The sequence below is a fragment of the Streptomyces sp. NPDC100445 genome (assembly GCF_044759735.1).
Lineage (GTDB): Bacteria > Actinomycetota > Actinomycetes > Streptomycetales > Streptomycetaceae > Streptomyces.
The window spans coordinates 183,459-237,497 of record NZ_JBIVZV010000011.1 but is presented as its reverse complement, the minus strand read 5'-3'; the positions used below and the strand labels follow the sequence as shown (position 1 = coordinate 237,497).

54 protein-coding genes and 2 pseudogenes (1 of these 56 cut by a window edge) are annotated in these 54,039 nt (G+C 73.7%); 23 read left to right on the top strand and 33 right to left on the bottom strand.

Annotated elements, in window-relative coordinates:
• Positions 1 to 259, top strand: partial view of a M48 family metalloprotease gene (locus ACIQVT_RS25610; protein ID WP_403758448.1) — the final stretch only. Its footprint begins 671 nt before the window's first position; only the last 259 of its 930 coding nucleotides appear in the window; its start codon lies beyond the left edge, outside the window; the stop codon is at positions 257 to 259.
• Positions 260 to 367: 108 nt separating this feature from the next.
• On the opposite strand, the pseudogene ACIQVT_RS25605 reads toward ACIQVT_RS25610, so the two are convergent.
• Together ACIQVT_RS25605 and ACIQVT_RS25600 are read right to left on the bottom strand one after the other, a co-directional pair.
• Positions 368 to 1,069: pseudogene (locus ACIQVT_RS25605) on the bottom strand (PhzF family phenazine biosynthesis protein).
• Between the two features lie 4 nt (positions 1,070 to 1,073).
• The gene (locus ACIQVT_RS25600; protein ID WP_403758445.1) at positions 1,074 to 1,970 is read right to left on the bottom strand and encodes a helix-turn-helix transcriptional regulator; all 897 of its coding nucleotides are present in this window, start codon (positions 1,968 to 1,970) and stop codon (positions 1,074 to 1,076) included.
• 195 nt (positions 1,971 to 2,165) lie between these two features.
• Here ACIQVT_RS25600 and ACIQVT_RS25595 point away from each other — a divergent pair, with 195 nt between their 5' ends.
• The 4 genes from ACIQVT_RS25595 to ACIQVT_RS25580 all read left to right on the top strand — a co-directional run bounded on the left by ACIQVT_RS25595 (position 2,166) and on the right by ACIQVT_RS25580 (position 5,736).
• Positions 2,166 to 3,182 (top strand): zinc-dependent alcohol dehydrogenase family protein, encoded by a 1,017-nt coding sequence (locus tag ACIQVT_RS25595; RefSeq protein ID WP_403758442.1) that lies wholly within the window; start codon positions 2,166 to 2,168, stop codon positions 3,180 to 3,182.
• A gap of 68 nt (positions 3,183 to 3,250) precedes the next feature.
• Positions 3,251 to 4,504, top strand: coding sequence for an MFS transporter (locus ACIQVT_RS25590; protein WP_403758439.1), 1,254 nt, complete (start codon positions 3,251 to 3,253; stop codon positions 4,502 to 4,504).
• Between the two features lie 58 nt (positions 4,505 to 4,562).
• A complete protein-coding gene (locus tag ACIQVT_RS25585; protein ID WP_403758436.1) occupies positions 4,563 to 5,330 on the top strand; it encodes an SDR family NAD(P)-dependent oxidoreductase in 768 nt (255 codons plus the stop codon).
• Positions 5,331 to 5,424: 94 nt separating this feature from the next.
• Positions 5,425 to 5,736 carry a winged helix-turn-helix transcriptional regulator gene (locus ACIQVT_RS25580; RefSeq protein ID WP_403758433.1) on the top strand — a complete coding sequence of 104 codons (312 nt, stop codon included), beginning with the start codon at positions 5,425 to 5,427 and terminating at the stop codon, positions 5,734 to 5,736.
• Positions 5,737 to 5,789: 53 nt separating this feature from the next.
• Here ACIQVT_RS25580 and ACIQVT_RS25575 read toward each other — a convergent pair whose 3' ends face one another.
• From ACIQVT_RS25575 to ACIQVT_RS25565, 3 genes and pseudogenes are all read right to left on the bottom strand, one after another.
• Positions 5,790 to 7,742 carry a PAS domain S-box protein gene (locus tag ACIQVT_RS25575; protein WP_403758430.1) on the bottom strand — a complete coding sequence of 651 codons (1,953 nt, stop codon included), beginning with the start codon at positions 7,740 to 7,742 and terminating at the stop codon, positions 5,790 to 5,792.
• Between the two features lie 633 nt (positions 7,743 to 8,375).
• Positions 8,376 to 9,611: a glycosyltransferase gene (locus ACIQVT_RS25570; RefSeq protein WP_403758427.1), complete on the bottom strand. Its 1,236-nt coding sequence runs from the start codon at positions 9,609 to 9,611 to the stop codon at positions 8,376 to 8,378.
• Positions 9,612 to 9,761: 150 nt separating this feature from the next.
• Positions 9,762 to 10,222 (bottom strand): annotated as a pseudogene (locus ACIQVT_RS25565) (GNAT family N-acetyltransferase).
• Between the two features lie 286 nt (positions 10,223 to 10,508).
• Between ACIQVT_RS25565 and ACIQVT_RS25560 the strand changes: the two are divergent.
• Together ACIQVT_RS25560 and ACIQVT_RS25555 are read left to right on the top strand one after the other, a co-directional pair.
• Positions 10,509 to 10,850 (top strand): STAS domain-containing protein, encoded by a 342-nt coding sequence (locus tag ACIQVT_RS25560; RefSeq protein ID WP_403758424.1) that lies wholly within the window; start codon positions 10,509 to 10,511, stop codon positions 10,848 to 10,850.
• A 359-nt stretch (positions 10,851 to 11,209) separates the two neighbouring features.
• On the top strand, positions 11,210 to 12,448 hold the full coding sequence (locus ACIQVT_RS25555; RefSeq protein ID WP_403758687.1) for a PP2C family protein-serine/threonine phosphatase: 1,239 nt from the start codon (positions 11,210 to 11,212) through the stop codon (positions 12,446 to 12,448).
• Between the two features lie 86 nt (positions 12,449 to 12,534).
• On the opposite strand, the gene ACIQVT_RS25550 is transcribed toward ACIQVT_RS25555, so the two are convergent.
• Positions 12,535 to 13,380, bottom strand: coding sequence for an RNA polymerase sigma factor SigF (locus ACIQVT_RS25550; RefSeq protein ID WP_403758421.1), 846 nt, complete (start codon positions 13,378 to 13,380; stop codon positions 12,535 to 12,537).
• 261 nt (positions 13,381 to 13,641) lie between these two features.
• On the opposite strand from ACIQVT_RS25550, the gene ACIQVT_RS25545 reads away from it, so the two are divergent.
• Both ACIQVT_RS25545 and ACIQVT_RS25540 read left to right on the top strand, forming a co-directional pair.
• Positions 13,642 to 14,049 carry a YciI family protein gene (locus tag ACIQVT_RS25545; protein WP_403758418.1) on the top strand — a complete coding sequence of 136 codons (408 nt, stop codon included), beginning with the start codon at positions 13,642 to 13,644 and terminating at the stop codon, positions 14,047 to 14,049.
• An 8-nt stretch (positions 14,050 to 14,057) separates the two neighbouring features.
• Positions 14,058 to 15,203 carry an RNA polymerase sigma factor gene (locus tag ACIQVT_RS25540; RefSeq protein ID WP_403758681.1) on the top strand — a complete coding sequence of 382 codons (1,146 nt, stop codon included), beginning with the start codon at positions 14,058 to 14,060 and terminating at the stop codon, positions 15,201 to 15,203.
• A gap of 45 nt (positions 15,204 to 15,248) precedes the next feature.
• On the opposite strand, the gene ACIQVT_RS25535 is transcribed toward ACIQVT_RS25540, so the two are convergent.
• From ACIQVT_RS25535 to ACIQVT_RS25505, 7 genes are all read right to left on the bottom strand, one after another.
• On the bottom strand, positions 15,249 to 16,202 hold the full coding sequence (locus ACIQVT_RS25535; RefSeq protein ID WP_403758413.1) for an anti-sigma factor RsbA family regulatory protein: 954 nt from the start codon (positions 16,200 to 16,202) through the stop codon (positions 15,249 to 15,251).
• Positions 16,199 to 17,074 (bottom strand): MEDS domain-containing protein, encoded by an 876-nt coding sequence (locus ACIQVT_RS25530; RefSeq protein ID WP_403758409.1) that lies wholly within the window; start codon positions 17,072 to 17,074, stop codon positions 16,199 to 16,201. Before ACIQVT_RS25530 ends, ACIQVT_RS25535 begins: the two co-directional genes overlap by 4 nt.
• Positions 17,075 to 17,215: 141 nt before the next feature.
• The gene (locus tag ACIQVT_RS25525; RefSeq protein ID WP_403758406.1) at positions 17,216 to 17,572 is read right to left on the bottom strand and encodes an STAS domain-containing protein; all 357 of its coding nucleotides are present in this window, start codon (positions 17,570 to 17,572) and stop codon (positions 17,216 to 17,218) included.
• Entirely contained in the window at positions 17,569 to 18,858 is a 1,290-nt protein-coding gene (locus ACIQVT_RS25520; protein WP_403758401.1) for a PP2C family protein-serine/threonine phosphatase, read from the bottom strand. Before ACIQVT_RS25520 ends, ACIQVT_RS25525 begins: the two co-directional genes overlap by 4 nt.
• Entirely contained in the window at positions 18,858 to 19,661 is an 804-nt protein-coding gene (locus ACIQVT_RS25515) for an alpha/beta fold hydrolase (RefSeq protein WP_403758398.1), read from the bottom strand. Before ACIQVT_RS25515 ends, ACIQVT_RS25520 begins: the two co-directional genes overlap by 1 nt.
• A gap of 182 nt (positions 19,662 to 19,843) precedes the next feature.
• The gene (locus ACIQVT_RS25510; RefSeq protein ID WP_403758394.1) at positions 19,844 to 20,572 is read right to left on the bottom strand and encodes a GAF and ANTAR domain-containing protein; all 729 of its coding nucleotides are present in this window, start codon (positions 20,570 to 20,572) and stop codon (positions 19,844 to 19,846) included.
• Positions 20,573 to 20,726: 154 nt separating this feature from the next.
• Entirely contained in the window at positions 20,727 to 21,653 is a 927-nt protein-coding gene (locus ACIQVT_RS25505; RefSeq protein ID WP_403758391.1) for an NADP-dependent oxidoreductase, read from the bottom strand.
• A 124-nt stretch (positions 21,654 to 21,777) separates the two neighbouring features.
• Here ACIQVT_RS25505 and ACIQVT_RS25500 point away from each other — a divergent pair, with 124 nt between their 5' ends.
• From ACIQVT_RS25500 to ACIQVT_RS25490, 3 genes are all read left to right on the top strand, one after another.
• The gene (locus tag ACIQVT_RS25500) at positions 21,778 to 22,821 is read left to right on the top strand and encodes a GlxA family transcriptional regulator (protein WP_403758388.1); all 1,044 of its coding nucleotides are present in this window, start codon (positions 21,778 to 21,780) and stop codon (positions 22,819 to 22,821) included.
• A 173-nt stretch (positions 22,822 to 22,994) separates the two neighbouring features.
• Positions 22,995 to 24,038: a zinc-binding dehydrogenase gene (locus tag ACIQVT_RS25495; protein ID WP_403758385.1), complete on the top strand. Its 1,044-nt coding sequence runs from the start codon at positions 22,995 to 22,997 to the stop codon at positions 24,036 to 24,038.
• Between the two features lie 359 nt (positions 24,039 to 24,397).
• Positions 24,398 to 24,709, top strand: coding sequence for a hypothetical protein (locus tag ACIQVT_RS25490; RefSeq protein WP_403758382.1), 312 nt, complete (start codon positions 24,398 to 24,400; stop codon positions 24,707 to 24,709).
• 319 nt (positions 24,710 to 25,028) lie between these two features.
• Here the strand turns inward: ACIQVT_RS25490 and ACIQVT_RS25485 are convergent, their stop codons facing one another.
• Complete coding sequence (locus ACIQVT_RS25485; RefSeq protein ID WP_403758379.1) at positions 25,029 to 25,892, bottom strand: ANTAR domain-containing protein; 864 nt, start codon at positions 25,890 to 25,892, stop codon at positions 25,029 to 25,031.
• Between the two features lie 256 nt (positions 25,893 to 26,148).
• On the opposite strand from ACIQVT_RS25485, the gene ACIQVT_RS25480 reads away from it, so the two are divergent.
• The 3 genes from ACIQVT_RS25480 (at position 26,149) to ACIQVT_RS25470 (ending at position 27,593) form a co-directional block, all read left to right on the top strand.
• The gene (locus ACIQVT_RS25480; RefSeq protein ID WP_403758376.1) at positions 26,149 to 26,322 is read left to right on the top strand and encodes a hypothetical protein; all 174 of its coding nucleotides are present in this window, start codon (positions 26,149 to 26,151) and stop codon (positions 26,320 to 26,322) included.
• Complete coding sequence (locus tag ACIQVT_RS25475) at positions 26,319 to 27,017, top strand: hemerythrin domain-containing protein (protein ID WP_403758373.1); 699 nt, start codon at positions 26,319 to 26,321, stop codon at positions 27,015 to 27,017. Before ACIQVT_RS25480 ends, ACIQVT_RS25475 begins: the two co-directional genes overlap by 4 nt.
• A 111-nt stretch (positions 27,018 to 27,128) precedes the next feature.
• Complete coding sequence (locus ACIQVT_RS25470) at positions 27,129 to 27,593, top strand: SPW repeat protein (protein WP_403758676.1); 465 nt, start codon at positions 27,129 to 27,131, stop codon at positions 27,591 to 27,593.
• 91 nt (positions 27,594 to 27,684) lie between these two features.
• Here the strand turns inward: ACIQVT_RS25470 and ACIQVT_RS25465 are convergent, their stop codons facing one another.
• The 9 genes from ACIQVT_RS25465 to ACIQVT_RS25425 all read right to left on the bottom strand — a co-directional run bounded on the left by ACIQVT_RS25465 (position 27,685) and on the right by ACIQVT_RS25425 (position 35,862).
• On the bottom strand, positions 27,685 to 28,779 hold the full coding sequence (locus ACIQVT_RS25465) for a glutamate--cysteine ligase (protein ID WP_403758370.1): 1,095 nt from the start codon (positions 28,777 to 28,779) through the stop codon (positions 27,685 to 27,687).
• Positions 28,780 to 29,091: 312 nt separating this feature from the next.
• Complete coding sequence (locus tag ACIQVT_RS25460; protein ID WP_403758367.1) at positions 29,092 to 29,682, bottom strand: hemerythrin domain-containing protein; 591 nt, start codon at positions 29,680 to 29,682, stop codon at positions 29,092 to 29,094.
• A gap of 11 nt (positions 29,683 to 29,693) precedes the next feature.
• Entirely contained in the window at positions 29,694 to 30,893 is a 1,200-nt protein-coding gene (locus tag ACIQVT_RS25455; protein ID WP_403758364.1) for a hypothetical protein, read from the bottom strand.
• A gap of 310 nt (positions 30,894 to 31,203) precedes the next feature.
• Entirely contained in the window at positions 31,204 to 32,148 is a 945-nt protein-coding gene (locus tag ACIQVT_RS25450) for a Rieske 2Fe-2S domain-containing protein (protein ID WP_403758361.1), read from the bottom strand.
• 103 nt (positions 32,149 to 32,251) lie between these two features.
• A complete protein-coding gene (locus tag ACIQVT_RS25445; RefSeq protein WP_403758358.1) occupies positions 32,252 to 32,494 on the bottom strand; it encodes an acyl carrier protein in 243 nt (80 codons plus the stop codon).
• A gap of 119 nt (positions 32,495 to 32,613) precedes the next feature.
• Positions 32,614 to 32,874, bottom strand: coding sequence for a GlsB/YeaQ/YmgE family stress response membrane protein (locus tag ACIQVT_RS25440; RefSeq protein WP_403758355.1), 261 nt, complete (start codon positions 32,872 to 32,874; stop codon positions 32,614 to 32,616).
• Between the two features lie 129 nt (positions 32,875 to 33,003).
• Complete coding sequence (locus ACIQVT_RS25435; RefSeq protein ID WP_403758352.1) at positions 33,004 to 33,972, bottom strand: pyridoxal-phosphate dependent enzyme; 969 nt, start codon at positions 33,970 to 33,972, stop codon at positions 33,004 to 33,006.
• 53 nt (positions 33,973 to 34,025) lie between these two features.
• Positions 34,026 to 35,189 (bottom strand): alanine racemase, encoded by a 1,164-nt coding sequence (locus tag ACIQVT_RS25430; RefSeq protein WP_403758349.1) that lies wholly within the window; start codon positions 35,187 to 35,189, stop codon positions 34,026 to 34,028.
• A 10-nt stretch (positions 35,190 to 35,199) separates the two neighbouring features.
• Entirely contained in the window at positions 35,200 to 35,862 is a 663-nt protein-coding gene (locus ACIQVT_RS25425; RefSeq protein ID WP_403758346.1) for a transcriptional regulator, read from the bottom strand.
• A 240-nt stretch (positions 35,863 to 36,102) separates the two neighbouring features.
• Between ACIQVT_RS25425 and ACIQVT_RS25420 the strand changes: the two genes are divergently transcribed.
• The gene (locus ACIQVT_RS25420; RefSeq protein ID WP_403758343.1) at positions 36,103 to 36,882 is read left to right on the top strand and encodes a thioesterase II family protein; all 780 of its coding nucleotides are present in this window, start codon (positions 36,103 to 36,105) and stop codon (positions 36,880 to 36,882) included.
• 66 nt (positions 36,883 to 36,948) lie between these two features.
• Here the strand turns inward: ACIQVT_RS25420 and ACIQVT_RS25415 are convergent, their stop codons facing one another.
• Positions 36,949 to 37,449: a peptidylprolyl isomerase gene (locus ACIQVT_RS25415; RefSeq protein WP_403758340.1), complete on the bottom strand. Its 501-nt coding sequence runs from the start codon at positions 37,447 to 37,449 to the stop codon at positions 36,949 to 36,951.
• A 191-nt stretch (positions 37,450 to 37,640) separates the two neighbouring features.
• Entirely contained in the window at positions 37,641 to 38,714 is a 1,074-nt protein-coding gene (locus ACIQVT_RS25410) for an NAD(+)/NADH kinase (RefSeq protein ID WP_403758337.1), read from the bottom strand.
• A gap of 286 nt (positions 38,715 to 39,000) precedes the next feature.
• On the opposite strand from ACIQVT_RS25410, the gene ACIQVT_RS25405 reads away from it, so the two are divergent.
• Positions 39,001 to 39,570, top strand: a complete 570-nt coding sequence (locus tag ACIQVT_RS25405; RefSeq protein ID WP_403758334.1) for a DUF4232 domain-containing protein — start codon at positions 39,001 to 39,003, stop codon at positions 39,568 to 39,570.
• A 234-nt stretch (positions 39,571 to 39,804) separates the two neighbouring features.
• Complete coding sequence (locus tag ACIQVT_RS25400; RefSeq protein ID WP_403758331.1) at positions 39,805 to 41,619, top strand: sigma-70 family RNA polymerase sigma factor; 1,815 nt, start codon at positions 39,805 to 39,807, stop codon at positions 41,617 to 41,619.
• A 12-nt stretch (positions 41,620 to 41,631) separates the two neighbouring features.
• Here ACIQVT_RS25400 and ACIQVT_RS25395 read toward each other — a convergent pair whose 3' ends face one another.
• Positions 41,632 to 42,477 carry a CAP domain-containing protein gene (locus tag ACIQVT_RS25395; RefSeq protein ID WP_403758328.1) on the bottom strand — a complete coding sequence of 282 codons (846 nt, stop codon included), beginning with the start codon at positions 42,475 to 42,477 and terminating at the stop codon, positions 41,632 to 41,634.
• 464 nt (positions 42,478 to 42,941) lie between these two features.
• On the opposite strand from ACIQVT_RS25395, the gene ACIQVT_RS25390 reads away from it, so the two are divergent.
• Together ACIQVT_RS25390 and ACIQVT_RS25385 are read left to right on the top strand one after the other, a co-directional pair.
• Positions 42,942 to 43,073, top strand: coding sequence for a hypothetical protein (locus tag ACIQVT_RS25390; RefSeq protein WP_403758325.1), 132 nt, complete (start codon positions 42,942 to 42,944; stop codon positions 43,071 to 43,073).
• 11 nt (positions 43,074 to 43,084) lie between these two features.
• Entirely contained in the window at positions 43,085 to 43,402 is a 318-nt protein-coding gene (locus ACIQVT_RS25385) for a DUF2795 domain-containing protein (protein ID WP_403758322.1), read from the top strand.
• Positions 43,403 to 43,662: 260 nt separating this feature from the next.
• Here the strand turns inward: ACIQVT_RS25385 and ACIQVT_RS25380 are convergent, their stop codons facing one another.
• The gene (locus ACIQVT_RS25380) at positions 43,663 to 44,097 is read right to left on the bottom strand and encodes a VOC family protein (protein ID WP_403758319.1); all 435 of its coding nucleotides are present in this window, start codon (positions 44,095 to 44,097) and stop codon (positions 43,663 to 43,665) included.
• 175 nt (positions 44,098 to 44,272) lie between these two features.
• On the opposite strand from ACIQVT_RS25380, the gene ACIQVT_RS25375 reads away from it, so the two are divergent.
• On the top strand, positions 44,273 to 44,677 hold the full coding sequence (locus ACIQVT_RS25375) for an SseB family protein (protein WP_403758316.1): 405 nt from the start codon (positions 44,273 to 44,275) through the stop codon (positions 44,675 to 44,677).
• 90 nt (positions 44,678 to 44,767) lie between these two features.
• On the opposite strand, the gene ACIQVT_RS25370 is transcribed toward ACIQVT_RS25375, so the two are convergent.
• The 6 genes from ACIQVT_RS25370 to ACIQVT_RS25345 form a co-directional block, all read right to left on the bottom strand.
• Entirely contained in the window at positions 44,768 to 45,178 is a 411-nt protein-coding gene (locus tag ACIQVT_RS25370) for a MarR family winged helix-turn-helix transcriptional regulator (RefSeq protein WP_403758313.1), read from the bottom strand.
• A gap of 73 nt (positions 45,179 to 45,251) precedes the next feature.
• Positions 45,252 to 45,602 carry a VOC family protein gene (locus ACIQVT_RS25365; protein ID WP_403758310.1) on the bottom strand — a complete coding sequence of 117 codons (351 nt, stop codon included), beginning with the start codon at positions 45,600 to 45,602 and terminating at the stop codon, positions 45,252 to 45,254.
• Positions 45,603 to 45,754: 152 nt separating this feature from the next.
• Complete coding sequence (locus ACIQVT_RS25360) at positions 45,755 to 46,786, bottom strand: LacI family DNA-binding transcriptional regulator (protein WP_403758307.1); 1,032 nt, start codon at positions 46,784 to 46,786, stop codon at positions 45,755 to 45,757.
• Complete coding sequence (locus ACIQVT_RS25355) at positions 46,783 to 47,688, bottom strand: carbohydrate ABC transporter permease (protein ID WP_403758304.1); 906 nt, start codon at positions 47,686 to 47,688, stop codon at positions 46,783 to 46,785. The genes ACIQVT_RS25360 and ACIQVT_RS25355 overlap by 4 nt, the downstream gene beginning before the upstream one ends.
• Positions 47,685 to 48,566 (bottom strand): carbohydrate ABC transporter permease, encoded by an 882-nt coding sequence (locus ACIQVT_RS25350; protein WP_403758673.1) that lies wholly within the window; start codon positions 48,564 to 48,566, stop codon positions 47,685 to 47,687. Before ACIQVT_RS25350 ends, ACIQVT_RS25355 begins: the two co-directional genes overlap by 4 nt.
• A 101-nt stretch (positions 48,567 to 48,667) precedes the next feature.
• A complete protein-coding gene (locus tag ACIQVT_RS25345; RefSeq protein WP_403758301.1) occupies positions 48,668 to 49,984 on the bottom strand; it encodes an ABC transporter substrate-binding protein in 1,317 nt (438 codons plus the stop codon).
• Positions 49,985 to 50,221: 237 nt separating this feature from the next.
• Between ACIQVT_RS25345 and ACIQVT_RS25340 the strand changes: the two genes are divergently transcribed.
• Both ACIQVT_RS25340 and ACIQVT_RS25335 read left to right on the top strand, forming a co-directional pair.
• Positions 50,222 to 52,243, top strand: a complete 2,022-nt coding sequence (locus ACIQVT_RS25340) for a beta-galactosidase (protein WP_403758295.1) — start codon at positions 50,222 to 50,224, stop codon at positions 52,241 to 52,243.
• A gap of 111 nt (positions 52,244 to 52,354) precedes the next feature.
• Positions 52,355 to 53,914 carry an arabinogalactan endo-beta-1,4-galactanase gene (locus ACIQVT_RS25335; RefSeq protein WP_403758292.1) on the top strand — a complete coding sequence of 520 codons (1,560 nt, stop codon included), beginning with the start codon at positions 52,355 to 52,357 and terminating at the stop codon, positions 53,912 to 53,914.
• The last annotated feature ends 125 nt before the right edge of the window (positions 53,915 to 54,039 follow it).

The window sequence follows — 54,039 nt, the reverse complement described above, 5'->3', positions numbered from 1 at the left end:
CCGGGCCATCGCCCGCGCCGCTCTCGCCGGCCACGACTCCCACGCTCCGCGCCCGGTCTTCGTGCCCGGTGCGACCACCGGACCCGTCCCGCGCCGCGTCGCCGCCCTCCTCGCACCCGCCGGCTCCCGCCCGCGTGCCACCCGCTGGATCGCCCTGCTCCTGGCCGCCTGCGCGGGGCTCTCCGTCACCGCAGCGGCCGCCGGGGTGCTCACCGTCCATCACGAGGTGGAGGTCGCCCAGGGCGAGGAGAGCCCCTGACCCGGTCAGGTGCCCGCCGCACGGCTCGCCGCCGAGCGCGCGGTGTCCTCCCGGGACGCCCGGGGGACCGGTGCGCGCGTCGGGCGGTCCCCCGGTCCCGGCCGGCACTCACCGGCGGTGCGGGGCTCCGTCCTGGCGACCGGCTCCGCCGTGGCGCGTCGGCCGGTCCGCGACGCACACCCGCCCGCCCACCTCGGTCGTCCCGTCCGGCCCGGGAGCGGCCATGAGCCGTGAACCCCGGCCCTGGATGATCGTCACGGCCCGCCCCAGCCGAGCGGCGAGCAGGAGCGCCGCCGCGCCGGTGGCCTCGTCCTCGTCGATGCCGTCGCCGCGGCCGGGGAACGCCCGGGCCCGGATCCGGCCGACGGCCTCGTCCTCCCAGGCCCAGGCGTACACCTACTCTCCCGGCTCCGGCACGGCGAGCGACTCCACCTCGTGGCGACCGCCGTACCGCCGCAGGGTGCGCGGCGGGATCCACTCCGCCCGCGCGCCGATGAACGTGAGGCCGTCGGCGCGGCGCACGGGCACGTCACCCACGGGGAGTTCGAGCAGGTCCAGGCCGAGGAGCCAGGCCACGCCCACGAGGGGGTACCCGGCGAAGGGCAGTCGGGCCCCCGGCGTGTAGATGTCGACGACGCCGCGTTGCTCGTCGTCGACGAACACGGTCTCACTGAGTCCCAGCCGCCGGGCCAGCGCCTGCCGGGACCCCGGGTCGGGGAACGCGGGGCCGTCGCGTACGACACCGAGGACGTTGCCGTGGTCGCCGTGTGGGTCGCAGAAGACGCGGAGGAACGTCACGTCAGGGGTCATCCGGTCATTCAAGCAGCGGCACGGTGTCGGATGCCAGGTCCCTCTCGTGGGTGGCCGCCCAGGAAGCGAGCAGGGCCAGCGCCTCCGCGGACGGGGAGCCGGGTTCCGCGGTGTAGACGGTGAGGGTCAGGCCGGGTTCGGCGGCCATCTCCAGGCCCTCGAAGGCGAGGGTGAGGTCGCCGACGACCCGGTGGTGGAAGCGTTTGGTACCGGTGCCGTGGTGGCGGACGTCATGGGCGCCCCAGCGGGTGCGGAACTCGTCGCTGCGGGTGCACAGCTCGCCGACGAGGTCGTGCAGTTCCTTGTCATGGGGGTTGCGGCCGGCTTCGGTGCGCAGGATCGCCACCGCGACGTCGGCGAAGGTGTCCCAGTCCGGGTAGAAGCCGCGTGCGGAGGGGTCGAGGAAGTTGAACCGGGCGAGGTTCGCCTGGTTGCCCGGGGAGGCGTAGACGTCGGCGTAGAAGGCGCGGGCGAGCTGGTTGGCGGCGAGGAGGTCCATGCGGCCGTTGCGGACGAAGGCGGGTCCCGCCGTGATGGCGTCCAGGGTCCATTGCAGGCTGCGCCGGGGTGTCCACTGCTGGGCGGTGCGGCGCCTGGCGCGACGGGTGAGGGCGTCGGAGCCGTCCGCGGCACGCGCCAGGTTCAGCAGGTGGGCGCGTTCGGCGTCGTCGAGCTGGAGGGCCCGGGCGACGGCTTCCAGGACGGCCGGGGACACGCCGGCGAGGTTGCCGCGTTCGAGCTTGGCGTAGTACTCGACGCTCATGTCGGCGAGGGCCGCCACCTCGCTGCGGCGCAGGCCGGGCACGCGCCGTCGGCTGCCGGAGGGCAGTCCGGCCCGTTCCGGGGTGATCTTCGCGCGCCGCGAGGTGAGGAACTCGCGGACCTCTTCACGGTTGTCCACTCCTCGACGGTACGTCGAGCGGGCGACCGCAGGGATGTACTGCCGGTACACCCCTCGACGGTGCCTCGCTCACCGCGCCGGGCGCGGGTTACCTGGATGACGTGGCGGTCTCCGCCCGGCCGTGCGGCCCGTCGGCCGGCGGCTGCCGGTCCGCCCCCACCCCAGCCCCAGCACCAGCACGCGAAGGAGTTCCTGATGCGAGGAGCAGTGATCCACGCCCCCGGTGACGTCCGTCTCGAGACCCTGGACGACCCGAAGATCCTGAACCCCACCGACGCGATCATCCGTACCGCCGTCACCTGTGTGTGCGGCTCCGATCTGTGGCCCTACCGGGGTGCCGAGCCGATCGGGGTCCCGCACCCGATGGGGCACGAGTACGTCGGCTTCGTCGAGGAGGTCGGCTCCAGGGTGACCGCCGTCGAGCCGGGCCAGTTCGTCGTCGGCTCGTTCGCGACCTCGGACAACACCTGCCCGAACTGCCTCAACGGTTTCCAGTCGAACTGCCTGCACCGCGAGTTCATGAGCACCTGCCAGGCCGAGTACGTGCGCATCCCCGACGCCCAAGGCACCCTGGTCGCCACCGAGGGGATACCTGACGAGGAGTTCTGGCCGGGGCTGCTGGCTGTCTCCGACGTGATGGGCACGGGCTGGTGGGCCGCGGACGCCGCAGAGGTGCGGCCCGGCTCGACCGCCGTGGTGGTCGGTGACGGCGCGGTCGGCCTGTGCGGCGTGATCGCCGCGAAGGAGAGGGGCGCGGAGCGGATCATCGCCATGTCCCGCCACGCCTCGCGGCAGAGGCTCGCCCGCGAGTTCGGCGCCACCGACATCGTCACCGAGCGCGGCGAGGAGGGCGTGGCCCGGATCAGGGAACTGACCGGCGGGATCGGTGCCGACAGCGTGCTGGAGTGCGTCGGCACCGCCGAGGCCGTGCGGCAGGCGCTGCACTCGGCCCGCCCCGGCGGCAACGTCGGTTTCGTCGGCGTCCCGCACGAGGTCTCCGTCGACGGACAGGAGCTGTTCTTCTCCCACGTCGGCCTGCGCGGCGGTCCCGCCCCCGTACGCCGCTACCTGCACGACCTGATCGAGCGCGTCCTGACCCGCCGGATCGACCCCGGCAAGGTCTTCGACCTCACCCTGCCCCTGGAACAGGTCGCCGAGGGCTACCGGGCGATGGACGAGCGCCGCGCCGTCAAGGCCCTCCTCAGGCCCTGACCCACTCGCCGACCGGCCCATACCGCCGCCGCCCCGCACCCCCACCCCGTCGATCAAGGATCATCCGCATGCCCATCGCCTCCGGGACCACCCCCGGCAAGCTGCCCTTCGTCGTCCGGGTGCTCGCCGCCGGCACGTTCCTGATGGGGACCACCGAATTCGTCGTCGCCGGACTGCTCCCCGAGATCGCCTCCGGCCTCGGCGTCGGCGTTTCCCACGCCGGCCTGCTGATCACGGCCTTCGCCATCGGCATGATCATCGGTGGGCCGGTCATGGCTCTGGCCACCCTGCGCCTGCCCCGACGCCACACCCTGACCGGCGCCCTGGCCGTCTTCGCCCTCGGCCACGTCGTCGCGGCGCTGAGCGGCTCCTTCACCGTCATCCTCACCGCCCGTGTGGTCACCGCCCTGGCCACCGGCGCGTTCTGGGCCGTCGGATTCGTCATCGCCACCGCCGCCGCCGGCCCCGGTGACTCCACCCGGGCCGTCGGCGTCATGATGGGCGGCCTGACCCTGGCCAACGTCGTCGGTGTACCCATCGGCTCCTACGTCGGCCAGTACACCGGCTGGCGCGGCCCGTTCTGGGCCCTGGCCGTCCTGGCCGCCCTGGCCGCCGCGTCCGTCGGCCGCTTCGTCCCCCGGACGGACCGCCGGGGCCGGATCTCGGTACGCGCCGAGGTCGGTGCGCTGCGGCAGGGCCGGCTGTGGCTGGCGCTCGCCGCCGCGATGCTGATCATGGGCGGAGTCCTGGCCACCTACACCTACATCACGCCGCTGCTGACCGATCGCGCCGGCATCCCGGCCGGGGCCGTCCCGCTGGTCCTGATCGCCTTCGGCGCCGGTGCCCTCGGCGGCACCGCCATCGGTGGCCGGCTCGGCGACCGCCGTCCCATGGCCACGACGATCACCGCCGCCGCGGCGACCGCCCTCACGCTGCTGGCGCTGATCCCGCTGTCGGCCGGCCCGGTCACGGCCGTCGCCCTGGTCTTCCTGATGGCCCTGGCCGGATTCACGGTCAACCCCGTCGTCACCTCCCTCGCCGTCCGCTTCTCCGGCGACGCCCCCACCCTCACCTCGGCCCTGACCACCTCCGCGTACAACACCGGCATCGCCGCCGGTTCCGCACTCGCGGGACGGACCCTGGACTCCTCCCTGGGCCTCACCGGACCGGCCCTCGTCGGCGCCGTCTCCGCGGCCCTCACTCTCGTGCCGCTCGTCACCCTCGCGCTCAGAGGCACGGCCCGCCCGGCACGGACGTCCGAATCGGTCGGTCGCCCCAGCGATCATCGCGCGATGGAGGCGCCGACCGTGAACGTCCGCTGACTCCCCCCCCACGTCCGCATCGCACAGACCTGTTGAAAGAGAGAGAAGAGAGACCGGTATGAATCCCACGTACGACTTCGACGGGCAGGTCGCCTTCGTCACCGGCGCCGCCTCCGGCATGGGCCTGGCCACCGCCCGCGCCTTCGCCGCCTCCGGTGCCGCCGTCGCCCTCGCCGACATCGGCGAGAAGGCCGTCGACAGCGCGGTCCGGCAGCTCGAGGACGAGGGCCGCCAGGTCCTCGGCCTGGTGTGTGACGTCACCGACGAGGAGCAGGTGGCCGCCGCGGTCGACCGTACGGTGCGGACCTTCGGCCGCCTCGACATGGCCTACAACAACGCCGGCATCCAGATCCCGCCCACCGACGCCGCCGACGAACCCGTCGAGCAGTTCGAGCGCGTCCACGCCGTCAACCTGCGCGGCGTCTGGGCCTCCATGAAGCACGAGCTGCGCCACATGCGGACCCAGGGCAGCGGCGCCATCGTCAACTGCTCCTCCCTCGGCGGCCTGGTCGGCCTCCCCGGCCGCGCCTCCTACCACTCCACCAAGCACGGCGTGATCGGCCTGACCACCAGCGCCGCCCTCGAATACGCCCCGCGCGGCATCCGCGTCAACGCCATCTGTCCCGGCACCATCGACACCCCCATGGTCAGCGACATGATCACCAGGGGGGAACTCGACCGCGCCGAGGCCGAGGCCGGCCAGCCCATCGGCCGCCTCGGCACCGCCGACGAGATGGCCCAGGCCGTCCTGTGGCTGTGCAGCCCCGGCGCGAGCTTCGTCGTCGGCGTGGCCCTCCCCGTCGACGGCGGCTACACGGCCCGGTGACCGCACGGCACCCGACCGGCCCGGCGCCACACCGCGGACCGGGCCCGCACGACCCCTCCCCCCTGACCGCACGACACCCCAGCGGGAGCAAAGAATGACACCCCGGTGGTCCGACCCCGTCCGCCACGCCTACCTGCCGACGGAGAAGGGCCGCGACTTCTTCGGTGTCCTGGCCGCCCTCAACGCCTGGGGCGACCGGTGGCTGGCCGACGACTCCGGCGCGCCGGTGATCACACGGCACACGGCCTGCGGCCATGACACCCACGCCCAGGTGGTCTGCTCCGCCTGCGGCGAGCCGCTGCGCCCCGACGACGTCGACGTGCGCACCGGCCCCGGCTACCCGGCCCACCTGCTCAGGACCCCGCGGTGCGGGCCCGCTTCGACCGGGACGGCCGTACGGAGGTGACCGCCGAGCGGTGACGCCGAGGGCCCCCGCCGACCGCCACGGCCCGCCCCGACTCAGATCTTCAGCGTGAACCAGGTCGTCTTCCCCTCGTCGGTCGGCCGCACCCCCCAGCTCCGCGCGAGGGTGCGGACCAGCAGCAGACCCCGGCCGGACTGCTCGTCCTCGGCCGCCAGACGGGGCTGGGGCAGGTGCGGGCTGTGGTCGCTGACCTCCACCGTCAGATCGGTGGCGGTGCGGCACAGCCGGAGACCCAGCGGACCCTGGGCGTGCTGCACGGCGTTGGTGAGCGTCTCGGACAGCAGCAGGAGGGCGTCGTCGGCCGACGCCACGCACTCCCAGGAGGCCAGCGTCCGCCGCAGGAAGGCGCGGCCCTCCGGGACGGAGGACGCGGTCGCGGGCAACTCGGTGGTCACGGCGGCCAGCGGGGCGGCCGGGAGCTGGGCCAGCAGGAGCGTCACGTCGTCGTTGTGGCCCTCGGCGTCGGGCAGCAGCGTGGCCAGCACGTGGTCGGCCGCCTCCTCCAGCCCGCCGGCCCGGGGGAAGAACGTGTCGAGGACGGTGGTGAGTTCCGCCAACCGTGCCTCGATGTCGCTGTCGGGCGTCTCGATCAGTCCGTCGGTGTACAGCACGAGCGTCGCACCGGGCGTCATCTCGGTGCAGGACTGCTCGTAGAGGACGTCGCCGACACCGAGCGGCGCGTTCACCGGTGCGGACAGCGCCCGGACGCCCTCCCAGGGGCCGACCACCAGCGTCGGCAGGTGCCCGGCGGAACAGGTCGTCACGGTACCGGCGTCCGGGGCGACGATCAGGTAGCAGCAGGTGACGAGCTGGTCCGGCACGTCGAGGTCGGTGACGACCGTGTCGAGGGCCTGCATCAGCTGGCGGGGCTGCATGCCCGTCTTGGCGAGCGCGTGGGCGGCCGAGCGCAGCTGGCCCATCACGGCGGCCGCCTCCAGTCCGCGGCCCATCACGTCGCCGATGAGGACCCCGACCCGCCCGGCGCCCAGCGGTATCAGGTCGAACCAGTCACCGCCGACGCCGGCGCCCTGGGTCGCCGGCCGGTAGCGGCTGGCGGTGGCCAGGCCGGGGATGGCGGGCGGGGTCCCCATGAGACTGCGCTGCAACGTCAGCGCGATGTGCCGCTGCTGCTCCAGCAGGGCCGTGAGTTCGGCCTCCGCGCGCTTGCGGTCGCTGATGTCCCGCACGATGGCGCAGGCGCCGACGACCTTCCCGCAACTGTCCCGGGTCGGCCACAGCGTGACGTCCACGTCCAGCAGCGCCCCGCTCCTGGTGACCCGCAGCGTCTCGAAGTGCTCGACCTTCTCGCCCTTGCGCAGCCGTTTCAACAGGGCCCGGATGTCGTCCTGCATCTCGGCCGGGGCGAGCATCGAGAGGTGCCGGCCGATCGCCTGCCGGGCGGTGTAGCCGTACAACCGTGCCGCGGCGGCGTTCCAGTAGGTGATGTACCCGTCGAGGGTCATGGCGAGGATCGCGTCCTGGGACGACTCGACGAGCGCGGCGAGTTCGTTGATGCGGGCCTCGGCCGCCTTCCGGTCGCTGACGTCGCGCACGGCGGCCGACACCAGCAGTCCGTCCGCGGTCTCCATCGGGCTCAGGCTGATCTCCACGGGGAACTCGCTGCCGTCCTTGCGCAGCCCGTGCAGCTCCAGCCCGGCCCCCATCGGACGCACCTGGCGGTTGGCGGCGTAACCGTCGCGGTGGCGGGTGTGATGGGCGCGGAAGCGGTGCGGCACCAGCAACTCCACCGGCCGGCCGAGCAGTTCCTCGCGCCGGTAGCCGAACAGCGCCTCAGTCTGCGCGTTGACCAGCCTGATGGTGCCGGTGTCGTCGACGATGACCATGGCGTCCGGCGCCGCCTCCAGCAGCCCGCGGAACCGTTCCTCGGCCGCCGACGGACCACCCCGCCGTACGTCGGCGCCGCACTGGCACCGCCCGGCGGCCGAAGGTGCCGCGGAGCGCGCCGGCCCGTACACGAAAGCGTTCATACGTACCCGCCAGTTCGTTCGTGATGCTGCGGCCATCCCAGCGCATGCCGGCCGTGACGGCCGCGACTTGTCGCGTCCTGCCCGGACGGCGCCCGGAAAGCTTCGAACATTGGCGGCGATGTCCGTTCACCGCACCCCGCTGACCGGACCCGGTCATGCGGCGCGCCGTCCCCACGCCGACCGCCACCGGCGGGGCCGCCCCCCGGCAACGGACCGACGCGTCTTGGCGGTTGACTCGGTGCGGTCCGCTTGTCCTGCTGCGCTCCGTCGAGCAGGAGCCGGGCGCCCTCGGCCGCCCGCCCCGGGGTGATGGACGGACGTGCCCTGGGGATTCAGTCGGTGGCGGTCCGCCTGTCCTGCCCCACCTCGTCGAGCAGGAGCCGCGCGGCCTCGGCCGCCCCGCGCGGGGCAATGGACCGACGCCGCCCAGGGGGTCCAGTCGGTGGCGGGTCGCTTGTCCTGCTGCGCTCCGTCGAGCAGGAGCCGGGCGCCCTCGGCCGCCCGCCCCGGGGTGATGGACGGACGTGCCTTGGGGATTCAGTCGGTGGCGGTCCGCCTGTCCTGCGCCGTCGAGCAGGAGCCGCGCGGCCTCGGTCGGCTCCCCGGTGTAATGGACCGACGTGCCCAGGGGGTTCAGTCGGTGGCGGGTCGCTTGTCCTGTCGCGCTCCGTCGAGCAGGAGCCGCGCCGCCTCGGCCGCCCCGTCGGGGCGGATCGTGCCGGCCACGGCCCGTGCCCGGTCCCGGGTCCCGGGAGCCAGGGCCGGTGCGAGTGCGGCCGACAGGGACTCGGCGGTCGGCGCCGACCCCTGGTGAGCCGTGCCGATACCCAGCTCGGCCACCCGGTCGGCCCAGTACGGCTGGTCCGCGATCCGGGGGACCACCACCTGCGGCGCGCCGGCCCGGGCCGCCGTCGTCGTGGTGCCCGCGCCGCCGTGGTGCACGACGGCGGCGACCCGGCGGAACAGCGCCTGCTGGTTGACCTCGCCCACGACGAAGCAGTCGTCGGCGCCGTCGATCGGGGTCAGCCCCGCCCACCCGCGGGCGAGCACCACGCGCCGACCGTGCGCCCGGCTCGCCTCGATGGCCGACCGGGCGATGCCCTCCGGGGCGTGTGCGGCCATGCTGCCGAACCCCACGTACACCGGCGGTTCCCCCGCGTCCAGGAACGCCTCCAGCTCCCGCGGCAGCGGCCGGTCGTCGGGCAGGATCCACGCCCCCGTCTGCACGACGTCGAGTTCCGTCAGGCCCTGCGCCGGGCACAGGGCCGGGTCCGCCGCCAGCCACGGACTGCCGGTGAGGACGTGGTCGCGGACGTTGTCCACGGGCGGCAGACCGATCGCCGCCCGGTGGCTGTTCAGCGCCTCCCCGTACAGCGCGTTCACCCGCTGGGCGTCCTGCTCCCACAGCACCCGCTTGTCGGTCTCGTCCGGCGGCGACTGCGCGCCCGGCCGCGCGCCGGGACGGAAGTGCCGCGAGGGCAGCCCCAGGGTGTGGAAGCACGCCAGGACGTAGCGGATGCCCAGCTTCTCGGCCACGTCCCGGGCGCCGGCGGGCATCAGGCCGGTCGCCAGCAGCGCGTCGCACCCCTCGGCCGCCGCGGTCAGCGTCTCGAACCGCGCGGCGACCAGCCGGGGGGCGAGACGGAAGGCGTCCTGCGCCGTCGGCGGCTTCGGTCCGGAGACCACCGAACGCACCGAGGGGCCCAGCGGCACCAGCGGCACACCGGCCCGCGCCAGCAGCTCGGCGAACTCCTCGTCCGGCGGCGCGCACACCCGTGCCTCCGCCCCGAGTTCCCGCAGTGCCACCGCCAGGGCCGCCAGCGGTTCGACATCCCCGCGCGACCCCCACGTCGACAACAACACACGCATGGACAGCTCCGATTGTCGCAGGTCAAGGCTTTCGGCCGCCGATTCTGCGGGATGACCGGGGCCTTGCCGCAAGCCCCCCGGTGCGCTATAAGTTAAGAGTGGCGAGGAGAGGATTCTCCTTGCCCCTTCTGTTTTCCGCGCCCTTCCCGGTCACGGGGTCGGCGGTGTCCCACCGGCCGGTGCCCGCACCATGAACCCGTCCACCGCGTCCTCGGACTCCACCCGGAACCCGTGCCGCTCGTACAGCCGCCGGGCCGGACTGCCCCGGAGCACGTTCAGCCGCACCGGCGTGCCGTCGCGGTCGCAGCGCTCCAGCAGGCCGCGCAGCACGGCGGCGCCGATTCCCTCGCCCTGCACGCGCGGGTCCAGGTAGAAGTGCTCCAGCCAGTGGGCGTCGTCGGCCGGCCGCTGGGCCACGCTGCCCGCGAACACGCCGCCCACCTCGATCACCCAGGTGTGCGCGGGGGAGAACCCGTCCCGCAGCCGTTGCCGGACCCGCTGCCCGTCCTCCGGCCGAGCCGCTCCGGATCGGCCCGCAGGACCACCGCCCGCAACTCGTCCACGTCCTCGACGTCCGCCGCCGACGCCGGCCTCGGCCCCCAGTCCGCCATGATCGTCACACCAGTGGTTTTCCCGCCCCCGGCCCGGGTGACTCCCGTCGCTTCCGGTGCCACGGGCCGCGGGCGGGCTGGTCAGGGCCAGGGGGTGTGTGCGACGCTGCCATGAGCCAGCCTGGTCTGGTGAGAGACCCCGCGCTGTCTCCAGGCCACCGACTCCGGTGACCGGAGAACGGTACGGGTGGTCTTGCTCGGCTGTGCGTGGCCCGACGCCGCGCGCTTGACGGCCCGCCCCTGCGGCAGCCGTGAGAGGCTCGATCCCGGAACTGGGGAACGAACCATGCCCGACTTCACCGTGACAGTCACCCATTATCCCGGCGAGAGCGTCATCGCGCTCGCCGGTGAGCTGGACATGAGCACCTGCCCGCAGGTGGACGAGGCCACGACGGCCCTGCCCGCCGGCGCCACGTCGCTGCGCCTCGATCTGTCCGGCATATCGTTCATGGACTCCATGGGCCTCAACCTGCTGCTGACCCTGCGGCGCCGTATCCGGGCCGACGCCGGCCGCCTGGCCCTGGCCGGTGTCCAGGAACAGCCGGCCGGCCTGCTGCGGCTGACCGGGGCGTACGCCCTGTTCGACATCACCGAGGCCGCCGACAGCCTCGCCGGCTCGGGTCGCTGACCCACGCCGAGCAGGGCCCCGGCGACGCGTCATCGGCCCGCCTCGCCCGCGCCGGCCCGCCGCCCCGTACCGGCCCGCCGCCCGGGTGCGCGCCGCCGTAGGGCGGTCCGCGCGTCCGCGCCCGGCCGGCCGCCCGCCACCGCGGCAGGAGGACGAGCCCCCCGGCCCCTCCCGCCCCCCGGCCCCTCCCGCACCGGAGCGCGTCTCGACGCCCCGCCCGCCCCACCGGTCCCCGACAGTTGCCACCCGCGAGCCGGGGTACTGGAGAGGCGAACAAGGCGGAGAGCGGCGGACACCCGTCGGCCGCCGTACGGGAAATGGGGACCGTCGTGCCGGATCGTGACCAGGCGGTGCAGGACATGCTGGCGGGCCTGCTGACCGAGAGCCACCTGACCCCCTTCGAACTGCTGCCCTCCCGCGTCGCCGACCACGCCGCCCGGGCGGGCTTCCACGACGTGCGGATCTACCTCGGCGACCTCCAGCGCAACGTCCTGCGGCTGCTCACCGGCAAGGGGACGGACGCCGCCGCGGACCCGCCCGGGGACTCCGGTGAGCTGACCGTCGAGGGCACCGTCGCCGGCCGCGCCTACGTGCACGGCGAGATCGTGGCCACCGCCACCGGCGAGCCCGGGGCACACGGATGGTGGGTACCGCTGCTGGACGGCACCGAGCGGCTCGGCGTGCTGCACCTGACCTCCGCGACGGACGACACGCGGGTACGGCGCGACATGTACGCGCTGGCGTCACTGGTCGCCATGCTGGTCGTCGGGCACCGCGAGGTCAGCGACTCCTACGCCCGGCTGACCCGCGTCCGGCCGATGAACGTCGCCGCGGAGATGCAGTGGACGCTGATGCCACCGCGCACCTACGCCGACGGCCGGGTCGTCATCAGCGCCGTCATGGAGCCGGCCTACGAGGTCAGCGGGGACGCCTACGACTACGCCACCGCCGACGACGTCGTCCACCTGTCGATGTTCGACGCGATGGGGCACGACACCGCGGCAGGCCTGACCGCCAACCTGGCCATGGGCGCCTGCCGCAACCGGCGCCGGCAGGGAACCCGCCTCCCCGACCTGGGCAACGGCATCGAGGAGGTGCTCCTGGAGCAGTTCGGGCCCAGCCGGTACGTGACCGGGATCCTCGCCGACCTGGACACCTCCACCGGCCTGCTCACCTGGACCAACCACGGTCATGAGCCGCCGATCCTCATCCGCGACGGTCGCTGGAGCACCCTGCTGAAGTGCCGGCCCGCCCATCCGATGGGCACCGACCTGCACCTGCCCACCACCGTCTGCCGGGAGCAGCTCCAGCCCGGCGACCGGCTCGTCCTGTACACCGACGGCATCACCGAGGCGCGCACCGCCGACGGCCGGGAGTTCGGCGTCGGCCGGTTCACCGACTTCCTCGTCCGCCACCACGCCGACCACCTGCCCGTGCCGGAGACCCTGCGCCGGCTCATGCGCGCGGTCCTCCGGCACCACGACGACCGGCTGCGCGACGACGCCAGCATCCTGGTGTGCGAATGGCTCGGCCTCGGCTCCGACACCCCCCGCGCCGCGCCGCTCGCCGGCGTCCCCGGCCCCGACGGCCCGCACTGAGCGGCGGCGCGCCCCGGGAGCGGGAACGCGGCGAAGCCCGCCGTGGGAACGGCGGGCTTCGGGACGACAGGGCAGGGAAGGACGCGTCAGTCGCGGGCGAGCATGCCCTCGCGCAGCCGGGCCAGGGTGCGGGACAGCAGCCGGGAGACGTGCATCTGGGACACGCCCAGGCGCTCGCCGATCTGGGCCTGGGTCAGCTCCTCGACGAACCGCATGTGGATGATCTGCCGGTCGCGCTCGTCCAGCTCGGCGATCAGCGGGGCCAGCGCGTGGAAGTCCTCCACCAGCTCCAGGGCCGCGTCCTCGGTGCCGATGAAGTCCTGGAGCGCGGTCTCGCCGTCCTCGCCGGTGCCGAGCGTGGCGTCGAGGGAGGAGGAGTTGTAGCCGTTGGCGGCGAGGCGGGCCTCGCGCACCTCGTCCTCGGGCAGGCTCAGCAGCTCCGACAGCTCGCGGACCGTCGGGGTGCGGCCCAGCCGGCTGCGGAGCTCCTCGGTGGCGCGGGCCAGCTGGACCCGGGCTTCCTGGAGGCGCCGCGGCACGTGCACGGCCCACGTGGTGTCCCGGAAGAACCGCTTGATCTCGCCCACGATGTAGGGGATGGCGAAGGACGTGAACTCCGCCTCCCGCGACAGCTCGAACCGGTCGATCGCCTTGATCAGTCCGATCATGCCGACCTGGACGATGTCCTCCATCTCCTCCGGGCCCCGGCTGCGGAACCGGCCGGCCGCGAAGCGGACCAGGGACATGTTCATCTCGATCAGCGTGTTGCGGGCGTAGCTGTACGCGGGAGTGCCTTCCTCCACGACCGCCAGCTGCTCGAAGAACAGCCGCGACAGCTCGCGGGCGTCCTTCGGTGCCACCTTGGAGGGGTCGGCGACCTCCGGCACCCCGGCTGTCCGTATGTCCGTCGCCGTCACGCTCATGAGCGCCATACTGTTCCCCTCCCGCATTCGGATCCATCGCTGCCGCCCGCCTGGAACGGCCGTCGGCGCAGCGCTTACCCCCTCATCCTGCACCCATGCACGCCATCCGCACCAATATTGCGGCGGCGGTCTCGCGGCGGCGGGCCCCGAGGCGGTCCCGCGGGAGTCCGGGAAAAAAACCTCCGCGGTCATGTCGAGATCCCGGAACGTGCTCCGTCCCCGTGGTGAACGCGACCACAATGGGTCGCGTCGGCACCGAGGAGAGACACGATGGCCAAGTACCTGCTGCTCAAGCACTACCGCGGCGCCCCGGCCCCCGCCAACGCCGTCCCCATGGACCGGTGGCGGCCCGAGGAGGTCACCGCGCACATCCGCTACATGCAGGAGTTCGCGGCCCGCCTGGAGAGGACCGGCGAGTTCGTCGACGCCCAGGCGGTCGCCCCCGAGGGAACGTGGGTCCGCTACGACGGCGAGGGACAGCCGCCGGTCACCGACGGACCGTTCGCCGAGACCAAGGACCTCATCGCCGGCTGGATGGTCATCGACGTCGACAGCCACGAACGCGCCGTCGAGCTGGCCGGGGAGTTGTCGGCCGCCCCGGGGGCGGACGGGAAGCCGATCCACGAGTGGATCGAACTGCGCCCGTTCCTCGCCGCGCCGCCCACCGTCACCGAGTGACCACCCCGATGGACGAGGCCCTGCTCAGAAGCCTCACGCCCGGCGTCCTCGGGATCCTCGTCCGCCGCGGAGCCGACTTCGCGGCGGCCGAGGACGCCGTGCAGGACGCGCTGGTCGAGGCGGTCCGCGTCTGGCCGGCCGACCCGCCGCGGGACGCGAAGGGCTGGCTGGTCACCGTGGCCTGGCGCCGGTTCCTGGACGCCACCCGGGCGGACGCCGCCCGCCGGCGGCGCGAGGACCGCATCGAGGAGGAACCGGCGCCCGGGCCGTCTCCCGCGGCGGACGACACCCTCCAGCTCTACTTCCTGTGCGCCCACCCGTCGCTGACCCCGGCGTCCGCCGTCGCGCTCACCCTGCGCGCCGTCGGCGGGCTGACCACCCGCCAGATCGCCGAGGCCTACCTGGTGCCCGAGGCGACCATGGGCCAGCGGATCAGCCGCGCCAAGCGCACCGTCTCGGGGGTGCGCCTCGACCGGCCCGGCGACGTCGCCACCGTGCTGCGCGTCCTCTACCTCGTCTTCAACGAGGGCTACTCCGGCGACGTCGACCTGTCCGCCGAGGCCATCCGCCTCACCCGGCAGCTGGCGGCCGTGATCGACCACCCCGAGGTCGCGGGCCTGCTCGCCCTCATGCTCCTGCACCACGCCCGCCGCGCCGCCCGGACCGCGCCCGACGGCAGCCTGGTGCCGCTCGCGGAGCAGGACCGCGGCCGGTGGGACACCGCGTCGATCGCCGAGGGCGTCGGCATCCTCCAGGCCGCGCTCGCCCGCGACCGGCTGGGCGAGTTCCAGGCCCAGGCCGCCGTCGCGGCGCTCCACGCCGACGCGCCCACCGCCGGTGAGACCGACTGGGTGCAGATCGTGGAGTGGTACGACGAACTGGTCCTGCTGACCGACAGCCCGGTCGTCCGCCTCAATCGGGCGGTGGCCGTCGGCGAGGCCGACGGACCGCGCGCCGGCCTGGCGGCGCTCGCGGCGCTGGACGACTCCCTGCCCCGCCACAGCGCGGTGGCGGCCTACCTCCACGAGCGCGACGGCGACCTGGCGACGGCGGCCCGCCTGTACGCGGAGGCCGCCCGGAGGGCGTCCGACCTCGCCGAGCGCGACCACCTGACGCGCCAGGCGGCCCGGCTCAACACCCGCCGGTCCGGCTGACGCCGCGTTGCGGCATCCGCCGATGACCGACGGCGGCCGAGGTGGTCAGTCGACCGTCACGTGCAGGCGCACGGTCAGGCCGGCCGGCAGGGTCCGGATCTCCACCAGGTCGCAGAGCTGGTGCATCATCCACACGCCGCGGCCGCCGGCCGGGGAGAGCGGATCGGGGCGGCGCCGGCCGACGAGCGGGTCCGTGAGCCGGCCACGGTCCTGGGTCTCGGCGATCAGCGTGTCGGCCCAGCGCCACAGCCGCAGGGTGCCCTGTCCGCCGCCGTGGCGCACCGAGTTGCCGGTGGCCTCGTTGACCGCGAGCAGCCAGTCGGTGCGCCGGCGCGGTGACAGGCCCGCCGCCTGCGCCCAGTCCCGGGCGGCGTCGCGCACGCTGCCCAGTTCCCCCTCACCGAAGCGGAGCACGACCGGGTCCGCCGGTTCGGGCAGCGGTGTGTCGCAGTCGCGGCCGACCTCGTGCGGGTCCACGTGCTCCGTGCTGTGCCGGTAGTCGCCGGGGCCGCCGACGACCGGGTGGGTGCGGTACGCCTGGGACAGCACCTCTTCGGGCAGCGCCGTGTCGTACGGGCACAGGATGGTCGCGGGCCGGCCGGCGAACGCCAGGTTGATGAGCGCCTCGTGGCGGGTGGCCTCGCGCGCCTCGGCGGCGGTGCGGCCCACCCAGATCGGCTCGCCGACGATGGAGGGGCGCCGGTCCGCGTGCCGGTCGGCGAACTCCTGGAGCATCGACAGGATCCGCCCGGGGTTGCGCCCGGCCTGCCGCATGTCGATCCAGGTGACGTCCCCGGCCTCCGGCCCGAGGTGGTCCCGCAGCAGGTCCAGGCGTTCGCCGGGCACGGCGACCAGCTGGGGTCGGCCGTGGACGGCCTCGGCGCGGAGGAAGCCCCCGACGCCCTTCAGGTAGTCGTCGCGCGTGGTGTAGAAGAGGGCCGGGTGGGTGAAGGCCGCGTGCCGGTCCAGCCCGGAGGAGGGGCGTGTGTACGTGGTCATCGGCCCGCCGTCTCCATGCCGGCGCCCAGCTCCGGGAAGAGGTCCAGCAGGCGGTGGAGCGCGGGCGGGGCCCCGAGGAGCCGCACGGGCGTGTCCGAGGGGCGCCGCAGCGCCGCCCGGGCTAGGGCCGCCAGAGCCGCCACGTCGAGATGGCCGAGGGCGGAAAGGTCCAGGGTGACGTCGTCGGCGGGGGACGCGGAGAGCGCCGCCGCCGCCGAGGCGGTGACCCGGCGGTTCTCCCAGCCGGCCGATCCGGCCAACCGGAATCCCGGCGGCCCGGCGAGCGGCGCGACGGACAGTCCCGGCTCGGCCGGCGGGCACGTGGGGGAGTGGGACCGCGCCAGGTGGGCCGCGGTCAGCACCGCCAGGTCCTCGCGGGGCACCAGGCGCCGGTCGTAGAAGCAGAGGGCCCGTAGCGGCAGCCGCTCGAAGACCTCCTGGTGGATCCGCAGCTCGTACTCGAGGAGGCGCTCGGCGCCGGCCATCCCCCGGGTGCCCCAGGACATCTCGCCGACGGCCCGCAGCCCCCGGTACCCCCGCGCCGCGGCCGCGTCCACCGCCTGCTCCCAGAGCCCGATCATCGCGTCGGGGTCGAACCGGCCCCCGGCCAGATAGGTGTCGGCGGCGGTGGTCACCACGAGCTGTCCCCGCCGTACGGCGGCAGGGGCGTCGACGCCCCGGTCGAGGAGCGTGCGCGTCACGAGGTCGGGCGCGGTGGTGTCGGCGAAGTACTGCACCTGTTCGCCCCGGTCCAGTCCGTCCCGGACGAAGCCCACCAGATGGCCGGCCCATTCCGCGTCGGTCGTGTACTCGACAGCGGCATGCCGTTCCGCCGCGGTCCCACCCCCTGCGTTCACGGACGTGGCGCGCATCGAACCACCCTGCCTCTCCCGGTGCGACCGCATCCGCCACACAGTTTCACCAGGCTACCGCAGGGTCTTCACCCGGCCTCCGCACGACGGTGGCCGCATCGGGCGGGGGCGGCGTCCGTCCCGTCGCCGGGGCGGGCCGGGTCAGGAGAGCGCGGCGTTCTCGCTGCCACTGCCGTTGTCGCTGCGGGGCAGCAGGGGGAAGACCTGGTCGAGGCCGACGATGCGCAGGATGCGCATCGTGTGGGCGGGGACGGCGGCGAGGGCCATGTCCGCGCCGGCGGCGAGGGCGTGATTGTGCGCGGCGATCAGGGCGGTGATGCCGCTGGAGTCGCAGAACGTCATGCCGGCCAGTTCCAGGACGAGACGTCGGCCGGGCCGGAGGTCGAGCGTGGGGAACAGGTCACGCAGCTCGGTGGCGCTGCCGTAGTCGAGGTCGCCGCTGATCTCCAGAACGGGACCGGTCGCGGCGTCTCGGATGGTGATCTTCAGCGGACTCATCGTTCGTCGTTGGTCCAGGGGCCGGGGGCGGGGACGCCGAGGGCGAGCAGGGCGGTGTCGTCGTCGAGGCCGTCGCCGAAGCCGTCCAGCAGGCCGGCCAGGGCGTCGATGACGGCTTGCGGGGACTTTCCCGCCTGGGCGGTGGCGAAGGCGAGCAGGGCCTCGTCGCCGTACAGACTGGTGCGGTCCTCACCGGTGCGGGCCTCGGTGAGACCGTCGGTGTAGAGGAGCAGGGTGTCGCCGGGGCCGAGTGTGGTGGAGGCGGTGACGAAGCGCGCGGTGGGCAGGATGCCGACCAGGAGCCCGCCCGGGGTGGGCAGGAAGTCGGCCGTGCCGTCGGCGCGCAGCACGAGAACCGGGGGGTGCCCGCCCGACGCCAGGCGGACGGTGACGCGCCCGGTCGCGGTGTCGGGCTCGAGCGTGCCGAAGACGGCGGTGCAGTACCGGGGGTCGCCGCTGCCGGAGTAGCGCTCGTGGAGCACCTGGTTGAGGGTCGTCAGGGCGGAGACCGGGTCGGAGTCGTGCAGGGCGGCGGCGCGCAGCGTGTAGCGGGTCAGTGAGGTCACCGTGGCGGCCTGGGGGCCCTTGCCGCACACGTCGCCGAGGAAGAAGGCGTAGCGCGGGCCGCCGATGGGGAACACGTCGTAGAAGTCGCCGCCGAGCCGGTCGGGGGAGGCGGTGTGGTAGTAGGCAGCCGTCTCCGCTCCGGGCACCGGCGGCAGCGCGTCGGGCAGCAGCGACTGCTGGAGCACGGCGAGGGCGTCCTGGAGCCGGGCCCGGTCGGCCTCCGCCTGCCGGCGCGCCTCCTCGGCGGCCTTCCGGCCGCGCAGGAGTTCCTCCTCGTAGGCGCGCCGGTCCCGGGCGTCGAAGACGGTGGTGCGGATCAGCAGTGGCTCACCCGTGCTGCCGTGCTTGACCACGGAGGAGACCAGCACCGGGATCCGGCTGCCGTCGGCCCGCTTGATCTCCAGGGCGATGCCACTGATCTCACCCTGCATCCGCAGCAGCGGCGCGAAGTGCGTCTCGTGGTACAGCTTGCCGCCCACGGTCAGCAGGTCGGTGAAGCGCTTCCGGCCCACCACCGCTTCGCGCTCCATGCCGAGCCAGTCCAGCAGGGTGGTGTTGATCTTGGCGATGGTGCCGTCCATCAGCGTGGACAGATACCCGCAGGGCGCGCTCTCGTACAGTTCCTCGGCACTGTCCTCCAGCAGGGCGGCGAATGCCGCGTCGGACGTCGTCTCGTCACCGGCTTCGAACGGGTCGGGTTGCTGGCCGGTGCGGCACATCACCGCAGGCCTGCCAGGAAGTCGGTGATCGCCGCGTTGGTGGCCTCGGGCGCCGACAGATGCGGGCAGTGCCCGGTCGCCTCCAGGGTCACGAGCGTGGAACCGGGGATCGCCCGGTGGACGAAGGCGCCGACCTCGCGCGGGGCGATGGCGTCCTGGGTGCACTCCAGCACCAGCGTCGGTACGCGCACGCTCTTCAGGTCGTCGCGCGAGTCCGACAGGAACGTGGTCCGGGCGAAGACGTGCGCCATCTCCGGGTCGGTGGCGCAGAAGCTGTTCCTCAGCTCCTCGCCGAGTTCCGGCCGGTCCGCGTTGCCCATGATGACCGGGGCCATCGCCGCCGACCAGCCCAGGTAGTTCGACTCCAGGGACTCCAGCAGTTCGTCGATGTCGGGCGCGCTGAAGCCGCCGTGGTACCCCTCGTCGTCGATGTACCGGGGGGACGGCGCGACCATGACCAGTGCTCCGATGCGCTCCGGAGCCGCCGCGGCGGCCAGGACGCCGATCATCGCGCTGACCGAGTGCCCGACGAACGTGGCGTCGCGCAGGTCGAGCTCCTCGCACACCTCCACCACGTCCCGGGCGTAGCCGTCCAGCGAGGCGTAGCGGTCCGCCGAGAACGCGGCAGGGTCCGAGCGGCCCGAACCGACGTAGTCGAAGAGGACCACCCGGTAGTCGTCCGCCAGGGCGGGCACGGTGAGCCGCCACATGTTCTGGTCACAGCCGAACCCGTGGGCCAGTACCACCGTCGGCCCCTGCGGGTTGCCGGTGACGGTGACGTTGTTCCTGCGACCGATGTTCATGGCCTCAGTCTCTCAGGTCACGACGGCTACTCCCGAAGGGCCCCCGATCGCCCCACACCCCGTCCTTCACACCCACCCGGTCCCACCTGCAACGACGCCCTGCGGGGCAGGGGCTGCGTCGCCACCGCGCGCTGCCCGCGGGTGAGTGGGATCACCTCGCGGCGGTCCCGGGCGGGACGTGGTCACGGCCGGGGGCGCAGGGGCGGCGGGGGGCTCGGGGGCCGGCCGGCGATGTCCGTCAGGCGGGCGCAGATGTCGCGGAGCTCGAGGTTGGTCCGCTGGGACAGCCGGCGCAGCAGGTCGAAGGCCTCCTCCGCGGTGCAGCGCCGCTGCTGCATGACGCTGCCGATGGCCTGGTCGATCACGCTGCGGGAGGCGAGCGCGCTCTGGAGGTCGCGGGTGAAGTCCTCGGCGTCGGCCGGCCGCTGGGCCAGGGCGATCGCGCCGCCGGCCCGGGCGGCGAACAGCGCCGGCTCCTGCCGGTCGTGGTCGGTGAAGGCGTCCGGGGCGGCGGCGCAGAAGTTGAGGGCGCCCGCGGTGTGGTCGCGTACCGAGATCGGCACCGACAGCGAGGAGCGCACGCCCAGGCCGGCCGCGAACCGGGGGTAGGTGCCCCACCGGGTCTCCTCCAGCACGTCCGGCACGTGCACGACGTGGCCGGTGCGCAGGGCCTGGAGACAGGGGCCGTCGTCCTGGCCGTACTGCTTCTCGTCCAGCTTGTCCGCGACGCCCCCGGTGCTGACCACGGTCAGGGGCCGCTGCCGGCGCCGCAGGGTCACCCCGCAGCCGTCCGCCCCGGAGACCTCCACGGCGTCGTCGATCAGGTGCTGGAGGAATTCCGTGAGGGAGCCGGTCTCCACCAGCCGGTCGATCAAGTCCGTCTTCGGCTGAGCGCGGTCGGGCCGGTCCACCGCCTCTCACCTCCCGCAACCGACGTCGTTCCCTGGCTCGGCCTCGCCGCACTGATACCCCGTCCGCCGAGGTCTCCACACGGCGCGGCCGCGCGGCGCCGGGACCCCGGCGGCCGGGGTCCGCCGCCCGCGCGGGCCCCGGCCGCCGCACCGGTCAGGCCACGGTCAGGACGATCTTGCCGGTGGTGCGGCCCCGCTCGCCGATCTCGTGCGCCTTCGCGGCCTGCGCCAGCGGCACGACCGTGTCGACGACCGGCCGGAGCGCGCCACGCTCCACCAGGGCGGTGATCTCCCGCAGCCCCAGGCGGTCCGGCTCGACCAGCATCCAGACCGCCCGCACTCCGTCCGGCACGGTGGCGGGGACGTCGTCCGGGCCGGGCAGGGTGATGAGCCGGCCGCCGGGCCGCAGCACTCGCAGGGAGCGCTCGGCGGTGTCCCCGCCGACCCCGTCCAGCACCACGTCGACGTCCCGGACGACGTCCTCGAACCGCACGGCGCGGTAGTCGACCACCTCGTCCGCGCCGAGTCCGCGCACCAGGTCGTGCTTGCCGGCGCCGGCGGTGCCGATCACGTGCGCGCCGCGGGCCTTCGCGATCTGGACGGCGAGGTGGCCGACCCCGCCGGCCGCCGCGTGGACGAGCACCCGCTCGCCGGGCCGTACGTCCGCCGTGTCCACCAGCGCCTGCCAGGCGGTCAGGGCGGCGAGCGGCAGCGCCGCCGCCTCCACATGCGTCAGGCCGGCAGGCTTCGGGGCGAGGTGCCGGGCCGGTGCCACCACGTACTCGGCGTAGGCCCCCGCCTGGCGCGGGAACAGCGGCATGCCGAACACCTCGTCACCCGGGCGGTACACGCCCACCCCGGGGCCGACGGCCGCCACCGTGCCGGACACGTCCCAGCCGACCGCCGGCACGGCGCCCCATTCGATGAGGGCCCCGCCGGCCCGGGTCTTGAAGTCCACCGGGTTCACGCCGGCCGCGTGGACACGCACCAGCACCTCGTTCAGCCCGGGCTCCGGGCGCTCGATCTCCCGCTCGACCAGGTTCTCCGGTCCGCCCCACCGCTCCACGACCACCGCGCGCATGTTCTCCGCCTCGCTCTTCGATTTCCGGTCGGCCGGGACCTCCCCGGCGCGACGCGTTCCACGATCGGGCACCGCGGCCCGCGACGGCTTTGGCCGGATGGCCAGGATGTGTCAGGATCTGGCCATGAGCAATCGGTGGTGCGAGGTGGCGGAGGACGAGCCGGACGAGACGGGGCAGGCGCCCCGGCGGCACCGGATCGCGGTGCTCGCGCTGCCCGGGGTCCCGCCGTTCGAGCTGGGCATCCCCTCGCGGGTCTTCGGCAGCGTCCAGGACGCCGAGGGGCGCCCGCTCTACACCGTCACCGTATGCACCGCCGACGGCGCCCCCGTGCTCAGCGACGCCGGCTTCACCGTGCAGCCCGCGGCGGGGCCCGAGGCCCTGGCCGCCGCCGACACGGTGATCGTCCCACCCACGCACGCCATGCCCGAGCTGGGCCGCGGCGGCCCGCTGCCCCCCGAGGTCACCGCGGCCATCGCGGGCATCCGCCCCGGCACCCGGCTGGTCTCCATCTGCACCGGGTCCTACGTGCTGGCCGCGGCCGGGCTGCTCGACGGCCGGCCGGCCACCACGCACTGGAACCTCGCCCCGCAGTTCCGCCGGGCCTACCCCACGGTCAAGGTCGACGAGGACGTCCTCTTCATCGACGACGGCGACGTGCTGACCTCGGCGGGCGTGGCCGCCGGCGTCGACCTGTGCCTGCACATGATCCGCCGCGACCACGGCTCCGCCGCCGCCAACCGGGCCGCCCGCATGTGCGTCGTACCACCCTGGCGCGACGGCGGGCAGGCCCAGTACATCGACCGGCCGGTTCCCGCCCCCACCGTCGCCGGCACCACCGCCACCCGCGCCTGGGCCCTGGAGCACCTCGGCGAGCCGCTGTCCCTGACCCAGCTCGCCGGGCACGCCCGGATGAGCCTGCGCTCCTTCTCCCGGCGGTTCCGCGACGAGGTCGGCATGACCCCCGTGCAGTGGCTCACCGCGCAACGGCTGGAGCTGGCCAAGCAGTTGCTGGAGACCACCGACCTGTCGGTCGACCTGGTCGCGCACCGGGCCGGCTTCGGCTCCGCCAACTCCCTGCGCGCCCACATGCGCACGGCGTTCGGGGTGTCGCCCACCGCCTACCGCCGGACCTTCAGCCCCACCGACCTCATCGGCGCTCGCGGCTGACCTCGGCGAAGCGGCACCCGCTCGCGACGACGGCGCGCGGACCGGGGGCACGGGGGACGCGGGCCTGGGTACTGGTTTGGGGCACGGGGTGCGGCGGCCGGAGCCGGCCGCCGGGCGGCCCCCACCGCGGCCGGCCGCCCGCACCCGCCGTCCGAGCCGAGCGGAGACCACTCATGCGAGCCACCTTCATGTACGGCAGCGGCGACGTCCGGGTGGAGGAGGTCCCCGACCCGGGGATCGAGCAGCCGACCGACGCGGTGGTACGCGTCGTGCGTTCCTGTGTCTGCGGCAGCGACCTGCACCCGTACCACACCATGGAGAAGTCCGACCGGGGCGCTCCGATGGGCCACGAGTTCCTCGGCGTCGTCGAGGAACTCGGCACCGAGGTGACCGGCCTGAGCCGCGGTGACCTGGTGGTGGCGCCCTTCGCCTTCGCCGACAACACGTGCGCGCTGTGCCGGGAGGGCCTGCACACCTCATGCCCCCGGGGCGGCTTCTTCGGCCCCGGCAGCGGCTGCGGCGCCCAGGCCGAGGCGGTCCGGGTCCCGCAGGCGCGGGGCACCCTCGTGCGGCTGCCCGTCGGCGAGGACTCCGCGCTGCTGCCGTCCCTGCTGACCCTGGCCGACGTGTACGGCACCGGCCACCACGCCGCCAGGACCGCGCACGTCGGCCCGCGCACCACCGTGACCGTGATCGGCGACGGCGCGGTCGGTCTGCTGGCGGTCCTGTCCGCCCGGCAGCTCGGCGCCGAGCGGATCATCCTCATGGGACGGCACGAGGACCGCACCGACCTCGGGCGCGAGTTCGGTGCCACCGACGTCGTCCCCGAGCGCGGGAAGGAGGGCGTCGAGCGGGTAAGGGAACTGACCGGCGGGGCGGGCACGCACGCCGTCCTGGAGTGCGTCGGCTACCTGGACGCCTACGAGACGGCCGTCGGCGTGGTGCGTCCCGGCGGTGTGATCAGCCGCGTCGGCGTCCCGCAGTACGAGGAGGCGCCGGTCGGCCCCGGCAGCCTCTTCCGCCACAACATCACCCTGACCGGCGGTCCCGCCCCGGTCCGCGCCTACATCGAGGAACTGCTGCCGGCCGTGCTGGACGGGACGGTCGATCCGGGGCGCGTCTTCACGCGCACGATCGGCCTGGGTGAGGTGCCGGAGGGCTACCGGGCGATGGACCGGCGCGAGGCCCTGAAGGTCCTGGTCGAACCCGGCCGGTGACAGCGGGAAGCCCCGGCCGGCTCGGGGGAGGGCCGACCGGGGCGGTCAGGGGTGGGGCGGAGGGCGGTCGCCTCGCGGCGAGTGGCTCCGTGGGGCTTCAGCCGGACGATCTTCCCCACGGGCCGGAGGTGAGGCCCGGGGACACTCTCCCCTCCGCACCCGCAGTCAGTTGAACGTCGAACCACACTGGATGCTTTCCCGGCCCGGTGTGAGCCGCGTCCCCGCCCCGGGCGCCGGCCGGCACGGCGCACCGGCGGGGACGGCGCGAGCCGGTTCGGACGCCACCGGGCGAGAGACTCGGCCCCTGACCAGGAGGGCGTCCACGGCCCGCGGGCGCATCGGCGCAGAGAGCAGTCCTCATGCCCGATGAGAAGACCGGGACGCACCAGCCGGGACACCACTCGCTGCCGCTGCCGGACTACGACCACCTTCCACCGGGAAGCCTCCAGCACCGCGTCCGTACGCTCGACGAGCCGGGGCTGCGCAAGGTGCTGGCCTACGAGGAGGCACACGGCAACCGGCTTCCCGTCGTGGAGGTGCTCCGGGCCCGGCTCCAGGAACCGCGCGGGGACGCGCAGCCGTCGGGCGGCTCACCGCTCGCGCCGGCCCCCGAGCGCGCGCCCCCGACACCGGCTCCCCGGTGTCGCCCGCCACCACGGGCCCCGCGATGAACCCGCCGTCCCACGGCACACCCGAGAATCCCGCGCAGCCCCGACCGACGGGCTGACCCGCGGACCGGCGTCCGCGGCGGACCGGCTGCCCGGTTCCCTGTACGTCCCACCCGTTCGGTGACAGTGTGGAGGGCGAGCGAGACCCGGGCCGGCTGTCACAGCCGGCCCGGGTCTTGTCAGGGGTTCGCTTGGGCAGTCAGGCGAAGGCCGTCACCTCGTGAGAGCGACGGCTGTGCGCCCGCCTGTCCTGGCACCGCCGGTCGGCGGACGCATCCCCGCCCACCACCACCGCACACTTCGGAAGACGGCCGCCGGCCGGTCAGGGGCGGACGGCGATCGCCGCGGCGTGCAGGTGTTCCAGGGCGTCCAGCACCACGGTGCCGCGGTGCCACGACAGCCAGCGCCCCGCGTCCGCCCCCGCGCCCTCCAGCGCCGCCGTCTGCGCCCGGGTCAGCCCTCGCAGCGGCCGTTCGTGGTGGGACGAGACCATGCCGAGCACCGCGCCCGAGGAGCCGATCAGGGGAACGCTGTGCGCGGCCCGGCTGCCCGCTTGGAGGATGGCGTGCCGGGAGGCCTCGTCGAACACGGCCGCGGTCGCCACATCGGACACGGTGACCTGCCGGCGCTCGGCGGCGGCCTGCGAGCAGGCGGTCGTCGGGGTGTCGACGAAGGCGAAGAAGTCGGTGAAGTACTTGTTCAGCCCGGTGTGCCGGGCCAGGTGCAGCCGCCCGTTCCCGGCCAGCTGCACGTTGCCCATGGGCGTCTGCGTGAGGGACAGCACCCGGTGCAGCAGCGCCTTCAGCACCGCTCCCTGACTGCTGCGGGCACCCCGGTCGAGGGCGATCCCGGTCAGTGGGGGAGGGGTGTGGCGGGCGCGGCCCGGGAACCACAGTGCCGCCCCCCGGTCGGGCGCGGGCGTGCGGACGACCGCCTCGGCCAGCGAGTGCAGCTTGATGTTGAACCGCTGGGAGGTGTTGCGCAGCAGACCGAACGCCTCCGCGCCGGAGGCGAGGCCGTACCGCGCGAGCAGGACCTCCTGGGCACGGGCGACCCCGGCATGCCCGAACAGCCGGTTCCTGGCGTCCAGTTCCTCCTGCGGCCGGAGTGGGACCCGGGCCTGGCCGCGGACGGCGCTCGCCACGTGGACGGCTTCATCCCCGGGGGACGAGGGCAGCTGGGTCATGCGGGCACTCCAGACGGAACGACGCGGACAGCACGGACCGACGCGGCCCGGCCGAGCGCGGCCGGACGCTGGTGCCTGCTTCCCGAACACTCCTCCGGAGCCTAACCGCGCCCCCGCGTCACGAACACCCGGCCCCCCGGCACCGGGGCGCGGCGCCGGACCGGGCGGAATGCCCGTCGAATTACCGAACACCAGGGGTGAATCGGGCGAAATGTGGGGACCCGAGCGCCAGTACAGCGATCTGTGAGGAGTCGAGATGAGCAGTCCTCAGGAGAACGAGGCCTCCAGCCCGCTGGAGGAGGTCACCGGCGAGAAGGACGTGCACCCCGAGGAGGAGGGCCGGCGGCCCGAGTCCCCGTCCGGCGCGACCCGTGAGGACACGGAGGACGCCACGGGCACCGGGGAGACGTCCACGCAGGCGGAGACATGACCGTCTCGATCGCGCGGCAGGACGCCGCGGCACTCGGCGGCGACGGCAGCATCCTGATGCGCCAGCGCCGCGACCACGCCCGGCTCGACGCGATGATGCGGCGCTACGCCGCCGCCCAGGGGTCGAGTCGTGAGCTGGAGCGGCTCTGGCAGGACATCGTGCAACTGGTGTTCGGCCACGCCTTCGCCGAGGAGACCGTGCTGTGGCCGGTGCTGCGCCGCGTCGCCCCCGACGCAGAGGGCCTGACCGGCCGCGTCGAGGATGAGCACCAGGCGATCAACGACCTGATCGCACAGGTCGAGAGAGCGGTCGACGACCCCCGGCGCGCGGCCTGGATCGAGGAGTCGTTCGACCTCATCCGCCAGGACATCCGGGACGAGGAGGACGAACTCCTGCCGCGCCTGCGCGAGGCCTTCGACGACCGCCGGCTGCGGCGGATCGGCGCCGCCTGGGAAGCCGTCCGGGCGACCGCCCCGACGCACCCGCATCCCGGCGTGCCCCGCCGTCCGCCCGGCAACGCGGTGCGGGGCGTCCCCCTCAGCCTCTTCGACCGGGTCCGCGACGCCGTCTCCGGCATCAGCCCCACCGCCCGCAGGGCCGTGACGCTCACCGGCGCGGCGACGGCCGGGGCCGTGCTCGCCCTCGTGGTACGTGTCCTGCGGGGCCGCCGCGGGCAGGGCTGCGGATCCACGTGACCGACCGCCGGGCCGCGCCCGTCCGGCCGCGGCCCCGGCACTCCCGACCGACAGACCGGACAGACCCCCTTCGTGAAGGTGAGGATCATGGCAACTTCCCCGAAGCCGTCGATGGAGACCCACCCGGACATCATCGACATGCGCGAGCGCCACGAGATGGCCGAGCGCGCGACCACCACGCCCAGGGGCCAGGCCGTCGAGACGCTCGCGCTGCTCACCGGCCTGTACCTCGCCGCGTCGCCCTGGATCACCGGGTTCAACAACCTGTCGACGCTGGCCGTCACCAACCTGGTCACCGGTATCGCCTACGCGCTGCTGATGAGCGGCGGCTTCGGCCGCGCCTACGAGCGCACCCACAGCATGGCCTGGGCGGCCTGCGCCCTGGGCGTGTGGGCCATCATCGCGCCCTGGGTGGTGGCCGGTGACGTCAGCACCACCAGGACCGTCTGGAACAACGTGATCACCGGGGCGCTCGCCCTGCTGCTGGCGCTGGCCGCCAGCGCCGCCGCCCGCGCGGCGGAGAAGTCCCACTCCCGGGGCGACATGTCCGCGCGGTACGGGTCGGGCCGCGTCTGACCCTCCGGCGCCGCACCGATGAGGGGCGCGTCCCCGGGTGAACCGCCCGGCGACGCGCCCCTCAGCCGTGCACAGGCCGTGCACGAGCCGGTCAGGGCATGCCGCTCGTCTCGACCAGCATGTCGATCACGGCGTCGGGGCCGCCGTCGGCCAGCGCCTGCCGCTGCCGGTCCGCCCCCGTCCCCTGCTGGAGCAGCCGGTGCACCAACGAGGTCACCTCCCGGGTGTCGCCGGCCGCGTCCAGGGCCGGCCCGATGTGCGCCAGCAGCCGGTACACGGCGTCGCCGGCCCGGCAGCGCTCACCCCCGGGCAGGATCAGATCGCCGCCCAGCCCGTACCGCGCCGCCTGCCACATCGCCACGTCCACCAGCTCCGGAGGACTCTCCGGTGCCTCGCGGCCCGCAGCCGCCTCCTGCCGGGCGGTGTCCACCAGGGCGCGCACCAGCCCCGCGAACATCGCGGCCTCGTCGGTGCGCAGCTGCACGTCGAGACAGCGGATCTCGACCGTCGGGTAGGTCTCGGACAGGCGGACCTGCCAGTACAGCTGGCCGGTGTCACCGATCACCCCCGTCGACAGCAGCCGCCGCACCCGCAGGTCGTAGTCCGCCTCGTCGGCGAAGCACGGCGGGACGCCGCTGACCGGCCAGCGGTCGAAGACCACGGTGCGCCAGCTGGCGAACCCCGTGTCGTGCCCCTCCCACAGCGGGCTGTTCGCCGCCATCGCCGTCAGGACGGGCAGCCACCCCCGGATCCGGTTGAGCACCTGGACGCCCACCCGCCGGTCCGGGACGGCGACGTGCACGTGCATGCCGTTGACCATCTGCTCGGCCACCAGCTGCGGCGCCTGCTGCTGCATGGCGCGGTAGCGGGCCTGGTCGGTGACGGGCACGGGCAGCGCCTGGCGCAGCGGAGGCGTCCCGCTGGCCACCAGGCGGCAGCCGTGCGCCTCGGCCGCCCCGGCCACTGCGTGCCGCAGCCGCAGCAGGTGGCCGCCGACCTCGTCCAGCGACTCGCAGACCGGGGTGGCCACCTCGACCTGGGCCTGGAGCAGCTCCGGCTGGATCTCCCGCGGCGCGACGAACGGTTCGAGGCCCGCCGCGGCGCGCACCTTCTCCGCGCGCGCCGCCAGCCGGCCACTGGCCGGCTCCACGAGCAGGTACTCCTCTTCGACACCGACGGTGGTCATCCTGGGCCTCCCGTTCCCGCGGCGCGCTGCCCGAGGGCAACGGGCACGCCCCTGGAGCCGGGGTGCCGCCGCTCGGTCCCCGGCGCCGCCCCGATCGTGTGCGGGGACGATCCAAGTGCCACCATGGTTTCGCCCTCAAACCGCCCGCGCATCCCGGTGCCGGGCCGGCGGCGGCCCGGGGCGCCCCGGGCCGCTCCCCGGCACCGCCTCCGGGCACCGGCCTCCGGGCACCGCCCGACGCCTGCCGGCCGCCGCATCGCCGTCAGCGTCCGGCAGGCCCGTGCGGGCGGTGCCGCGGGCGCCGGGCGCGGTTCAGTGCTTGCCCATCGCCTTGCGGACGGCGTCCTTCGTTCGGTCCATGAGGGCGGCGACGGGACCGAGGGCCATGTTCGCCGCGGCCGTCTGGACGCCGGGGTGGGGCCGCGTGGGCGCCATCGCCTCGGCCGCCTTGACGGCCTTGGCCATGGTGGAGAGGTTGGTGACGTCGGTGCTGCGGCGGATGTGGGAGAACTCGTAGCGCTCCTCCGCCCGCGCGTGCTCCTGCACGTCCGTGCGCAGCTCCATCAGCCGCGGCATGAACGACGGGTCGTCGGTGTCCATGTCGTCCAGCGCCGCGAGGGTCTCCTTGGCGGCCTTCTCCTCGGCGAGCCGATCCTCGACGACCCGCTCCCCGCCCGACACCGCCCGCCGGACGAAGGGGTGCACGACCTCCTCCTCGGCGGTCTCGTGCACGGCGAGCAGCCGGACCAGGCGGCGGAAGGCCTCGCGGCGTTCCTCCCCCTCGCGCCGCTCCACCTCGTCGAACAGGTTGCGGATGTCACCGTGCTGACGCATCAGCAGGGCGACGACGTCGATGTCGGGCGCGTGGTCGTCACCCGCCTGCGGGGTGTGCAGCTCGGACATGTGCGGCCGCCTCACTTCTCACGCTGGGCGGGGTCGGGGTGCTCGCCCTCGGTCTGCACGCGGTACTCGCGGCCGAACATGGCGTCGTGCTCGGCCATGACCCGGTCGCTCGGCGGTTCCTCGCCGCCGTGGATCCGCTCCTGCATCTTCTCGAACCGCTCGTGCGCGTCGCGGACGTAGCCCGCGCCGAGGGTGGTCAGGTCCATCTGGGTGTCGAGGAGTTCACGCAGGTACTGCTTGTTCGGCTCGAAGGTGAGCACGTTCGGCAGCTCCGGGGCCAGGACCTCCTGCGGTTCGCGGCCGTCGTGGCGGCGCATCAGGTCGCAGGCGATGTGGAGGTGCTCCAGCTCCATGTTCAGGTGCAGCTCCCAGATCGCCTTGACCCTCGGGTCGCTCTCCTGCTCCATGAAGGAGTGGTACAGGTAGCACTCGTTGTACTCGTGGTTGACGAGCTGCTCCCACCAGGTCTCGCCCGGGTCGACGAGGGACTCGTAGTGGGTGACGTGCTCCTCCTCGATCAGTCCGATCTCCTGGTAGAGCTGCCGGGCGATCGGCTCCATGTAGGTGGGGCCGGTGTTCATGTAGAAGTTCATCGTCTGCTGCTCCGCCGACATGATGGTCAGCGCGTGCAGCTTCGACAGCGGGTTCGTCGTTTTCCTGTCGTACGGGTCACGGACGTTGTCGACCGGGTCGCGGTGGTGGAACCGGGTGGGGCGGCCCGGCATGACCTCGGTGAGGTTGTCGACGATCGACTCCGCCTTGCGGTGCTCGATCATCTCGTACAGGTTCGCGTACCGGTACAGGTGGTCGAAGTCCTCCAGCACACCGAACTGGTAGGCCTGCTTGAGGTACGGGTCCGGCTCCATCCGGGCCACCCACGCCGTCAGGTCCACCGCGACCTGCTCGTAGGCGATCGTCGTCTCGAGCACCGAGGAGACACCCGGCAGCAGCCAGTTGACCACTTTCTGCTGCTGCGCCTCGATGTACCGGGTCCGGGCGAGCTGGCGCTTCAGCTCCGGGTCGGGGGTGTGACGGGCGAGCTGGTGGCTGAAGAGGATGGCCTCCACCTCGATGCCGTTCATCGTGATGATGCGGCACCGGGTGTACGGGTCACAGCGGTCGGGGTCGATCGGCTGCACGTTCAGCTCACGCCAGCTGCGCAGCTGGCGGTCGAGCGGGATACCCCGCTGCTCCAGTGGGTTGAACGTCATGGAAGATGCCTCCAAGAGCAGAGCTGGTGGTGCGCCGGCGGGTACCCCGCCCGGGACGAGGGCCACAGGCCCGTCATCGAGTCTGGGCGCAACCGGTACTTTTCAGCTACCGGTGGGGCTCGGGGGACACATGGTTCGCCCAGCTGGGCCAGTTGGAGTGGCATACCGGACCGCGTACGAGATGTCCGGATCGACGCTTTCGTCGAGCGGTCCGGAGCCGACCCGCCCGAGGGGTCGCGGGCACCTCACGCGCGCAGGCCCGCGGCGGGCCTCTCGCCCGCCGCGGGCCTGGTGTCCGCGTACGTCTGTGTCAGCTCTCCTGCCCGCCGGACCCCCGGTCCGCCGGTGCCCCGTCGTCCCGGCCGGCCCGGCGCAGCCGCACCTCGACGTGGCCGTCGACGGTCCGCGTGTCGAAGGCGGGCTGGGGCGCGGTGGCCGGACCGCGCACGTTGAGACCGTCCGAGAGCCGGAAGACACTGCCGTGCCAGGGGCAGCGGACGCAACCGTCCTCGACCGTGCCCTGGGCCAACGGTCCCGCGAGATGGCTGCACCGCTCCGCGAGCGCGTGCACCGTCCCCGCGTCCTCGCGTACGACGAGCACGGGGACGTCGTCCACACTGCGCCGTACGGGCCGCCCGGTGGGGAACGCGTCGACGGGGCCGACGCGGTGCCACCCGTCGGTCACCACGTGCGGGACCTCCTCGGTGTGGTTGGCGCCGGAGGCCTGGCGGTAGGCCAGGTGCCCGCCCAGGGCGCCGCCGAGCCCGACCGCGGTGAGCCCGGCGAACCCGTAGGCGCGGCCCACCACCCCGCGTCCCTGCGCGCGGCGGACCAGCGAGACGCCGTACAGGCCGAGGGCCGCGGTGTTGGCCAGGGCGTGCACCAGGCCGACGCGCTGCTGCTCGGGGTGCAGCTCTGCCCAGTCCACGGCGCCGGCCAGGGCGGCCGGCGCGGCCGCGGCCATCCCGACACCGATCAGCAGGGCCGCCCCGGGGGAGCGCCCGGGCCGCAGGTCCAGCACGGCGGCCGACAGCCAGGTGCCGATCGGCACCTGCACCATCAGCGGATGCACCGGGTGGCCCAGCCACCGGCCGTGGAGCGCGTCCCGTGCCGCGCCGAGCGGCAGCGCGCGCGTCCCGGTGCGCAGGACGTCGATCACCCGGTCGGCGCGCGGGTCGCGCTCCAGCCGGTCCAGCAACCTGAGGAATGTGTTCTGCCGCGGGGCACGGCCGCGGCGACCGGACGAAGTGCTCATGGGCGGCCGGGTCCCCCTCTGCCCGGACGGCAAACGGAGGCGGCTGCCGGTCCGGCAGCCGCCTCTCCCGTCCACCGCCCGCCCGGCGGGCAGGGTGTCGCCGTCAGCTCACCGCCGGGCCGGCGTCCTCGGAACCGGACAGTTCGGCCAGGAACCGGTGACAGCGGGCGGCGCGCTCGGAGTCCTGCTCCATGACACCGCGGAAGAACTCGGCGATCTCCTTCTTGCCGGCGTTCTCCGCGTCGCGCACGTACTGGCCGTAGTCGTGTCCGGCCTTCAGGGAGTGGTACTGCACGGAGATGAGGTCGAACACGACATCGCTGAATCCGGTCTCGCCTGTGGCCATGAGTCCTCCTGGCTCATCTCTTCATCGGGACAACAGCTGGGTTTCACCTTTTCCCGGGCCGAAACACCCCGTACACGAAGAAGTCCCCGGCAGCGGGCGGGGACTTCTCACGCGGGGGTTCACGCGTGTCGTCGGGCCCAGAGCGGGGTGACGAAAGCGATGAGGAGGGCGGCGACACCTACCTGGAAGATGTGGCGGATCCAGTCGATGCCGTTGGTCGCGCCGACGCCGAACGCGCTGGCGAGCAGGTTGCCGACGACGCCTCCGATGATGCCCATGATGACCGTCAGCCAGAGCGGGATGGGCTGGCGCCCGGGGAGGACCAGCTTGGCAAGCAGTCCGATGATCAGTCCCGCGATGATGGCCCACAAGAACGACACGACTTCTCCTTCCGCAGTGCACGAAGTCCGTTGCTCCTCGCGTGCCCCTGGACGCGGCGCTTACGCCTGCGTGTGGCGAAGACGTCCGCGCGCGCCCGCGTGGAGGGATCACCGGCCCGGCAACACCCTTCAGGGAGCGAGGAGTTCGCTGAAGCGCCGGGTGTCGATGTTGCCGCCGGAGGCGATGAGGCCGATGCGGCGCGGGGGGTTGTCGACCCGGCCGGCCAGCAGGGCGGCCAGGGGGGTCGCGCCGCTCGGCTCCAGGACGACCTTCAGGCGCTCGAAGGCGAAGCGCATGGCGGTGACGATCTCGGCGTCGCTGACCAGCGCGATGCCGTCGACCAGGCGCTGGTTGACGGGGAAGGTGACCTCGCCGGGCGTGGCCAGTGCCTGCCCGTCGGCGATGGTACGGGGGACCGGGACGGTGACGCGCGCGCCGCTCTCCAGGGAGCGTCGGGTGTCGTCACCGGCCTCCGGTTCGACCCCGATGACGCGGATGCCGGGGTGCAGGGTGGTGGCGGCGGTGGCGCTGCCCGCGATCAGGCCGCCGCCCCCCACGGGCACCACGAGGGCGTCCAGCGGGCCGGTCTCCTCCAGGAGTTCGAGAGCGGCGGTGCCCTGTCCGGCGATGACGTGCGGGTCGTCGTAGGGCGGGATCAGGGCCAGCCCGCGGTCCGCGGCGAGGGCGTGGCCGAGCGCGGTCCGGTCCTGCGTGTAGCGGTCGTACGTGACGATCTCCGCCCCGTATCCGGCGGTCGCCTCCCGCTTGGAGCGGGGCGCGTCCTCGGGCATCAGGATGACGGCGGTGGTGCCCAGTTCGCGCGCGGCCAGGGCGGTCGCCTGGGCGTGGTTGCCGGAGGAGTAGGCCGCGATGCCCCGCGCCAGCCGCTCCGGCGGCAGCTGGGCGGCGGCGTTGTAGGCGCCGCGGAACTTGAAGGCGCCGACCCGCTGGAAGTTCTCCGCCTTGATGAACACCTCCGCCCCCACCAGGGAGTTCAGGGTGCGGGAGGTGAGCACCGGGGTGCGGTGGGCGATGCCCTTCAGGCGGGCGGCGGCCTCACGGACGTCCTCGAAGGTAACGGGCGGTACGGCGGCCATGCGGGGTCCTTGGTGGTGAGGGGGCGGGGGTGCGGGGAGGGTCCGGTCCCGGGTCACCAGCCGTCGATCCGGGGCCAGAACGCCTCGACGGCGGGTGCGCCGGCCGTGTTCCGGGAGCCGTCGACGACGTGGTAACCGCGGTGCTGGGCGGCGGTGGCGCAGGCGTGGTTGGGCAGGACGCGCAGCCGGGTGCCGACGGGGAGGGCGGGCGGCGGGCCGCCGTCCCGCATGGTGAGGGTGCCGTGCTCCTGGCTCGCCGCGGTCATGACGAGACCGGGGACCAGCGCGCCGGACAGGTCGGCGACCAGCCCGTACCCCTGGTCCTGGGCCTGCGCGGCGGTGCCGCGGTCGCGGGACATGGCCATCCAGCCGCCGTCGGTGAGGACCCACCCGTACTCCGGGCGGTGACCGATGACGGTGACGACGACCGACAGGGCGAGGTCGTCGACGGCGCACACGCCGAGACCGGCCATCACCAGGTCGAAGAAGACGTAGTTGCCGGCGCGCAGTTCGGTGACTCCCGTGAGGTCGTCGGCGGCGTGTGCGGTGGGCGTGGAGCCCACGCTGACGGTCCGCACCGGCAGTCCGGCGGCGCGCAGCCGGCCTGCCGCCGCCACCACGCTGTCGCGTTCGCCGCGCGCCGCCAGGCGCCGCTCCTCCTCGGTGGACGCCGAGTACGACTCGCCCGCGTGGGCCAGGACCCCGTCCAGGCAGCCCGCGTCGTGCAGGATGCCGCCGATGACGGTGAGTTCGGGGGCGTCCGGCACCAGCCCGCCGCGGTGGCCGTCGCAGTCGATCTCGATCTGGGCGGGGACGGCCGTGCCGGCCTCGCGCGCCGCGGCGGCGACGGACCGCGCCTGCTCGGCGCTGTCCAGCAGGACGCGCAGGGTGACCCCGCGCCGCGCCAGGGCGAGGACCCGCGGGACTTTGTGCGGGGCGATGCCGACGGCGTACGTGATGTCGCTGTGGCCCGCGGCGGCGAACGCCTCGGCCTCGGCGAGGGTGGAGACGGTGACGGGGCCGGGGACGCCGTCGTGCAGGAGCGCGGCGACGTCGAGGCTCTTGGCCGTCTTCACGTGGGGCCGCAGCGGCACCCCGAGCCGGTCGGCCCGCGCCCGCAGGCGGGCGATGTTGCGCCGCGTCCGGTCGACGTCGACGACGGCGAACGGGGTGTCCGGGCCGGACAGGTCCGTGGCGGGGGAGGGGGCGGAGGTCATGGGCGGCCCTTCACTTCGCGTAGTTGTAGACCGTCGCCCGGGACACGCCGAGCAGGTCCGCGATGGTGTGCGCGGCGTCGCGCGAGGCGAAGTAGCCGTCGTGCCGGAGCCGCCGGACCAGCGCCTTCTTGTCCTCCCGGCTCAGTGAGCGGGGAGTCGCGGCCCGCTCCGCGGCGTGCGCCTCCACCGCCCGCCGCAGCTCGCGCGCGTCGCGGTCCCGCAGGGTCTCGAGCGGCTCGTCGCGGTGCCCGGTGTCCGTGGCCACGAGGTTGGACAGCGCCAGGGTCACCGGGGACAGCACGGACACGTCCAGGTTCAGGCACAGCGCCGCGATGTACTCGCCGGCCGCGTTCCTGATGCCGATGGACGTGCTCTTCGCGGGGCGGCCGTCGGGGAACCGGTTGGGGTAGTTCTGGAGCACGCTCGGGAACTCCGGGTCGGCGATCCGGGCGAGGCCCAACTCCGTGACGGAGTCGCCCACCTGACGGCCCGACAGGTTGTTCTCGATCACCCGGACCGCGTGGCGCGGGGTCCGCAGGTCGTGCAGTACGACCTCGCACAGCCCCGGGAACATGCGGCCCAGGGCCACCGCGATCTTCTCGGCCTCCCGGACGAGGTGCTCGTCCGCATCCCCGGCGGGACGGGCGGCGGCGGGGTCGTGCGGACTGCTCAACGGACCCTGACTCCCCTCGGTGGGCGACCGGACGCCGCCTTCGCGGCCGGACGCCGGTCGTCGGCCCGACGCCGGGCTTCGACGAAACGTCCAACTCTGGACTGGCAAGGCTAAGAAGTCTCGCGGCAGCTGTCCAGCCCGCTGATCACCGTTCTGCCGCGCGAGGGGCCGCCGTCTTAGTACCGTCTCCACCAGCACGTCGTCGCACAGCCGGTCAGCACAGTCCGACGAGGGGGATCCATGGCCGAACAGCCAGGCGCGCAGCACCGATTGTGGCTGCGCAGCTTCCACCGGCCGACGCCGGGCGCGCCCCGGCTGATCTGCCTGCCGCACGCCGGGGGCTCCGCCAGTTTCTACTTCGGCCTCTCCCGGGCACTCTCCCCGGCGGTGGAGGTGCTGGCGGTGCAGTACCCCGGCCGCCAGGACCGCTACGACGAACCCCTGGCCGGCTCCATCCAGGAACTCGCCCGGGGTGTGTTCCACGCGCTGGGCGAATCGGACGGCACACCGCCGGTGCTGTTCGGCCACAGCATGGGCGCCATGGTCGGCTTCGAACTGGCCCGGCTGCTCCAGGCCGCCGGCCGGCCCCCCGCGCTGTTCTTCGCCTCCGGGCGCCGCGGCCCGTCCCTGGTGCGCACCGAGACCGTCCACCAGGGCGACGACGCGACGCTCATCGCCGAGGTCACCAAGCTCGACGGCACCGACGCCGCCCTGCTGGAGGACGAGGAACTGCTGCGGATGGTCCTGCCCGTGCTGCGCGCCGACTACCGCGCGGTGGAGACCTACCGGCGGGTCCCCGGGCCACGCCTGAGCTGTCCCGTCGTCGCGATGACCGGCGACGCCGACCCCCGGGTCTCCCTCGACGAGGCCCGGACCTGGGCCGAGGAGACCGAGGGCGGATTCGAGCTGCGGGTCTTCCCCGGCGCCCACTTCTACCTGGTGGCGGCGCAGGAGGCCGTACTGGCCGAGGTCAGGACCGCGCTGCGGCGGCTGGGGCCCGCCGCGGGGGCGTCGGTCTGAGGGGCGCAGGCGGCCCGGGACGACACAGGCGGCACCGGCGCAGCGGTGCCGCCCGCGTGGTGTGCGTCAGCCCAGGACCTTGGCGGACTCGATCACCACGGGCTCGGCGGGAACGTCCTGGTGGCCCTGGCGGCTGCCCGTCCTGACGGTCGTGATCTTGTCGACGACCTCCGTGCCCTCGGTGACCCGGCCGAACACGGTGTAGCCCCAGCCGTTCGGGGTCTTCGACGTGTAGTTGAGGAAGCCGTTGTCCGACACGTTGATGAAGAACTGGGCCGTCGCGGAGTGCGGGTCGCTGGTACGCGCCATCGCCACCGTGTAGGTCTGGTTCTTCAGGCCGTTGTCGGCCTCGTTGGGGATCGCGGCGAGGGTGGGCTTCTGGGACATGTCCTGGGTGAAGCCACCGCCCTGGACCATGAAGCCGGGGATCACCCGGTGGAAGATCGTGCCGTCGTAGTGGCCGTTGCGCACGTACGTCAGGAAGTTCTCGACGGTCTTGGGCGCCTCGGCGTCGTTGAGCTCCAGCACGACACGGCCGAAGTTGGTGTTCAGCTCGACGGACGACATCACAATCTCCTTGTTCCCGTGGGCGCTGCCCACGCGTACGGTACGGCCCGGACGGCCGCTTCTGCGGTGCGACCGAGGATCACGCGCTCGCGCGCACCAGGGAATATATGACCACAGAGGGCACACCCCGCGCGGCAGCGCCCCGGACGTCGAACGGCCATCCGGGTCAGGACCGGCGCCGCCCCGGCGGCTCAGGACGGCCACGCCGCGTCGTCGGGCGCCGGCGGCATGGCGAGGTGGGCCAGGTCGGGCGGCGGTGGCGTCGTCACCGGCCACAGCGGGGCCGCCGCCCCGTCGGCGAGCGCGGCCGGCGCGTCGGTCAGGTTCATCCGCTCGCGCAGCCGGCCGTAGAAGTCGGTCGGGCCCAGCCGGACCGCACGCAGTCTGCGCTGCGCGGCGTACACGCCGACCCAGTCCCCGGGGCTGAGCACGCCACGCAGCTGGCCGTCGATGCTGACCGCCGCCTGGCCCGACCGTTCCAGCACCCGCAGCGCGATCGGCTCGTCCGGCGCCGCCACGACCGAGCGGTTGAACACCATGTGCGGCGCGACCGGCGTGAAGACGAGGCCCTCCACCCGCGGCGAGACCACCGGGCCGCCCGCGGCGAAGCTGTACGCGGTGGACCCCGTGGGCGTGGCCACCAGCAGCGCGTCGGCCGAGTAGGCGGCCAGCAGCCGGCCGGCCAGGTAGACCCCGACCGACACCTGCCGGTCGCGCGCCAGCTTCTCCACCACCACGTCGTTCAGCGCGGTGACGTTCAGGGCCACCCCCCAGTCCCCGCCCGCCGTGCAGTCCGTCCGTACCCGGGGCGGGGGCAGCAGCGGCCCGCGCCCGTACCGCAGCAGCGCCTCCATCTGCGCCGGCACCTCCAGCCGGCACGACGCCCGCAGGGTGAGCAGCATCCGGCTCTCCACGGTGATCCGCCGCTCCCGTACGGCGTCCAGCGCGGCCCGCACCGCCGTGGCCGGCACCTCCGTCAGGAATCCGACTCGGCCCAGGTCGACGCCGAGCACCATGGCGTCGTTCTCGGCCGCCAGCCGGGCGCCGCGCAGGAACGTACCGTCGCCGCCCAGGGTGACCACCAGGTCGGGATCGCCCGCGGCATCGACCTCCTCCCGGGCGCTGTGCCGCGCGCCCTCCCGCCACACGTCGATGTCGGCGCAGGCCACCGCGTGCTCGGCGCACCACTCGCGCACGGCACGCGCGGCCGCCACCGCCTCGGGGCGCCCGCCGTGCACGACCAGGCCGACCCGGTTCACCGTCATACCCGACACTCCCGCACATCCGCCTCCCGGCCGCCTCGTCCCCGGCTGCCATCCTCGCCGCGGACCGGACCCGCCCGGCGCGCGCCACGCCGCCCGGAGCACGTCGTGGGACCCGTGACCCGCCCGGCGCGGCGCCGTACCGAACGGAGGGGCCCTGCTCACGTCACCGTCGTGTCACAGCACCGCCGCCCCGGGAACCCGTGGCCCCCGCCTCCCGGTCTGTGCACGTGAGTACCGGCACCACGCCGGTCGTCCTTGACCCGCACCGCAGATCTCGGGGGATCCCATGAAGAACCGACACGCCGGCCACGTCACCGCGGCGGCCCTGGCCGCCGTCGCCGCAACCCTCTCGCTGACGGTCTCCCAGTCGGCCAGCGCGGCACCCGCGGCCGGGACGGCCACCGCCGCGACCACGCCCACCTGCGCGGCGAAGGCACTGAAGGTGACGGCCCGACAGGCGACCGTCCGGCCCCGGGGAACCGGCACCGGCGCGGCCGTCGTCCAGTTCGCCAACACCGGCACGAAGGCCTGCGTGCTGCGGGGCCACCCGACGGTGGCCGGAGCGGCCAACGGCTCGCCCCGGCACTCCGTCCCGCTGAAGGTGACCCGCAAGGGCACCGCGTCCACCGTGCGGGTGGCGCCGGGCGGCAAGGCGTGGCTGAAGCTGACCTTCGTGCAGGTCCAGGGCGAGGGTGACGGGTACTGCGTGTCCGGCGCGACGCCCTCCGTCTACCCGACGCTGGTCGTCGGCCTGCCCGGCGCCGGAGCGCACCAGGTCGCGCTGGCCGACGGCCAGTTCGCCGAGTGCGACAACAAGGTCACCGCGACGGCGGTGTCCAAGGTGAAGCCCTCCTGAACCCCGCGGGCACCGGCGCGGCCGGTGCCCGTACCCGGCCGGTGCCCCGGTCCGGCCGCGACCGCGCGGCCGGCCGGGGCACCGCCGTCGTGTGATCTTCTCCATTGCGGCCGGGGCGCCGCCCCTGTGAGTCTCACGTCGAACGATTTTCCGAAGAACTGTTATCGGCACCGCACCTCGCGGTCTCCCAGGTAACGGACAGCATCGTTCGGCGTCGAGGACAGGGAAGCTCTGATGAGGACACAGCACACGGTGGACACGGCGGCACTGGTCGACGCCGCCCGAGCGGGGGACCCGGCCGCCCAGGACGCGCTGGTCAGCGCCTACCTCCCGCTCGTCTACAACATCGTGGGCCGGGCCCTGAACGGTTCGGTCGACGTCGACGACGTCGTCCAGGACACCATGCTCCGCGCCCTCGACGCGCTCGGCGACCTGCGGTCCCCGGGCAGTTTCCGCTCCTGGCTCGTGGCCATCGCGATGAACCGGGTCCGGGCGCACCGGCAGGACCGGCAGCACGCCCCCGGCGCCGTCGAGGAGGCCACCGATGTCGCGGACCCGGGCGCCGACTTCGTGGACCTGACCATCGTCCGGCTCCAACTGTCCGGCCAGCGCCAGGAGACCGCGCGGGCCACCCGCTGGCTGGAACCGGACGACCGTGAGGTGCTGTCGCTGTGGTGGCTGGAGTGCGCCGGTGAACTGACCCGGGCCGAGGTCACCGCGGCGCTGGACGTGCCGCCGCGGCACACCGCCGTACGGGTGCAGCGGGTGAAGGCGAGACTGGAGTCGGCCCGGGTGGTCGTACGGGCGCTCGACGCACGGCCGGTCTGCGAGGAACTGCGCGGTGTCCTCGGCTCCTGGGACGGAGCGCCGTCCCCGCTGTGGCGCAAGCGAATAGCCCGGCACGCCCGCGACTGCGCGCGCTGCGCCGGGCTGTGGAGCGGTCTGCTGCCGGCGGAGGGGCTGCTGGCCGGACTCGCGCTGGTCGGCGCGGCACCGACGCTGCTCGCGGCGGTCCGGTCCGCGACGGCCGCCCCGGCCACGACCGGCGCGGCGGCGGCCGGTTTCGCCCCGGCCGCCTCTGACCCGCTGGCGGCCCGTCCGGCCGCCTACGCCGAGGACACCGGGCACACGGCGTACTCCGGTGCGGACGCGGGTGACACGGGTGTGGGACCGGACGAAGCCGGCGGTACGGACGGTACCGGTCCCGGCAACACGCGCACCGGGACCGGTACCGGCAGGGGTTCCGGCACGCGCACCGGGCTGCGGGGCGCCCGCCGGCGCACGACGGCCCGGGACGAGGCGCGCCGGCGCCGGCGGAACCGGCGCCGGGCCGTCGGGGGAGCCGTGGTGGCCGCCTGCGTCGCGGGCGGCGGCCTCTGGTACTTCGGGACCGGCTCCGGGCCGCACACCGGGGACGTCACCGCCGAGCACACCCAGGGCGCGCCCGTCGTCGACATGGCGGCCCCCCGTCCCGTCGAGACCTCGGCGTCACCGACGGCCTCCCCGTCACCGTCCGCGTCGCACTCGAAGAAACCGAGCGCTTCCAAGAGCCCGCGCCCGGCCGGCGGCAGCCGGACACCCGAGGCCCGGCGCACCGCGCGCGTCACCCCGAGCGCCACCCCGGCCCGGCCGGCCCGGACGCAGCCGGCACCGCAGCCGGCGCCCGTGGGAACGGTGGCCCAGGTGATCGCCCTGGTGAACAAGGAGCGGTCGGCCGCCGGATGCGGTCCGGTCAGCGAGGACGCGCAGCTGGACAAGGCCGCACAGGGCCACTCCGACGACATGGCCGCCCGGAACTTCTTCGACCACACCAACCCGGACGGCGCCGGCCCCGGCGAGCGCGTCACCGCGGCCGGCTACCGCTGGTCCACGTACGGCGAGAACATCGCGCGGGGCCAGCAGACCCCGCAGGCCGTGATGGACTCCTGGATGCACAGCGCCGGTCACCGCGCGAACATCCTGAACTGTTCGTTCAAGAACCTCGGAGTGGGCGTCCACAACGGTTCCGGCGGCCCGTGGTGGACCCAGGACTTCGGCGCCCGGATGTGACGCGGGCGCCCGTCACCGGGCGGTGGCGAAGTCCTGCGTCCAGTAGCTGCCGGGCTGCGCGAGACCGACGCCGATCTCCTGGAACGAGCAGTTGAGGATGTTGGCCCGGTGGCCCGGGCTGGCCATCCAGCCCGCCATGACCTGCTCCGCCGTGCCGTAGCCGTAGGCGACGTTCTCGCCGTAGCTGCTCCAGGCGTAGCCGGCAGCCGTGATGCGGTCGCCCGGGGACGACCCGTCGGAGCCGGTGTGCGACATGTTCTGGTGGGCCGCCATGTCGGCGCTGTGCGCCTGGGCGGCCTTGGTCAGCACCGGGTCGAGGGTCAGGGCCTGGCAACCGGCCCGGGACCGCTCGGCGTTGACCAGACCCAGGATCTCCGCGGTGATCCCGGACGCCGTGGCGGCGGGCTTCGGGGTGGCCGGCGTGGCGGGGGACGCGGGGGCCGGCGCCGAGGCGGTGGCGCCGGGGGCCGCGGGAGCGGTGGTCCGCCGGGGCTCGTGGGCGGTGGCCTTTCCGGTGGGGCCCGGCCGGACCGCCGTCGTCCGCGGGGCGCTGGGAGCGGCCGTCGCCGGGGGGGCGGGCGCCGTGGCGGTCGCGGACGGGGTCGCGGTCGCGGACGGGGTGGTCCCAGGGGAGGTGGTGTGCGGCGTGGGGGCGCCGTGGCCGTTGCGGTGGTGATGTCCGCGCGTGTGCTGCCACTGCCCGGCGGGGATGCTGCTCGCGGTGGCCTGCGGCTGCCCGTCGGGGCCGTACGGCCACTCCGAACAGGCCAGGGCGACGGTCGGTACGCCCACGGCGCCGATGGCGGCGGCGGTGATGGCTATCCGCCGGTAGTGCTTGGTTCTGCGGTGCTGGCCCATACGTCAACCTCACTCGGTGATCGCCGAGCGCTCATTGTCCGGACGCCTTCACAGACAGCGCAAAGAGGCCGTCCCACTACCGTCTCTAGTAGGCCGGGGCGCCCCTTGTCAGACGGACCGGGAGGTGTTGACTTCGCGGCAGCGATGTTTGCACTCGTCTGTGGGTCCGTCAGTTGCGCGGCATCGGCGGGGAACTGGGTGAGCGGTCCGACGGCCGGTGCTTCACCGCGTACTCGGCAGTCGTGTCCACGGCAAGCCGGACAAATCGCTTATGTCAGCGGCGCGGGTTCTACTACCCGGGCCGCTTAGTGGCCGAGGCGGGTGTGACGCATATCTCGCGGGAGTCCCGTCGCCGAAAGTGCCGGCCCGCCGTGGGGGCGCAGATGTTGCCAGGTGAGGGAGGTGTGACGGACGGGTACTCGGAGGCGCGTGAGAACCCTGCGATCCATGCACGAGGAGACCTGATGAGCGAGACCACCCCGTCCCAGGCCGAGGGCGAGCCGGAGGACGACGCCCCCGAGGCGGAGCAGCCGCCGCGCACCACCCCGTCCCAGGCGGAGGGCGAGGACCCCGACGACGACGCGGAAGACGTGTGAGGGGAGGGGGCATGGGCACGGCGCACACCGGCGTCGCCGAGGTGCTGGACGCCCTGACGGACGTGTCCTATCCGGCGGACCGGGGCCGGCTGCTCGCGGCCGCGCGTGAGGCGGAGGCCCCGGACGAGGTCGTCGAGGCCCTGCGGGCCATCCCCGCCGCCGAGTACGACGGCCGGGAGGAGGTCGCGCGGGCGCTCCGGACGGCCCCGGCCGCCGACGGCGCCACCGCGCGTCGGACGGAACGAGCGCGACGCGGCGGCAGGCCCGGGGTCGCGCAGCACCTGCGTGAGGAACCCAGGACCCCGATCCACGAGGAGTTCGACCGCTGAGACCGAGCCCCGACCGGCCCGGCCGTCAGCGGTGACGTCTCGCTGCCGGCCCCGCCCGCTTCCTCACCGCCTACGGCCGTCGGCTGCGGGCCGGTCACACGGCCACTCGTGGTGGGGCGCCCTCCGGGCGCGGGTCGGCCGCGAGGGCGCCACGAGCTGGGTGGAGGCCCGGCGCCGCCGCCGCCGTCGTGCAACGAGCGCCCGGCGATCAGGCCATGTCGCCGGCTCGCCATGCTGTCGGTGGACCTGGCCGCGACCGCTCAGTCGAGGCAGAACTCGTTGCCCTCGACGTCCAGCATCGGGAGGCAGGACTCGTTGAACCCGTCGGCGCGCAGCAGCCGCACACGTACCGCGCCGAGCGCGACCAGTCGCGCGCACTCGGCCTCGAGCGCGGCCACGCGCTCCTCGCCCACGAGCCCGGTGCCGACCCGCACGTCGAGATGGACCCGGTTCTTTACGGTCTTGCCCTCGGGGACGCGCTGGAAGAACAGGCGCGGACCCACGCCCGAGGGATCGACGCAGGCGAACGCCGCACCCTGACGCTCGGGCGGCAGCGAACGGTCGAAGTCCTCCCAGGAGGCGAATCCCGGCGGTGGCGGCGGCACGACGTACCCGAGCACCTCGCACCAGAAACGCGCGACGCGTTCGGGTTCCGCGCAGTCGAAAGTGATCTGGACCTGCTTGATCGACGCCATCGGGCCATCGTAGAGCCGGCCTCCTCCGCCGTCTCCCGATATTCGCACCCGGTGCCCGGGGCACGAGGACGTGCCCCGACGCATGCCGCGCACCCCACCGGGTACGCGAGGCGGAGCACGCTCGGGCAAAGCCCTACGGCTGGCCCGTACCACCGCCGCTATCTGGGGATCTGCCATGGAGACACCCGCACACGACGACCTGCCGGCCCCTACACCGGCCCAGCGGGCGCTGGACGCGCTCGCCGTGAACGCCGAGGACCAGACCGCCCTGGACACCCTCGCCCACAGCGAGGTGCTCGTCCCGGTGCCGGACGACGCGGTCAACGGGGAGGGGGCCGACGCCTCGACGGTGGCGCTGCCCCTCCTCGAACAGCCCGGGGGTGATCCGATCGTCCCGGTGTTCACCACGGAGGGCGAGATGGCCGAACTGCTGCCGTTCGTGTCGCGCTACCGCCTGATCCCGCTCGGCGCGCTGGCCTCGCAGTGGCCCGAGGAGGACCTCTCCCTCGCCATCGACGGCAGCTCCGCCCACGGACTGACCCTCACCTCGCAGGGCGTACGCACACTGCTCGCGCGCTGAGCCCGCGACCGGTCCCCCGGGGAGGGCGCCAGAAGGCGCCTGCCGCCGGGCGGATCACCGGGTGTCCGTCCGCGTCGGGGTGGAAGGGGCTCAGCCGCCGCCGGGGTCCTCCTGCTCGGCCAGCATGCGCCGCAGCACCGCGCGCTGGAGCGGCAGCACCTCGGCGTGCAGCGCGCGGCCCCGCGCGGTCAGCGCGACCCATACGCCGCGCCGGTCCTCCGCGCACACCGAGCGCTCCACCAAGCCGTCCTTCTCCAGCCGCCCGATCAGCCGGGACAGCGCGCTCTGGCTGAGATGGACCCGTCCGACCAGGTTCTGCACCCGGCACTGGTCGCCCTCCGCGGGCGACTCGGAGGCCAGGATGTCCAGCACCTCGAAGTCGCTGGCGCCCAGGCCGTGGGGGTGCAGGGCGCGGTCGATCTCGCACATCGTGCGCGCGTGCACCGTGAGAATGTCCCGCCAGCGTTCCTCTAGCCGGGTCTCGGCCGTCTTCACTGCCATACCGGCACGGTAGCACCGATCCGGCCAATTGTTGAGTATGCAACTAATGGTCGGGGCGTGGCCGGCCCGGCCCTCAGGCGGCGGGGTCCTGGAGCAGTCCCACCAGGTTGCCGTCGCCGTCCCGCACCGAGGCGATCAGCCGGCCGCCGCCGACGTCCTGCGCGCCCTGGAGCAGCTCCGCGCCGGCGTCCACCAGGGCCGCGAGCCGCTTCTCGAGGTCGGTGACGTGCCAGTACGGCACCGGCCCGGTCATGCCCTTCGCGTGCCCGTTCGGGTCCAGGCCGACGTCCTGCCCGGCGGCCTTGTAGCCGACGTAGTAGGGCTCGTCCGCGTACGGCTCGACGCCCAGCAGCGCGGAGAACAGGGCCTTGGCCCGGTCCAGGTCCCGTACCGGATAGATGATCGTCTGGAGACCTGCGGTCATGGGGCTCAACTCCTTGCGGAAGCGTGACCCGGCGGGTTCCCGCCGGTGCTCCCAACCTAGGCCCGCGGTGCCCGCCACGGCTTCTCCGATCCTGACCGCCTACGGGCCCCCGCCGATGATCCTGACCGCCCGCCGGCCCCCCACCGATGCCGTCAGGCGGAGTCGCGCCGGACCAGCTCCGTCGGCAGGATCACCGCCGCCGGGTCCTCGCCGCCGATCTGCGCGAGCAGCACCCGCACCATCTCGGCGCTGATCCGGTCCCACGGCTGCCGGATCGTGGTGAGCGCCGGAGTGGCGGCGGTGGCCGCCGGCGAGTCGTCGAAACCACCGACGGCGATGTCCTCCGGCACCCGCTTCCCGGCCCGGTGCAGGGCCGCCAGCACGCCCCGCGCCATCAGGTCGGAGGCGACGAACACGGCGTCCATGTCGGGCGTCCGCGCCAGGAGCCGCTCCGCGCCCGCCTCACCGCTGGCCCGGCTGTAGTCGCCGGGGACGACGAGGCGCTCGTCGGCCGCGATGCCCGCCTCGGCGAGGACCTCGCGGTACCCGGCGAGGCGTTCCACACCGCCGGGGGTGTCCAGCGGGCCGGTGACCACGCCGATCCGGCGGCGGCCCAGCGACAGCAGGTGCCGGACCATGTCCCGGGCGCCGTCCCGGTCGTCGGCGGCCACGTAACCGACCTTCGAGCCGAGTCCGATCGGCTTGCCGCAGGCGACCAGCGGCACCCCCGCCTCCCGCAGTTCCTCGGCGACCGGATCCCCCGAGTGGCTCGAGACCAGCAGCACCCCGTCGACGTGCCCGGCGGTGATGTACCGCGTGATGCGGCGCCGTTCGTCCCGCGTGCCCGCCAGCATCAGCAGCAGCGGGATGTCGTGCGCGGCCAGCGCCTGGGTGCAGCCCCGCAGCAGGACGTTGAAGTTGGGGTCCTCGAAGAACCGCTCCTGCGGCTCGGTCAGCAGGAAGCCGACCGAGTCCGACCGTCCGGTGATCAGGGAACGGGCGTGCCGGTTGACGACGTAACCCGTCCTGCGGATCGCGGCGTCGACCGCCTCCTGGGCCGCGGGGCTCACGTGGTGCCCGCCGTTGAGCACACGCGAGACGGTGCCGCGCGAGACACCCGCCTCGCGCGCCACGTCGTGGATCGTCGGCGGTCTGCGCCGGCCCCCCGTTTGGCTCATGGTCATGACTTTACGGCCCCGGACAGCAGGTCCAGGCTCCAGAAGCGCTGGACGACCAGGAAGAGGGCGATCAGGGGGAGGACCGCCAGGAAGGCGCCCGTGATCACCAGGGTGTACAGCGCGGGGGTGTTCGAGCCCTGCTCCAGCAGTGTGTACAGACCCAGTGTGAGCGGGAACTTCTCATCGTCGCTGAGCATGATGTACGGCAGCAGGAAGTTGTTCCACACCGCCACGAACTGGAACAGGAACACGGTGACCATGCCGGGGACCATCATCGGCAGCGCGATCCGGGTGAAGATCCGCCACTCGCCCGCCCCGTCCATCCGCCCGGCCTCCACCACGTCGGCCGGCACGGCGGCGGACGCGTAGACCCGGGCGAGGTAGACGCCGTACGGGGACAGGATCTGCGGCAGCAGCACGGACAGGTAGGAGTCCGTGAGGTCGGCCTCGGCCAGCAGCAGGTACTGCGGGATCGCGAGGATCACCGGTGGCATCAGCACACCCGCGAGCAGCACGTCGAACATCGTCTCGCGGCCCCGGAACCGGTACGTCGCCAGCGCGTACCCGCTGACCGCGGACACGGCCGTCGACAGCAGGGCGCCCAGACCGGCGTACAGCGCGGAGTTGCCCATCCACGTCCAGTAGACGCCGTCCCGGTAGGCGTTCAGGTCCGCGAGGTTGCCGGTGAACCCGGTGCCCGGCAGGAACGTGAAGGTGGAGAACAGCTCGTGCCCGGACTTGGTGGACGCGATCACCACCCAGGCGACCGGCAGCAGGGTGTAGACCGCGCCGAACAGCAGGGTCGCCGTCGGGACCAGCGCGATCCGGCGGCGCCGCGGCGGCCCCTGCGCCGTACCCGGGGTGGTGCCCGCGGCCGGGGCGGCCTCGCGGACGGCGAGCGTACTCATCCTGCTCCTCCTCGACTGACGTCCCGCTTCTCGCGGCGGTTCGCGGCCCGCAGGAAGCCGAACGACAGCAGCAGCGTGACGACGGCGATCAGCGTCGCCTCGGCCGCCGCCGAGTAGATGTCGTTGCGGCCGAAGGCGTCCTGGTACACCTTCATCAGCGGACTCCAGGTCGTGCTCACGGAGTTGGTGAGCGGCTTCAGGGTGGTCGGCTCGTTGAACACCTGGAGCGTCGCGATGATCGAGAAGAAGAAGGTCAGCACCAGCGAGGGCGCCACCATCGGGATCTTGATCCGCAGCGCGATCTGCGTGGGGGTGGCGCCGTCCAGCTTCGCCGCCTCGTACACCTCCGCCGGGATGGACCGCAGCGAGGTGTAGATGACGATCATGTTGAAGCCGGTGCCGCCCCAGACCGCGATGTTCGACAGGGCCAGGAACAGCGGACCGCCGTCCAGCAGGTCCGGCTGCGGCAGGCCCAGCCGGCCCAGCACGAAGTAGAACGGGCTGACGTCCGGCAGGTACAGGAAGCCCCACAGCAGCGCGGCCACCACGCCGGGGACGGCGTACGGCAGGAAGATCGCGAGCCGGGTGACCGGGGCCAGCCGCACCTTCTCGGCGTCCAGCATCAGCGCGAACAGCAGCGCCAGGCCCAGCATCACCGGGACGACGACGCAGCCGTAGCCGAGCACGCGCAGCGCGCCCCGCAGCAGCTCGCTGTCCCGGAAGGCCTCCGTGTAGTTCTGGAGGCCCGCCCACACCTCGGTGCGGGCGCCCGAGCCGAGGCCCAGCCCCGACACGTGCGCCTTGCGGAGGCTGAGCCAGACCGCGTAGCCGATGGGCAGTGCGAAGAAGAGGACGAACAGCACGGTCGCGGGGACCAGGAAGACGTACGGCGCGCTCCGCGCCCGGCGGACGGGGCGGGCGGAGGACCGGCCGTACGGGACCCCCTCGGTCCCGTACGGCGTCCGGCCTGCGGGGGTGCTCACCGGGAGACCTCGAAGCCCTGCTTCTTCAGGTCGGCGACCGTGTCGTCCTGCATCGTCCGCAGGGCGGCGGTGAAGTCCGTCCTGTTCTTCGCGGCGGCGCCGAAGGCGTCCTTGAAGGACGTGTAGGCGACGTTCACGTTCGGGCCCCATGCGGACGGCGCGGTGGTCTTCGCGATGGCGGCGGCCCTGGTGTAGAAGTCCGGCTGGTCGGCGAAGAACGCCGGCGGCTCGGAGAAGGCGCCGCTGAGCTGGGCGGAGGTGGAGGCCGGGTAGATGCCGCTCTCCCTGGCGAGCGCGTTCAGGGCGTCGCGGTCGGTGTTCAGCCAGGTGGCGAACCGGGCGGCGGCCTCACGGTGGGCGGAGTCGGTGGTGACCGCCGTCGAGGAGCCGCCCCAGCTTCCGGTGGCGTCCTGGTCCGGTGACCACTGGGGGAGCGGGGCCATGGCCCACTTGCCCTTGGTGTCCGGTGCCGCGGTGGTCAGCGTGCCCGGCGCCCACACGGCGCTCACCCAGGCGATCTGCTTGCCGGTGTCGAGGGCCTTGTTCCAGGAGGGCGTGTACATCGGCTGGTTGTCGATGACGCCCTCCTTGACCAGGCCGCCCCAGAACCCGGCGACCTTCCGGGTGGCCGCGTCGTCCATGGCGACCTTCCACTTGTCACCGGAGGTGGTCCACCACTTGGCCCCGGCCTGCTGGGCGAGCCCCGCGAAGAGGCCCGAGTCGTTGGCGGAGAAGGTGGTGAGGTCCCTGTCGGGGGCCTTCTCCTTCAGCCGGCGTGCCGTCTCGGCGAACTGGTCCCAGGTGGTCGGGACCTTCAGGTCGTACTTCTCGAACAGGTCCTTGCGGTAGTAGAACATCATCGGGCCGATGTCCTGCGGCACCGCGTAGACGGCGTCCGTGCCGAGCGTGCTCTGCTGCCAGACGCCGTCGGCGAACTCGCCCCGGGCGTCCCCGACCTCCGCGGAGATGTCGGCCAGCGCGTCGTTGCTGACCAGGGTGGGGAGCGCCTGGTACTCGGCCTGCACGAGGTCCGGAGCCTTCTTCGCCTTGTGCGCGGTGAGGATCTTGGTGACCAGCGTGTCGCCGGATGCCTGCTTCTTCACCGTGACCGTGATGCGGTCCTTCCTGCCCGGCCCCTTGTTCCACAGGTCGACGACCTTGTCCATGCCGGGGGTCCACGTCCAGTACGTCAGCGAGACGGGACCCGACTCGGCCTTGCCGCCGTCCTCGGAACCGCAGGCCGCGAGGGTGGTGGCGCCGAGCGAGACGGCGAGGGCGGTCGTCACGAGGCGACGGCGCTTCGGGTGCGGCATGGTTTCTCCCCTGACCTGGGTCCCCGCCCGCTGCGGGGACCTGCCATGCAGATGTGCACGTTCACATGAATGGGGCGCTCTCAATTGAGTAGTGCCTGCCATGCTTCTGTGAGCGTTCACAGTAGAGAAACATCCCGGACACTTGTCAATGGTTGTTGCTGTGCGGTTATGTTGGGCTCGCGCCGCCGACGATGTGTGTGCACGTTCCCAAATGATCGATTCTCCCGGGAGGCATCCATGCCTGACGTCAGCCCCAGGGGCCTCACCAGGCTCGCCTTCGGCGGGGACTACAACCCCGAGCAGTGGCCCGAGTCCGTCTGGCAGGAGGACGTCCGGCTGATGCGCGAGGCCGGCGTCACGATGGTCAGCGTCGGGATCTTCTCCTGGGCCCTGCTCGAACCCGCCCCCGGGGAGTACGACTTCGGCTGGCTGGACCGGGTCATCGCGCTCCTGCACGAGCACGGCGTCCGCGTCGACCTCGGCACACCGACCGTCGTGCCCCCCGTCTGGTTCTACCGGGCGCACCCCGAGGCGCTGCCGGTCACCGCGGACGGCGTGCGCTACGAGTTCGGCTCGCGCGGCGCGATCTGCCACAGCAACGCCGACTACCGGGCCGCCGCCGCGACCGTCACCACCGCACTGGCCGAGCGCTACGGCGACCACCCGGCGCTGGCGATGTGGCACGTCCACAACGAGTACGGCGTCCCCGTCTCGGCCTGCTACTGCGACTCCTGCGCGGCCCACTTCCGCCGCTGGCTCGCCGACACCTACGGCACGGTCGACGCCGTCAACGCGGCCTGGGGAACCGCCTTCTGGGGCCAGCGCTACACCGCCTTCGAGCAGATCAACCCGCCCCGCGCCACCCCGACCGCCGGCAACCCCGGCCAGGCGCTGGACTACCGGCGCTTCGCCGACGCCACCGTCCGGGAGAACTTCCGCGCCGAACGGGACATCCTGCACCGCCTGTCACCGGGCGTCCCGGTCACCACCAACTTCATGACCGCGCTCAGCCAGTGCGACTCCATGGACTACTGGGCCTGGGGCCGCGAGGTCGACCTCGTCACCAACGACCACTACCTGATCACCGACGGCCGCCGCACCCACGTCAACCTCGCCATGGCCGCCGACCTCACCCGCTCGGTCGCCGGCGGCGCCCCCTGGCTGCTCCTGGAGCACTCCACCTCGGGCGTCAACTGGCAGCCCCGCAACCCCGCCAAGGCCCCCGGCGAGATGGCCCGCAACTCCCTCGCGCACATCGCCCGCGGCTCCGAGGGCGCGATGTTCTTCCAGTGGCGCCAGTCCCGGCGCGGCGCCGAGAAGTTCCACTCCGCGATGCTGCCGCACGGCGGCACCGACACCCGCGTCTGGCGGGAGGTCGTCGAACTCGGCGCGTCCGTCGACCGGCTGAGCTCCCTGCGGGGCACCCGCACCCGGGCCGACGTGGCCATGCTGTGGGACTGGCAGTCCTGGTGGGCGCAGAACCTCGCCTGGCGCCCCAGCGAGGACCACGACCCGCGCGAGCGCGCCGACTCCTTCTACGAGGCCCTCTACGACCGCCACCTCACCGTCGACTTCGCCCACCCGGAAGCCGACCTGTCGGCCTACCCCCTCGTCGTCGTCCCGGCCCTGTACCTGATGACCGAGGCGGCCGGCGACAACCTCCGGGAGTACACGGAGAACGGCGGCACGCTCCTCGTGTCGTACTTCTCCGGCATCGTCGACGAGCACGACGCCGTGCACGAAGGCGCCTGTCCGGGTGTGCTGCGCGACGTCCTCGGCCTGACCGTGGAGGAGTTCTCGCCGCTGCTGGAGGGCGACCGCGTACGCCTCACCGCCGCGGACGACTCCGCGCTGACCGGGGACGTGTGGAGCGAGTTCGTCGTGCCGCGCGGCGCCGAGACCGTGTGGACGTACGCCGACGGACTCGCCGCGGGCCGCCCGGCCGTCACCCGGCACCGCACCGGCCGGGGCACCGCCTGGTACGTCTCCACCCGCCTGGACGCCCGGGGCCTGGACGCGGTCCTCGCCCGGGCGGCCGCCGACGCCGGGATCACGCCCCGCGCCGGCCTGCCCCGCGACGTCGAGGTCGTGCGCCGCGACGGACCGTCGGGCACCTACCTCTTCGTCCTCAACCACACCGCCGGCGACACCAAGGTGCCGCTGGACACGCCCGGCACCGAACTGCTGACGGGCGAACGCGCCGCGGGCCGCCTCGCGGTCCCGGCGGGCGCCGTCCGGGTCGTACGACTCGACGGCTGAGCCGGCTCCCCTCCGCCCGTGCGTGCCACGAGGGCCGCGGGCGGAGGGGCCCTCCTCCGGCCCCACCGCAGGACACCCTCCCCAGTTACGTCGAAGGGACGACGGACGACGATGTTCCATCCCAGACGCACCCTCAGGGCCGTGCTGCCGCCGCTCGCGGCCGGGCTCGCCCTCACGGCCCTGCCCGCCCAGACCGCCCACGCCGCGAGCACGCTCACCAACGCCGGCTTCGAGTCCGGCGGTGCGGGCACGGCCACACCCGCCGGCTGGTCGGAGTACGGCGACACGGCCGCCTCGTACACCGAGTCCGGCGGCCACGACGGGAGCTACCGCCTCACCCACTACTCGGCGTCCGCCTACAAGGTGGAGACCTACCAGCACCTGTCCGGTCTGACCGACGGCGACCACACCCTCACGGCGTGGGTCCGGTCCAGCGGCGGACAGAACGCCGCGTACCTGGCGCTCAGGAACTGCGGCGGCGCGGAGCAGCGCACCGATCTCCCGGTCTCGTCCACCGGGTGGATCCGGATCGTCACCCCGATCAAGGTGATCAACCATCAGTGCACCATCAGCATCTACAGTGACGCGCACGCCGGCAACTGGATCAATGTCGACGATCTGACCCTCACGTCCGGCACCACCGGCACCTCCGTCCACGGCGCCGACATCTCCTCGCTCGCCAAGAGCGAGGCGGAGGGCGGTGTATACCGGACCGCTTCCGGCGCGGCCGGGGACGCGCTGGCCGTCCTGCGCTCGTCCGGCATGAACTACGCACGCCTGAAGGTCTGGGTGAATCCCGCCGACGGCTTCAACGACAAGGCGCACGTCCTCGCGATGGCCCGGCGCGTCAAGGCGCGGGGCATGAAGCTCCTGGTCGACTTCCACTACTCGGACACCTGGGCCGACCCGGGCGCCCAGTCGAAGCCGGCCGCCTGGTCCGGCCACGACTACAGCGGGCTGAAGACGGACGTGTACCGGCACACGTACGACGTGTTGAGCGCCCTGAAGGCTCAAGGCACCACCGCCGACATGGTCCAGGTGGGCAATGAGATCAACGGCGGCATGCTGTGGTCCGAGGGATCCACCGACGACTGGGACCAGCTGGCCGGACTGCTCGACTCGGGCTACGACGCCGTCAAGGCGGTCGACCCGTCCACCGTCGTCGCGCTGCACCTGGCCAAGGGCGGGGACAGGGCCGGCACCGAGTGGTGGTTCGACAACGCGGTCGCGCACGGCGTGCGGTTCGACGCGATCGGGTTGTCGTACTACGGCTACTGGCACGGCCCGCTCGCCGACTTCCAGACCACCCTGGACGACGCGGCCGCCCGCTACCGCAAGCCGGTCTTCGTCGCCGAGACCGCGTACCCCTTCCGTCTCGACAGTGACGACCAGCTCACCGACCAGATCGACACCACCGGCGAACTGGTCCCCGGCTACCCGGCGACCCCGGCCGGCCAGACCAAGTGGATGAACGACGTGGCGAGCATCGTCGAGGCCGTCCCGGGCGGGCGGGGCCTGGGCGTCTTCTACTGGGAGGCCACCTGGACCGCCGTCCCCGGCAACGGCTGGGACCCGGCCGACGCCACCTCCGGCAACGGCTGGGAGAACCAGGCCCTCTTCGGCTACGACGACCGGGCCCTGCCCTCGATGTCCTGGTTCCGGCACCGCTGAGCCCTGCGTCGCGGGGGGGGGGGGGCCCCCCGCCCCCCGCGCCCCCCCCCCCCCCGCGGGGGGGGGGCCCCCCCCCCCCCCCCCCCCCCCCCCCCCCCCGCCCCCCCCCCCCCCCCCCCCCCCCC

Coding starts and splice junctions, on each gene's coding strand:
- ACIQVT_RS25595 (WP_403758442.1), top strand. CDS start 2,166: ATGCGAGGAGCAGTGATCCACGCCCCCGGTGACGTCCGTCTCGAGACC.
- ACIQVT_RS25590 (WP_403758439.1), top strand. CDS start 3,251: ATGCCCATCGCCTCCGGGACCACCCCCGGCAAGCTGCCCTTCGTCGTC.
- ACIQVT_RS25585 (WP_403758436.1), top strand. CDS start 4,563: ATGAATCCCACGTACGACTTCGACGGGCAGGTCGCCTTCGTCACCGGC.
- ACIQVT_RS25580 (WP_403758433.1), top strand. CDS start 5,425: ATGACACCCCGGTGGTCCGACCCCGTCCGCCACGCCTACCTGCCGACG.
- ACIQVT_RS25575 (WP_403758430.1), bottom strand. CDS start 7,742: ATGAACGCTTTCGTGTACGGGCCGGCGCGCTCCGCGGCACCTTCGGCC.
- ACIQVT_RS25570 (WP_403758427.1), bottom strand. CDS start 9,611: ATGCGTGTGTTGTTGTCGACGTGGGGGTCGCGCGGGGATGTCGAACCG.
- ACIQVT_RS25560 (WP_403758424.1), top strand. CDS start 10,509: ATGCCCGACTTCACCGTGACAGTCACCCATTATCCCGGCGAGAGCGTC.
- ACIQVT_RS25555 (WP_403758687.1), top strand. CDS start 11,210: ATGCTGGCGGGCCTGCTGACCGAGAGCCACCTGACCCCCTTCGAACTG.
- ACIQVT_RS25550 (WP_403758421.1), bottom strand. CDS start 13,380: ATGGCGCTCATGAGCGTGACGGCGACGGACATACGGACAGCCGGGGTG.
- ACIQVT_RS25545 (WP_403758418.1), top strand. CDS start 13,642: ATGGCCAAGTACCTGCTGCTCAAGCACTACCGCGGCGCCCCGGCCCCC.
- ACIQVT_RS25540 (WP_403758681.1), top strand. CDS start 14,058: ATGGACGAGGCCCTGCTCAGAAGCCTCACGCCCGGCGTCCTCGGGATC.
- ACIQVT_RS25535 (WP_403758413.1), bottom strand. CDS start 16,202: ATGACCACGTACACACGCCCCTCCTCCGGGCTGGACCGGCACGCGGCC.
- ACIQVT_RS25530 (WP_403758409.1), bottom strand. CDS start 17,074: ATGCGCGCCACGTCCGTGAACGCAGGGGGTGGGACCGCGGCGGAACGG.
- ACIQVT_RS25525 (WP_403758406.1), bottom strand. CDS start 17,572: ATGAGTCCGCTGAAGATCACCATCCGAGACGCCGCGACCGGTCCCGTT.
- ACIQVT_RS25520 (WP_403758401.1), bottom strand. CDS start 18,858: ATGTGCCGCACCGGCCAGCAACCCGACCCGTTCGAAGCCGGTGACGAG.
- ACIQVT_RS25515 (WP_403758398.1), bottom strand. CDS start 19,661: ATGAACATCGGTCGCAGGAACAACGTCACCGTCACCGGCAACCCGCAG.
- ACIQVT_RS25505 (WP_403758391.1), bottom strand. CDS start 21,653: ATGCGCGCGGTGGTCGTGGAGCGGTGGGGCGGACCGGAGAACCTGGTC.
- ACIQVT_RS25500 (WP_403758388.1), top strand. CDS start 21,778: ATGAGCAATCGGTGGTGCGAGGTGGCGGAGGACGAGCCGGACGAGACG.
- ACIQVT_RS25495 (WP_403758385.1), top strand. CDS start 22,995: ATGCGAGCCACCTTCATGTACGGCAGCGGCGACGTCCGGGTGGAGGAG.
- ACIQVT_RS25490 (WP_403758382.1), top strand. CDS start 24,398: ATGCCCGATGAGAAGACCGGGACGCACCAGCCGGGACACCACTCGCTG.
- ACIQVT_RS25485 (WP_403758379.1), bottom strand. CDS start 25,892: ATGACCCAGCTGCCCTCGTCCCCCGGGGATGAAGCCGTCCACGTGGCG.
- ACIQVT_RS25480 (WP_403758376.1), top strand. CDS start 26,149: ATGAGCAGTCCTCAGGAGAACGAGGCCTCCAGCCCGCTGGAGGAGGTC.
- ACIQVT_RS25475 (WP_403758373.1), top strand. CDS start 26,319: ATGACCGTCTCGATCGCGCGGCAGGACGCCGCGGCACTCGGCGGCGAC.
- ACIQVT_RS25470 (WP_403758676.1), top strand. CDS start 27,129: ATGGAGACCCACCCGGACATCATCGACATGCGCGAGCGCCACGAGATG.
- ACIQVT_RS25465 (WP_403758370.1), bottom strand. CDS start 28,779: ATGACCACCGTCGGTGTCGAAGAGGAGTACCTGCTCGTGGAGCCGGCC.
- ACIQVT_RS25460 (WP_403758367.1), bottom strand. CDS start 29,682: ATGTCCGAGCTGCACACCCCGCAGGCGGGTGACGACCACGCGCCCGAC.
- ACIQVT_RS25455 (WP_403758364.1), bottom strand. CDS start 30,893: ATGACGTTCAACCCACTGGAGCAGCGGGGTATCCCGCTCGACCGCCAG.
- ACIQVT_RS25450 (WP_403758361.1), bottom strand. CDS start 32,148: ATGAGCACTTCGTCCGGTCGCCGCGGCCGTGCCCCGCGGCAGAACACA.
- ACIQVT_RS25445 (WP_403758358.1), bottom strand. CDS start 32,494: ATGGCCACAGGCGAGACCGGATTCAGCGATGTCGTGTTCGACCTCATC.
- ACIQVT_RS25435 (WP_403758352.1), bottom strand. CDS start 33,972: ATGGCCGCCGTACCGCCCGTTACCTTCGAGGACGTCCGTGAGGCCGCC.
- ACIQVT_RS25430 (WP_403758349.1), bottom strand. CDS start 35,189: ATGACCTCCGCCCCCTCCCCCGCCACGGACCTGTCCGGCCCGGACACC.
- ACIQVT_RS25420 (WP_403758343.1), top strand. CDS start 36,103: ATGGCCGAACAGCCAGGCGCGCAGCACCGATTGTGGCTGCGCAGCTTC.
- ACIQVT_RS25415 (WP_403758340.1), bottom strand. CDS start 37,449: ATGTCGTCCGTCGAGCTGAACACCAACTTCGGCCGTGTCGTGCTGGAG.
- ACIQVT_RS25410 (WP_403758337.1), bottom strand. CDS start 38,714: ATGACGGTGAACCGGGTCGGCCTGGTCGTGCACGGCGGGCGCCCCGAG.
- ACIQVT_RS25405 (WP_403758334.1), top strand. CDS start 39,001: ATGAAGAACCGACACGCCGGCCACGTCACCGCGGCGGCCCTGGCCGCC.
- ACIQVT_RS25400 (WP_403758331.1), top strand. CDS start 39,805: ATGAGGACACAGCACACGGTGGACACGGCGGCACTGGTCGACGCCGCC.
- ACIQVT_RS25395 (WP_403758328.1), bottom strand. CDS start 42,477: ATGGGCCAGCACCGCAGAACCAAGCACTACCGGCGGATAGCCATCACC.
- ACIQVT_RS25390 (WP_403758325.1), top strand. CDS start 42,942: ATGAGCGAGACCACCCCGTCCCAGGCCGAGGGCGAGCCGGAGGACGAC.
- ACIQVT_RS25385 (WP_403758322.1), top strand. CDS start 43,085: ATGGGCACGGCGCACACCGGCGTCGCCGAGGTGCTGGACGCCCTGACG.
- ACIQVT_RS25380 (WP_403758319.1), bottom strand. CDS start 44,097: ATGGCGTCGATCAAGCAGGTCCAGATCACTTTCGACTGCGCGGAACCC.
- ACIQVT_RS25375 (WP_403758316.1), top strand. CDS start 44,273: ATGGAGACACCCGCACACGACGACCTGCCGGCCCCTACACCGGCCCAG.
- ACIQVT_RS25370 (WP_403758313.1), bottom strand. CDS start 45,178: ATGGCAGTGAAGACGGCCGAGACCCGGCTAGAGGAACGCTGGCGGGAC.
- ACIQVT_RS25365 (WP_403758310.1), bottom strand. CDS start 45,602: ATGACCGCAGGTCTCCAGACGATCATCTATCCGGTACGGGACCTGGAC.
- ACIQVT_RS25360 (WP_403758307.1), bottom strand. CDS start 46,786: ATGACCATGAGCCAAACGGGGGGCCGGCGCAGACCGCCGACGATCCAC.
- ACIQVT_RS25355 (WP_403758304.1), bottom strand. CDS start 47,688: ATGAGTACGCTCGCCGTCCGCGAGGCCGCCCCGGCCGCGGGCACCACC.
- ACIQVT_RS25345 (WP_403758301.1), bottom strand. CDS start 49,984: ATGCCGCACCCGAAGCGCCGTCGCCTCGTGACGACCGCCCTCGCCGTC.
- ACIQVT_RS25340 (WP_403758295.1), top strand. CDS start 50,222: ATGCCTGACGTCAGCCCCAGGGGCCTCACCAGGCTCGCCTTCGGCGGG.
- ACIQVT_RS25335 (WP_403758292.1), top strand. CDS start 52,355: ATGTTCCATCCCAGACGCACCCTCAGGGCCGTGCTGCCGCCGCTCGCG.